We start from the raw sequence: 57,671 nt of genomic DNA, 5'->3' as shown, positions 1-57,671 counted from the left end.
GTGATCTGATTACTGTCGAGGTGAAGCTCTGTCAGGTTTGATAGTTGCCCGATCGTTTCAGGTATAGAGGTAATGCGATTTCCTCTGAGGTTGAGTTCTGTCAGGTTTGACAGTTGCCCGACAGCTTCAGGGATGGAGGTAATGCGATTGTAGCTGAGGTCAAGCTTAGTCAGGCTTGACAGTTGCTCTATCTCTCCAGGGATGGAGGTAATGCGATTTGAATAGAAGTTCAGCTCTGTCAGATTTGATAGTTGCCCGATCGCTTCAGGGATGGAGGTAATGCGATTTGAACCGAGGTTAAGTATTTTTAAGTTGGTTAATTCAAGGACAGCATTAGGAAACTCAGTTAACCTATTTCCAACCTGTCTGTCTTCATCTTGGCCCAACAGCAAAGTTTCAAGTTTTATGCACTTGGCAATTTCTGGTGGCAACTTTTTCAACTTCAGCCCCGACAAATCCAGTTTTGTCGAATTCTCCTCAGATGCTTGATCGATTCTCTGCACTGCTTTCTCTCGCGTCATGTTCTTTGCCTCTCAGTGAAATTCATTTTAGTGTGACTATGATTTTAGTCTATCTCTCGTCTATCAAGTTCTTCTTTCCGCAGTAAAACTTAGCTAAAACTGTCCGAAATTTCGGACAGTTTTAGGGTAGTGGTATTTCGTAAAGGACAGAGTAAAATACTCTATTTTGGAAGTCAGACTGGGTAAGACTCCTCGAAAGGTCGATTATTCTTCATCCTTTACGAAAAGACACTACCCGTACTCCTACGCGATATTTGATTTTTTGTAGATGTCTATTGACTACGATCGCAAATCGTCGATCAGTTTTTCTATGGCCATACTTTTTGTGGTTTCATCTGGCAGATAATTAAACACTTTCTGTAAAAGTTCTATAGACGCATTTTCAATAAACCAATCTTCACCCGGATTATCCCCAAGATTTAAAAAATACTTTAAACGTTCCTCTATCGCTTCCTTATCTGCTTTATCCAGTTGTCCAACTCGCTTAAGCCAATCCCCTTCCGAGTCTTTAAAACAATTAGCATCAACAGTACATATCTGATGCACTAGAGCGAAGGAATTCTTATCAAGACCATTTGTGCTTGTAGAATTAATCGGATATACAGTTGGCAAACCTTTATAGGTTTCTTGTGAAGTCAAGGGAATCAGCGTCAAAGTTTGGATGTATTTAGAGTCATCTTGAAATTGGTCACTTGTCCAAACGATATAAGGATGCTCTCCCCGAAAAACCCGACTATAATTAATCACCTGAGTGCAAGAAATTGTCTTGCATCCAATCTCCCCTGGTTGATTTATGTCATAAATATGAGGATGACCGAGTTTGCAACGAAGAGATACTCTATAGGGATTGATAAAATAAATCCAACCTTGACGCGGTTTTTGTCCAGCCACTCGCTCACCCCAATTCACTCATTAACTTTTCTCTTTCTTTGTACAGATTAAGTCTCACCTGTTCCTCTGGTTCGTGGCTATATTTAACCTCAAGCATGGGAGCAGTGCTATAGACATATTCTAGTAACTGATTCAGTTTATCCTCTCCTGCACCGGCCCATTCTCTCCTGATGTTGTCAAGCATTAGCTTTACACCTAAAGGTAACTTTAAATCATCCACATTACCAGCTCCCTCACCAAGTCTGATGAATATACTTTCTTCCTGAGATTCTTGAACAATCTCTTTGCCATTCATTTGATTTAAAGCAGCGTCTATGCCTTCGTTCCAAGGCCCATAGTGATAAAAACGCCAATCTAAATCAGTAAGCTGCTTGTTTGTCCATTTGACCGCATAAAGATCGGCCAAATACAAAAACTTGATTAACTGCGTTTTTGTAATATAGCCTTTTGTTGCGTAGACAAAGTATTTGATCAGATTTTCTAGCATGGGTTTCCTTCTTGGGATTTCAAAAAGCTCCCTAATTAATCTTATAATTTGTTCGCTCAATTTAACTTTATTCTATTATATCATCCAAAGGAAAGCTTGGCTATTAAACCATATAAAAAATAGCTAAGCCTAACAAATAGAGTGTGTGCGTCCAAGAGTGTACTCTTCAAAAGTTGAATTGCTGTCTAATAAATATTTAGAACGATTATCGCTCGCTTTAATATTTGTTGAACAACTCCATAATAGTTAGGATTTTCTAACCCTTCTAATTCATGTTCGATATCTTCCCAATCCCCTAGCTTGCTTTTCCACTTACCATCCTCTTCTTGTCGGGCTGCGTGCTGTGGCTGGCCGTTATAGGTGTATATTGCTATTTTTTGAAACCCCGGTTCAAGGTCACAATTCTCGCAAGGTTCATATCCAATAGTTTGATAAGCTTGGATAAAAGCTTCCAGCGTTAACTCTCTTGAAACACCATCCGGCCAGTACCCATCAGGGTCTACCGGGTCCCATCTGCATTCCTCTTCTCCAGCAGCAAAAGCAAAGCAATTATAATCTACTGTTTCTTCACTTGTTACTTGATATTCAGTAAGCTCTAAGTTAGGAAATCGCAATATTTTTCGGTACTCTAGCTTACCACTCATAACCGTGTTCTTTTCCCCATTGTATCCACGCTAGGGCCATTTGCTTCATGCGGCCGCGCTGTTCGGGTTTTACCGGATTGTCACCAGTAATTGCCCTCAACGCCCAAAACCAATGGTCTGGCTTTTGTTCGAGATCACGCAAAATCAACGGGATAACTGGCTGTCCCATGCCGATTATTCTCTGATAAGCCGGGTGCATTGATTTCTGTGTAACTAATGATAGCATCCCTGTCTCGACACGCCATTCTTCGGCGAACTTCTTAAACTCTGCTTCGAGTTCTACCTGGCTTTCTAAAACATTTTTGGCTTGTGATGGAAATTCTAAAAAATTAGGCATCAACAAATCATTCATTTTTTGGCAAAAACGCTGTTTCTCTTCTTTTGATAAGTTAGAGAGTTCTTCAGATTGGTCAACAGCATTAATCAGCTCATTCGCTAATTCTTCGGGTGTCAATGTCGAACTTTTATTTAAGGCATATATAGGAACAATACTCTCTAGTATCTTGACTAAATCATCATGGTTCATGTTTTTTACCTATAACTCAACGCTGGGCTAGTCAAACCTCTAATAAATATGGCAACTTAATTGCTAATCACTAATCGCCTCACGGCAATTAGCAATTAGCAATCTTACCCAAATCCTCACATTTTGCTGATAATTCTTTGCAGGATTTCCACGCCTGATACCGCTTGCCAGCCAAACAGCCCCAAAAGCACAATATTCAGAAAGATGTGAGTGTTTCTCGCCCAATCACTGCCTTTTTGCATCAAAGGAGTCAGCGAGGCTGCGATCGCAATTATTGCCGTCATTCCCAACCCTGCTAGCAAGTGCGGGCCGACAAATAGCTTGCCGTTGTTGATGTAGGTGACGGCCATCCCGCCCACTGCACCCGTTACCATCAAGGCTAGCAGCAAAGAACCCATCTGGTGATGCTTGATGTTGAATTTGCCCTTAATTAACTCTTTTTTGACTTCGCCTTCGGCGCTTCTGGTACGTCGGATTTGCAGGCCGAGATACAAAGCATAAAATGAGATGGCCAGCAGTACCCACATTAAAACTGGGTGGAAGAATTGGCTCCAAACTTTCACTGACTGAGGAATTTCGAGATTCATAGTGTTCTGAGGATTAGCAAACATACTTCATAAAACTTAGCATACCAGTCAGGCCGTCTCGTGCGACGGTAAAAATATACGGTATGAGAGACTATTATGGCTGCCACTAAACAAGACGCTGTATTGATTCAAGCCGCCAAGACTGGCAACATTATTCACGTCCAAGCTTTACTCGCTAAGAATGTTAACGCTAACGCCAAAGACTCTGAGGGGACGACGGCTTTGATGTTTGCGGCCCAAAAGGGCTATACAGAAATCGTGCGTACTCTACTAAACAATGACGCTAATGTCAACCAAGTGAGCAGGCGTTTTGGGCTAACGGCTTTGATGCTGGCGGCGGCTCACAAACAGCCTGATTCTGCACGGCTGTTGTTGGCTGCTGGTGCTGATGTTAATGCTAAAAATGATGATGGTAGTACGGCTTTGATGGCGGCTTCTCTCAAGGGGGATATCAATGTTGTGCGGCTTTTACTTGATGCTAATGCTGATGTAAATGTCCGAGATAAAGATGGAGATTCGGCTTTGAAAATAGCTGCTTTGTCTGGTCATCAAGCTGTTGTCAAAGCTTTGGCGGATGCGGGTGCTGTCGCTGACAATTCTATGCTGTTTTTGGCGGTTAGTCAAGGTCGCGGTGAAATTGTGCGAATTTTGGTCAATTGTGGGGCAGATGCTAATGTTAAAAATTTAGAGAGCAAAACTGCTTTGATGCAGGCTGCAACGGCGGGAAATTTGGGTGTTGTCCAGGCGCTGTTGGCTGCTGGTGCTGATGTCGAAATTCCCGACAAAAACGGAGAAACTGCTTTAACTTTGGCTGCGGATTTCGGCAATACAGATGTGGTGCAAACTTTGCTTGGTGCAGGTGCGGATCCGAATGTGAAAAATGGAGATGGGGGCACGGCTTTGATGGCGGCGGCGGCTGGGGGAAATTTGCCGATCGCTCGTATCTTACTCGATGCTGGCGCGGATATCAACGCTAAGGATAAAGATGATGAAACTGCTTTAAATTTTGCGGTGGTTGAAGGCTGCGAAGATGTGGTGGAATTGCTGTTAAACCGAGGTGCTAGTGTCGGTTCGAGAAATCGGTTGGGCGATACGCCTTTACTGGTGGCGGCTGTTCACGGCCATAGTGCGATCGTATCGGCTTTGCTGCAAAAAGTAAACTCAAATCCGGCGGAGTTTCTGAATGCTAAAAACTTTGGGGAGACTGCTTTGACGCTGGCTTCGTTTCACGGACATACCGAGACGGTGAAGGCTTTGCTTGACGGCGGTGCAGATCCCAATGTCCCGGCGGATTTGGGGAAAACGGCTTTAATGAAAGCGTGCGATCGAGGTCATATTGCGATCGTCCAATTATTAGTCGAAAAAGGTGCGGATGTCAACTTGCTGGATGATTCGGGCGCAACTGCTTTAATGTGGGCCGCACATCGGGGTTATGCTGAGGCAGTAAAAATTTTAATTGATGCTGGTGCAGAACTAAACCACAAAAATCCGGGAAATTATACAGCTTTAATGCTGGCTGAGTTTAAGGGTTATTCCAGTGTGGTGAAATTGCTCAAAAGTGCTGGAGCACAGGAGTAAAAATTAAATAGTATAGTTTTGAGTAAGGTAATTATGTCATTCTCAGCGCAGGCTTTGCGAAGTGAAAAAGCTCACATATCGAGACTTACCGATTGTAACGGTGTGGCAATAATTTGAGATTATTAGGTTCACTCAGAATGACATAATTAGGTGATTAGTGCGTCCAGAACTATGAATTAACCTCAATTTGCTTTGCGTACCCAGCCGTTAATAGTAAAGCGGCTATCAGCAAAAGCTTTCGAGGGACAGCTAACTCGCAAAACTTCGTGCATATAGCGACTCAGAAAAAATACGATGCTATTATTGCGCGGTTCAACAGTTCTGAATGTCTTGTCTGCCACATAAAAATTGTTCTCAATTTTGCTGTCATAAATCTGCAATTCGCCGCCTGAAAAAGCCTTGGGTTCTCGATAGAAATAGTAAACGTAAGTAAAAAATCGGGTGGCGGTATCTGGCGAGCCGCTATCGTTGTGAAGTTTATAAAAGTTGTTGTCGTTGTGCATGGTTAACTGAGATTCTATTTCACCAAGCGGAAATGAGGGGATATTTAATTTTTTCAGTACGTCCGGGAGAATTGCTTTGATGCGATTAACCATCAGTTCGGAAAATTCTGGGAACGAATGGAGTACCATCGAACGGCGGTAATCTTCGGCATTGGTTGAGGTGCTGGTACTCACAAATTCTGATTCTTTTGCTAAGACATATTTAATGAGTTTGTTTTTTTCAGCCGGTGTCAAAAAGTTGTCTATTTGGGCGTAGCGAGATATTAAGTCGTCATTTACAGGCGGCGCAGGGGCGGGAATTTCTGTGACTGGAATTTCTACGGGAGTTGCAGGCTGCTGCGGTTGCAGTTCCTGCAAGTAAATTGGGGGTTCGGTGACTAATCCGACTAGGTTTTCCCCAGGAAAAGAAAGGGCGGAACGACCTCCGTCTATAGGGATTTGAAATAAGGTGGAAAAACCGGGTGTTTGTTGGGTGCGATCGACTAATGTTTTGATCAGGCTGTGCAATAATGGTGTATCAGATTTGAGGGTGACGGTGCACTGATGTCCGCCGGTGAGGAGGATTTTGACTTTTATGTCTTGGGGTTTAATTTGCGGTTGAATTGTGGTATTCATAGCCGTTAGTTATAGAAGAAGGAAGTTCGGCAACGGATTCTGTAACGGATGTAACGGATGGATTGATGGGAGAAGAAAGAAGGAAGATGGAAGAAGGAAGAACAAAAATTCAATCATTGCTTTAGGGCTGGCTAGAAGCCCATCCCACAATAGAATTGACTCTTTGTGGAACAGGCATCTTGTTTGTTCGTGAAAGATACCTAAGATGTCATTACTACACTACGAACTTGATTAATGCAAGAAGTGGCGGATATCAGTGAAAACCATTGTGATTCCGAGTTGGTTGGCTGCTTCAATGGAATCTCGATCGCGCATACTTCCGCCCGGTTGGACGATCGCAATTATTCCAGCCTCAGCCGCCGTTTTTACGGAATCATCGAAGGGGAAGAAACCGTCGCTGGCCAAAATCGCTCCTTTGCTTTTGTCTCCTGCTTGTTCTAATGCTAGTTTAACTGAGCCGACGCGATTCATTTGTCCTGCGCCGACACCGATTGTAGTGCGATCGCGCGTCACAACGATCGCATTTGATTTGACGTGTTTCGCTACTTTCCAAGCAAACAGCAATTCTTCCAACTCTCCCGCCGTCGGCTGTTTCTCAGTAACAATCCGCCATTTGCTAGTTTCTTCTACTATATTATCTGAGTCTTGCACCAGCAAACAGCCTGCAATTATTTTAACAGTTTGTGGAGGCCCTTGAGTCAAATCTGGCAAAATTAACACTCGAACTTTCGCCTTTTTTTTGATAATTTCTTCTGCTTCTGGTTCGCACCCCGGCGCGACGATACATTCTAAAAATGTTTTAGTTAACGCCGTTGCGGTAGCAGCATCAATCGGGCGATTTAGGGCAACAATTCCGCCGAAAGCTGATACTGAATCGGTGTCGAAGGCTTTTTGATACGCTTCAGAAATAGTTGTTCCCAAGGCTGTGCCGCAAGGATTTGTATGCTTCAGAATAGCGGCGGCGGGCGTGTCGGGGAATTCTACGATCAGCCGCCTTGCTGCCTCTAAATCTACTAAATTGTTATAACTTAATTCTTTGCCTTGCAGGATGGTGCTAGTCGTCCAGCCTGTCGGTGTACTTCCGCTTTGATACCAGGTGGCGGCTTGATGGGGATTTTCGCCGTAGCGGAGAGTTTGCAACTCTTTTCCTGATAAATTAAACTGGTCTGGTAGCGCGGATTCTTCAGCGGATTGGCTGCTGCTGAGATAATTTGCGATCGCGCGATCGTAGTTTGCTGTATGTTTGAAGGTTTCTAGCGCGCATCTTTGCCGAAACTCTAAGGATGCTTCGCCGCCATTTTCCCGCAGTTCTTTTAAATAAGTATTGTACTGTTCTGGGTCGCACAAAACTGTCAAATGAGCGTGGTTTTTGGCGGAAGCTCTCAACATTGCGGGCCCGCCGATATCTATCTGCTCAATTGCGTCTGCTATAGTAACTCCTGGTTTAGAAATTGTCTCTTCAAATGGATACAAATTGACTACAACTAGATCGATCGCCCGAATTTGATTTGCAGTTAAATCTGCCAGGTCTTCCGGTACATCGCGGCGTGCTAAAATGCCACCGTGGATTCGCGGGTGAAGTGTTTTGACTCGCCCTCCCAAAATTTCGGGAGAACCAGTATATTCCGCAACTTTGGTCACTGGGATGCCTGCTTCTTTGAGGGCCGTTGCTGTCCCGCCGCTACTAATTATGTCAAATTCAAATTCTTCTACTAGACTGCGCGCTAAGTCGATTAGTCCGGTTTTATTGGATGTGCTCAGAAGTGCTAGACGTGCCATTGGTTTGAAGTTGCGATCGCAAAAATAGACAGGTTATATTTTATATCAAATTTGGTGACCGGGACATGATTTGGTAATTGGTAACTATGATTATTTTGTCTGACTAAAGATGAGTTTGCTTGCCTGAAAGCGTATTTTTTTTTAAATCCTATAATAATTTATACGGGGCCGTGGCTTCTAAATATTTAGGACTTGCGCGTCGAGGGTGTTATTTTGACCGCTGCGATGGGGATTGAAGCCATCTCCAGCCTTCGCGATTCGTCTCGCTACGTAAATGCGATGTGGTTGAAATTACTTAGTAAAGTGTAATAGATAATTCGATGGCGATCGCTCTTGAATTTTAACGATCTTTTAGGATGAATTATAAAAGTCATGTGCTAACATCGGGTGTAAATTGCTGTCTCCCTAAATTTGCGGAAAATTTGGGCGATCGCAAAATATTAATTTAAAAAATAAATTGGTAAAGTTTAAATATGTTTTTTCAAGAAGCCGATTCAGAGAATAAGCTCAGTAATATTAGCAGGACCCAGAAAAAAATGGCTAAAAACATGACTGATAGAACAAACTATCCAGAGATGCTCGAAAAGTCAACCGAGAACTCGACAGCGGCCAACATTTCAGAAGCTTATAGTCTTAGTTTGTGCGAAATGCAGCAGATGGAGCGAGCAATCGAATTGCTAAAGCAGGATTTGAAAGCTAGCGAATCTCGGTTTCGGAATGCGATAGAAAAAAATGCCGACGGCATCGCAATCGTCAACAAGCGAGGACTTATTTGTTTTGCCAACCCGTCAGCAGAAGCGCTGTTTAACTGCAAAGCAGAGGAACTTTTAGGTCAAGCATTTTTTGGCAATTTGGTAGTAGAAGTTTCAGCTTGCGACATTGAGATGGACATGGATATTATTCCCCAAGTTGGAAAAACAGAAACAGCAGGAACTCGCGTCGTGCAAACAGAAGTTGAAGCTATTCGCAAGCACAAAGCAAATGCTGTAGTAGAAATGCGGGTGGTGGAAACGGAATGGGAGGGAGAAATGGCTTATTTAGCTACCTTGCGGGACGTTACCGATCGCAAGCGCGCAGAAGAAATGCTTTGGTTGTACGATCGAGCTATGGCAGCTACTAGCACCGGAGTTACAATTTCTGACGCCACTCACCCAGAACATCCAATTATTTATTGCAATCCCGCTTTTGAAAAGATGACAGGTTATCGGCGGCAGGAAATTATCGGAAAAAACTGCCAATTTTTGCAGGGAAGCGATACAGAGTCGGCAGCAGTAGAAACAATTCGCCAAGCCTTGCAAACAGAAAGCGAATGCAAGGTAATATTAAAGAATTACCGCAAAGACGGAACCACTTTCTGGAACTGTTTTTCTATATCTCCGGTGCGCGATAGAACGGGCAAATTGACTCATTTTATTGTAGTACAGAGAGACATCACTCATCGCAAACAAGCCGAAGAGACATTGCATGATTCCGAAGCACAAAGCAGAGAACAAGCAGCTCAACTAGCAGCAGCACTTAACAAACTCAAAGCTACTCATTCCCAATTAGTTCAGAGCGAAAAAATGTCTAGTTTGGGATTGCTAATTGCCGGGGTCGCTCACGAAATAAACAACCCCGTCAGCTTCATTTACGGCAATCTCGCTCATCTCACAAATTATACTCAAGACTTGTTTCACCACCTGGAACTTTACCAACAGCACTATCCTAATCCAGTGCCGGAAATTCAACAAGAAAGAAAAGAGAAGGATCTCGATTTTTTAGCTGAAGATTTACCTAAAATACTGTCTTCAATGAGCGTTGGTGTCGATCGCATTTGCCAGATAGTTCAGTCGCTGCGCAACTTTTCGCGATACGACGATTCACAGATGAAACCCGTTAACCTTCACGAAGGCATTGACAGCACGCTGTTAATTCTCAATCACCGTTTGAAAGGAAACGCAGAAAAGCCACCAATTCAAATTGTCAAACAATACGGAAACTTGCCGCCTGTCCAGTGTTTTGCCGGGCCGATCAATCAAGTTTTTATGAATATTCTCAGCAATGCGCTCGATGCTTTAGATGATGCGAACAGTAGGCGAAATTGTCAAGAAATGACAGACAATCCCAGCCAGATTAGGATTTGCACGGAAGTTGTCGGCAATTTTGTAAAAATCCAAATTGCCGACAATGGGCCGGGAATAACTGAGGAAGTCAAGCAGCGCATCTTTGATGCCTTTTTTACTACCAAACCCATTGGCAAAGGCACGGGAATGGGTTTGTCAATTAGCTATCAAATTATTGTAGAAAGACACAAAGGGGAATTATACTGTACTTCGGAATTGGGCAAGGGCACGGAATTTACTATTAGAATGCCAATCGAAAATTAGCGTAGGTACTCTTCTGCGCACCTTACAAATTACTCACTAACTACCGACTAACCTGGGGGTGTTCTTCGGCGCACCTTACCAACTACTGACTAACGTAGGGTGCGCCGAAAAGCACCTTACCCGCATAAATAGCGAATTAAAAAACCTCCGCACCCTCCAACTTCTTAACAGCTTCAACCTTCGCCCTCGCCGCTTCCCCGCAAGTCTTCGGCGTCGGAAACATCTTTCCAGGATTCGCTAAACCTTTCGGATTAAACACCTGACGCACCCACTGCATCGTCTCCAAATCCACCTCCGAAAACATATCCGGCATAAAACACTTCTTATCAGCACCGATGCCGTGTTCCCCCGAAAGACTTCCCCCAACTTTCACGCAAAGTTTGAGAATTTCTCCGCCCAATTCTTCCACCTTTTCCAGCGCACCTTTTACCGAATTATCGTACAGAATTAGTGGGTGCAAATTCCCGTCTCCCGCGTGAAATACATTCGCAATCCGATAACCGTATTTCTCGCTCAAACCCTCAATTTCTTTCAAAACATAAGCCATTTGCGTTCGTGGAATTACCCCGTCTTGCACGTAATAATCCGGGCTGAGATGACCCGCTGCCGCAAAAGCAGCTTTCCGCCCTTTCCAAATTTTTAGGCGCGTTTCCGGGTCGCTTGCCGTCGTGATATTTCGCGCTCCGTTATGCTTGCAAATATCGGCAATCCGCTGTTTGTTTGTGGCAACTTCCACTTCTAAACCGTCGATTTCTATGAGGAGAATTGCCGCCGCATCGCGGGGATAACATCCAGTTGCCACCACATCTTCCACAGCATTAATGCTGATGTTGTCCATAATTTCCATGCCGCCGGGAATAATGCCAGCGCTGATAATATCCGAAACCGATTCGCCCGCTGCTTCTATACTGGCAAAATCTGCTAGGAGAACGCAAATCGATTCCGGCGCTTTGAGAATTCGCAAAGTAACTTCTGTCGCGATGCCTAAAGTGCCTTCGGAACCGACAAATACACCAGTTAAATCGTAACCGGGCATTTCAGAAATTTCGCCACCTACATCGACAATTGAACCGTCGGCTACTACCAATTTTAATCCTAAAACGTGATTCGTCGTAACTCCGTATTTGAGGCAGTGAACGCCCCCAGAATTTTCGGCAACGTTGCCGCCAATTGAACAAACAATTTGACTGGAAGGATCTGGCGCGTAGTAGAAACCTGCGCCGCTAACTGCTTGCGTTACCCAGTTATTAATTACTCCCGGCTGCACCACTACTTGCTGATTTTCTAAGTCTACTTTCAGGATTTTTCGCATCAGGGCAGTGACAATCAGCACGCAGTTTTCTACAGGCAAAGCGCCGCCGGAAAGCCCGGTGCCTGCGCCTCTAGCAACCCAGGGAATTGAGTTGCGATCGCATATTTTGACCACTTGCGCCACTTCCTCCGTAGTTCGAGGCAATACCACCAGGGCGGGGCGCTGGCGGTAGCTGGCAAGTCCGTCGCACTCGTAGACAATCAATTCTTCGCGCCGCTGTACGACGCCATTTTTGCCGACAGCAGCCTCGAATTCTTTAATAACGGGTTTCCAGTTGCGTTCTGTTTCTATGGCTATCATTAGTGACTTTAATTATGGAACTAGCAATAATATTGTTGCAAACTTTACTAAGTTTAGGCAACTAAGTGTTAAAAAAGGCGATTTTGTACAACCATTATTTTAGGACTTATGAAAAGAAACCCGATTTCTACCATAAATCTTCGGTTTGGTAACGAGGTATCGACACAGAAACCGCGTTTTTGGGCCGTAGACGAACAGAAACCGGGTTTCTGGTAATAAATTTTGGGTTTGACAGCCAAGTATCGGCGAAGAAACCAGGTTTCTATGCCCCCTGGGGCAAGTCCTGTATTTTTTGAAGGGTTGCAATATTGACCGAGGGAACGATCGGCAGTCTCTCGACCATCGGGAAATGTTAGAGTCGATAGGGGCATCTCTACCCCTACCTCTCCTTCAGAAGCGGATGTGAGGTTAAACTCAGCGATTCCCTCACGAAAACCGCTCGTTTTCAGAACCAGACGTGATACTTTTGCGTCATCCGGCTCCTCTGTATTTTGACCATTGATGTGGGTAATTCCAACAGGAAATTTGATTGCATTGTTGTTTTTGTGGTGTCCGTACTTACTGTACTAAAATATTAGGTAAGTATCAAATAAGCTAGTTTATTATGAATAGGTTAATGACGAAGTTGATAAATTTGCCGATAGCTTGAGTACAAAATTGTCAACAAACAGAAGATACATTAATTTTACTCGTGAAATGGGATAGATAAAAAAACAGCCCTTTATCTCCGCTGCGGTCAAAAAAGTCATCGTCTTCATCAAAATCAACGGCATTTAGTAAAAGATTTACCCATCGGTAATAGAGAAGTAGTTTTGTCTGTGAATCGAAGCAGATTTAAGTGTAAAAATTGCCTAAAACTTTTTAGTGAAATTTTAGCTCTCGTTCTCGATAATAAAAGTTTTACTCATAGATAAGCTGTTGCGGCATTTAAATTATATGTCAAAAAAAAATCAAAGTCTTGTGGGGTGGGCGTCCCGCCTGCAGAGAATATACAATTTAAATGCGCGACAGCTTATGCACAAGCTATTACCCAAAAAGTTATTTATAGCGAACTGAAAAATATTGATCCTAACAATGGATTAACAACAGATCTCGATCGTTGTCACGTTCGAGCGTATATGACCAAATTACGTGCAGAGACCGAGTTTTTGCGTAAGTCATAAAAGTTCGTAACATGGTCAAGAACCACAATCTAGCCAAATCAATATCTGAGGCTTCATGGTACAGGTTTCGAGAATGGTTAGAGTCTGTTGGCGTTGTTTATGGTGTTCCGATAGTAGCAGTTAACCCCAAGTACACGAGTCCGAATTACTCTATGTGCGGGCAAACAGTCGTTAAAACTCTAAGTACCAGAACTCATAAGTTTCTTCATTGTTGCTATACAGTAGACGGGGACGAAAATGCAGCATTAAATATTTTCAAATTATCCCTAAAAGAATGAGCAAATACGGTTGGGTAGACCGAATTTAAAGTCTTGGGACAGATTCCCCTCTGCTTGAATGTGGAAACAGGTTCAAGTAAGGGAAATCAACGAAATAGAACGTCTAATTAGTGATGGTTAGAATCCCCGTTCCTTCAGACCGGGGATAACGTCAACTACTAATTTATTGTCTACTTGCTAAAAGCACCCTTGATGTTGTCAACTGTGCGTTCGACAGCATTCTTGGTATTATCTACTGCTTTCTGAGTCCGAGCGGAATCTTCCTCTGCTCTTTTCTCAATTCGAGCGGCATCTTTCTTAGCTTTGCGCTCTACGAAACTACCATCATCTGATGCTCGATCGACTTTAGCAGCATTTGTCTTGGCAGTTTCCTTAACTTTCTCTTCTGTATCTCGGATGAAATTCTTGGCTCGTCCAGCATCTTTGCTGGCTTTTTCTTGAACTCCATCGCCCACATCTGCTGCTGCGATCGAGTTTACAATAGGAGAGGCCATTGCTGCGGTGTTCGAGAAAAACGCACCCTGCCAAACGAAGGCCATCGCTGACACGCAAAGCACAGTTGCAGCCATCCAGCGCCCGACCGTCGAAAGCCGTTTCGTAAAATAATTCAGTTTCATACAATACAAAATCAGAGATGACATTCTATTTGTACTCGCTCAGAGCGCTCGGCTGAACCATTCTCTAGGTAGAGGTTATGCAACGATGAGCTGTTAGAAAAATTCCCTCTTTTGATAGATTGAAGCAAGAAACCTCAGTCTATTTTAGATTTTAGATTTTAGATTTTAGATTTTATAATTGACTGCACCGCGCTCTGGGAGGTTTAACTAAGGTCAGTCGATTTTTAGATTTTAGATTTTAGATTGACTCCACAGATGAATTTGGGGACTTTCCCACTATCAGCTTTTTGCGGTAATTTTAAGTAAGGTTCGATCGACTCTTACGCATTTTAACTGTTAACTTTTTACTTTACCGCTCTCCAATTCCCCCACTCTCCCTCTTTCCCGCTCTCCCACAACCAGCAAATTCATACGTGTAGCAGCTTAATTTGTCTTCGCTGAACTCAGCCAATATTAATTTATATAAATAAAACTTGACTTGCCCTCATCAAAATGTTACATAAAGCTTTTTCCTGGAAGACAAATCGATTTTTTTGCTATATTGACCTGCAATAAAGATAATGGTTTTGATTAGATGAGGAGTTGAACGGATGAAAAACTTGAGTTACTGGAACAAACCCGCTGCATTGCTGGGCGCGATCGCGATCGCAGCCGGAAATTTGCAAGCGAACGCGATCGGTGTTGCCGCCCCATCAACACCCACTGTCAGTCAAGATGCTGAAAATATTTCATTTGAAGATAGCGCCACCTTTCAAATAGCCCAGGCTGGCAACCTTTGCCGCAAAGTCACTCCCAAAGAAGGTTTGACCGTTCGCCAGAACCCAGACCCAAAATCCCCTAGAGTTGGCGGGGTAGCACTTAACACTCAGGTCATGCTTTCCCAAGGCGCTACTTCTGTTAAAGCCTCCGACGGCCGCCTCTGGATTCAAATTACCGCTCCCGTCAAAGGGTATGTGGCTAGCGGATATCCCAACGACGAAAGTAATTTAGGTTCGTGCACAATTAGTCAAACTCCTTCCCCAAGTCCCGCGCCAGCACCGGCACCAGCACCAGCACCAGCACCATCACCGGCACCAGCACCAGCACCGGCACCGAGTCCAAGTCCGGCACCGGCACCATCACCAGCACCAGCACCAGCACCAGCACCAGCACCGGCACCAGCGCCAGCGCCAGCACCAGCACCAGCGCCAGCACCAGCACCGGCACCAGCACCAGCACCAGCGCCAGCACCAGCACCGGCACCAGCACCGGCACCAGCGCCAGCGCCAGCACCAGCGCCAGCACCAGCACCAGCGCCAGCACCAGCACCAGCAACGGGCCCGGTAAGTCTGTGCCGCCAAGTAGAACCTCGCGTAGCGCCGAGGGGTCTAGCTATCCGTACGGAGCCTTCAAAGACTGCTGCGGTTAAAGGTGGGGTACCGGCTAACGGTCAAGTAACGCTTGTGCCGAATTTCCAGTTAGTGAAAGATAAGAATGGAGAAAATCGCAATTGGGTTGAGATTTCAGCCCCTGTGCCCGGATTCATCTCGGCTGGAAATTTGATCATGTGCAAGTAAACTTCTGAGTTCGATCGCTCTTTTTAACTAAAATAGGACTTACGCACGATTGTTTAGAAACCGGGTTTTTTTACGAAAAGACGCGTTGTAGACCGCAGATTCAGTAAAAAAACCGGTTTCTGCGCCCCGATGCGTCCAGGACTGTAAAAGAGCGATCGACACCGAAAATAGTTTTAAGATTGTCGCGCAGCCAGGGAATAACGCGGAACCCAGACTGCTTCTTCGACTTACGCATGAATAACTTATTTCTGTCAGGAAGCAGCGGTAGCGAATCTTTCTGTGCCTCTGTTTTTTGTGAGTAGCGTCAAGTCCTAGCTTGGTTCCTCGCAACGCACGCGGGATGAATGAATTTAAGCAAAAAGCCGATCGACCTTTCTACTGACAGCGCCCGCTTGCCCAATCTTGGTGTCCGCGATTTGGTTGACACTTCGATTGTCGCCCAATCCAGACAATTTCCCACTTATTTTGTCTGAGTCTGAGTTCGATGCGGTGCCGCATTGCAGCAACAGAATCGTCAGCTAAACCGACGACGGTTTAGACAATTACGGCTGTTTCTCGCGTGGGATATTCAACCGAAATTTGGTCGCTTTTTCTGCCTTCAGATTCTCGGTCACTGCTAAAGAGTTTTGCTGCGATATCTTTGGGGTTGGAGACGGTAATTTTGCGATCGGCAAGGAACTGTTTAGCGTTAATTGCTTCGTAGTTCGATCGGGCGGCGGCCTGCCCCTTTGCTGCGATGGGAATTTGGATGCAGGCGAAAATAGCTAGGAAAAAGAGCGATCGCTTGAGAGTTGATTTGTTCATTAGGCTGCAGATTGTGCCAGAAATTTTTGTCTTCGAGATGCGTAAGCCGCCAAATCTGCCTCGGTGAATTGAGTTTGCTGCCATGAGGGACGCGACATTAGTCGATCGCACCAAGCTTGAATTTTAGGATAGCTGTCTAGGGACACACCAACCCAAGATAGCAATGGCACGACGGTGCCGGCAACGCACTCGGCAAAGGTAACTGTGTTGCTAGCGAAAAAAGGGCGATCGTCCAACAAGCCTTCAAAGAATGTCAGCACAGTATTGACTTTTTCCTTAGCCTTTTCGATTTCCTGCGGTTGGGGAGTTCCCCGTCCCATTTTTTCACTGCTTAGGGGGTAAATTTGCGGTAGAAGTTCGTTAACCGTGACCAATTCTACCATCCTCACAACTGCCAAATCTTTCGGTTCTTTTGGCAGCATTGCCGGTTCGGGATACTTGGTTTCTAGATAGTCAAGAATTGCTAGAGACTCGACGACAGTGAAGTCATCATCGACCAAAACAGGGATGCGGTGAAAAGGATTGATTGCGACAAACTCAGGTTGCAAGTGATCGCCGTCCAAGTGGATTTCTACTAATTCAAAGTCGAGGTTTTTTTCTAGGAGGGCGATCCACACGCGGCGGGAGTTGGGGGAAATGGGAGTGTGGTAAAGTTTCATAACGGTAAAATCTCCGATGGTGAGTGAACTTAACCCTTGCATTTTGTCTCAGCTAAAGCTCTAGCTTAGAAGCCAACTCTAACACATTTAATTGTTTTCATAAAATTTAATTAATTTTTTGTGGTATTCGATTTGCTCGCCTGCCACAATCAGCGATTGCTGAAACTTGAATTCCCTCAGTAAAATTTCAAACTAGCAGTTCCATTGAAATATTTTTTTCCGTGTATACAATTCCCTTGGGCAGAAGCGTACAAAATCCCTTATCGTAATGTACGAGAGCTTCACTATCTAACTTAGATAGAATGTTTTTCTTAAATAAGGATGGATTTGAATACTTTGTCCATTCTATTAGTTTTGTATCTCTCACCTTTTCAGGATTTTTGTAGTACAAGATAGCCAGCGTTTTGCCTCGATGATCTAAATTCGTATTTTGCACGCGAACAAAACCGTTAATGTCAGCTATGATTGGTAGACGGACTTGATTAATGGTGGCAACAATTTTCGTTGCACTATCCATAGAACAGTTGTAATAAATACGAAGAATTTCCGTCAAAATCCAGTCTGCATTTTGAGATATAAACAAAGAATCAGAGTAATTAGGACTAACATCACCTCCAACATGAGCAACATCCCTACGATTGCGTACATCAAGCATAATTCTTACAAGACGAGGAATAAAAAACCGCATAGAGTCATGCAATGCAGTATTCCGCTCAACACCCCTTATAATATTATCGCTATTTCCTAAAGACGTTCCGAACGGTGTATGGGGTGGATTGTCCAAATGCTGTATAAGGCGCAGCACACACTCAGCAAACCGTCCACCATTAAGTTCACTAGGTCGAAACTTGCGAAGGGCAAAATGCTGCTTAATATCTTGATACTCATCAAGAAGGTGTGTCACAATTTCGTTCGGCAGCGGCGGTGACAACGCTGCAATGACTTGATTTTTAGCTATACTCATCGCTAGTTACCTGTTTCGTCTTCTGTTTCATTGTCCGATTCAAGGGGGTCGCCAGCTATCCAACTTTCAACTGTTTGCTTTCCTTCTGACGTGAGGTAGTATTGATCGCCAGTTGACCTAAAATATTTCGTATTTTTGGAACTTCTCATAGCACGAATGAATGCCTGTGCTGATACTGATATTGTCTCAAATTTTTGTTTGAAGAAGTAGTATGCGTCATTGCACCGTACAGCTTTAGCGTTCCCCAATAGGTCAATAATAATCCACAAAGAAATCATCGCATAGTCGCGTGCCTTCGTAATGTCACATACTTTAAGTTTGCCAATTTCTACATCTTGTAGCACCCATTCGTTCAACTTATCCTTATCCTCATTACTAAATCGTTGTCTTTTCGTACCTGAACTCGGGCTTCGAGTCCAATACTCAAAGCCTGCATCAACGTTCTCATCTTTCATCATGCCGATAATGCGCTTAACCTCTTTGTCTCCATCATGGTTTAGTTTGTAGCCACTTCCTATCTCACTTAAACACTTCCGCGTATGTTCATCTACATACTTGGGGAAGTTGGTGGGGTCAAGAACGCTTGCCTTTTTAGCAGCCGTCTTAAAGTGATCTTTCGACGGAACAGGCTTCCTAAAATAGCGATAGTAAGCATCGGCATAGAGCAGAATAAAATATCTTTGCTGGTCAGCCCGTGTCTTACCTTTGAAGTCTTTTACCGTAGCTATCAGAAACTCGCCATCCACTTCAAAGTAAGGTGATCGCTCGTCATTTCCAGTTTGAGTATCCTCAACCTCATCAGCAGCATTTGCTGGTAGTTGCGGAAGCTCTTGGCTTTCAGTAAAGAGCTCATTAGTAGATACCATTTTTCGTGCAGGAATAGTAGAACTTTTTTGGCTCGGTGCGTCGTACAATTTCTGCAATGGTCGTGGCATCATTTCTGCTCCAATAAATGGAGCGAGTTCACTCACAGCATGATCTGTTACACTCAATTCGATGTGTTCTTCATAGTTTTTACCATTCTGCTTGACATTACGAACATACTTATTGAGTTGGCTGGAAGGCTGATTAGTTGTAACAGCAATAGCCTGACCACAGCCAAAGCATTTTGCTTTACCTGCAATCAACATTTTGTTACAATTAGGGTTAATACACTTTATCTGCAGTTCGCAAGCAGTACAAAAGTTGTATTCTGATGATGTTCCTGCACTACAATAAGGACAAGTAACTGTAAATGACATAAGTTATTTTTTTTAAATCTGTAATACACTGTAACACATATTACTTTTCGATACAATATTAAATATAAATTTAATTGGAAACTTTCAATTTAAGTTTTTTATTAGGTAAATTGACAATAAAAAATTAGGAGCAACTATTGCTCCTGTAGAATTAGGGAATTACCGTTTGAGGGGGCAAGCCCTAAAGCCCGCCCCATCAAACTATCGATTAGTAATCGAAGTCGCCGCCGCCCATGCCGCCGCCAGCGCCAGCAGCAGCAGCGCCATCCTTCGGTTCAGGCTTGTCAACGACGATGCACTCAGTTGTCAGCACCATACCAGCAATAGATGCGGCATTTTGCAGAGCAGAACGAGTCACCTTCGCAGGGTCAACGATACCAGCTTCAAACATATCGACAAACTCATTTGTCGCTGCGTTGAAACCAACGTTGAACGGCTTTTCTTTGACGCGCTCAGCAATCACAGCGCCGTTCAAACCAGCATTTTCAGCAATCCGCTTCAGAGGAGCAGCCAGAGCCCGTGCCACAATCAAAGCACCGGTCAATTCTTCGCCCTTCAGGCTGCTGTTAGCCCACTCTTCCAATTGAGGAGTCAGGTGAGCCAAAGTTGTACCGCCGCCAGGAACAATTCCTTCTTCGACAGCAGCTTTGGTTGCGTTGATCGCATCTTCCAAACGCAGTTTGCGATCCTTCATTTCTGTTTCGGTAGCCGCGCCGACTTTGATCACTGCGACGCCGCCAGCCAATTTGGCCAAACGTTCTTGCAGCTTCTCTTTGTCGTAGGAAGACTCGGTTTCGTCCATTTGACGGCGAATTTGTTCGCAGCGGGACTTAACGGCAGCTTCGTTACCTTCGGCAACAATTGTGGTGCTGTCTTTGGTGATGGTGATGCGGCGAGCTTTGCCGATCATGTCGAGCTTGGTGTTTTCCAGTTTCAAACCGGCATCTTCGGTGATTAGTTGACCGCCGGTCAATACGGCGATATCTTCTAACATGGCTTTGCGCCGATCGCCAAAACCGGGTGCTTTAACAGCAGTCACGTTCAACACACCGCGCAGTTTGTTGACAACGAGGGTAGCTAGAGCTTCTTTCTCAATGTCTTCTGCAATGATCAACAGCGGGCGGCCGGAACGAGCTACTTGTTCGAGCACAGGTACTAAATCTTGTACCAAAGCGATTTTCTTGTCTGTCAGCAAGATGAACGGTTCTTCGAGAATCGCTTCCATCCGTTCGGTGTCGGTGACGAAGTAGGGAGAAATGTAGCCTTTGTCGAAGCGCATCCCTTCGGTGATTTCCAATTCGGTGGTCATAGACTTCCCTTCTTCCAGGGAAATCACGCCTTCTTTGCCCACCTTGTCCATTGCGTTAGCAATCATTTGGCCGACTTCATCGTCGTTACCAGCAGAGATGGAGCCGACTTGAGCGATGGCTTTGGAATCTTCTACTTGTTTGGCGTGTTCGGCAATTTTTTCTACCAAAAACGTGGTTGCTTTGTCAACACCGCGCTTGAGGGCGATCGCATTTGCGCCGGCTGCTACGTTACGCAGACCTTCTTTGACCATTGCGTGAGCCAAAACGGTAGCAGTTGTGGTACCGTCGCCTGCTGCGTCGTTGGTTTTGGAAGCTGCTTGACGGATCAGGGCAACGCCTGTATTTTCTACGTGGTCTTCTAGTTCGATTTCTTTGGCGATGGTAACGCCGTCATTGACGATCTGAGGAGCTCCGAATTTCTTTTCGAGAACCACGTTACGGCCTTTGGGGCCGAGGGTTACGGCCACTGCTTCGGCCAGAATGTCCATACCGCGTTCGAGGGCGCGACGTGCATTTTCGTTGTAGATGATACGCTTAGCCATAGTTTTTGGGGATGAGAGGGTTTGAGATTTTGGATTGGGGATGATGGATTTTAGTCATTTGTCCCGTGTCATTAGTTGTTTGGCGGCGTTCGCTTTAAACTAATGACTGATGACTAAGGACTGATGACTAATGATTAATTAGTTAACGATCGCCAGAATGTCTTTTTCTGCAAGCAAGACGTATTCGTCGGTGCCGAGTTTGATGTCGGTGCCGGCGTACTTCGAGTAGAGAACTTTGTCGCCGACTTTGACTTCCATTTCAGTGCGACTGCCGTCGTCGTTGCGCTTGCCGGGGCCCACGGCCGCGACTTCGCCTACTTGGGGCTTTTCCTTAGCTGTGTCGGGTAAAAGGATGCCGCCGGCGGTTTTTTCTTCGCTAGCGCTTACTTTCACGAACACGCGCTCGCCTAATGGTTTAACGGTAGAAACACTCAGTGATACTGCTGCCATAAATAAATCTCCAGATTACAGATCCTAGTCAGTCAGGGGTCAGGGTCGCTATGAAAGCAACAGCCGACTGCTTACAACTGACATATTAGCACTCTCGACTCCTGAGTGCTAATTTAGCTTTAGTCAGGGGCGATCGCAACTTAGTTGTCAGTACGGGTTCCCGAACCGAGCATGAGTAGGAGGCAAGGAGAGGGGGGAGTGGGGGCTGTGGTGATGACTTTCGATCGCTAACCAATTACTTTTGATTGATGAAGACAATGACAGAAAATAACGAGGAATCTTGTAGCCAAGGCTTGAGCGCTTGCGTCCAAAGCCTGGGAATCGCTCAAATAGAGCGGCATATTTTTATCTGTGCCGACCAAACCGTGCCCAAGTGCTGCGATCGGCAAACCAGTCTGGAGGCGTGGAATTACTTAAAAAAACGCTTGCAAGAATTGGGGTTGGACAAGCCAAGTGCCGATCGACCAACCTGCATTTTTCGCACCAAAGCCAATTGCCTGCGAGTGTGCGCGTCTGGCCCGATTATGGTAGTCTATCCAGACGGAGTGTGGTATCGCGACGTTACTCCCCCTGTCATTGAGAGAATTATTCAGGAACATCTCCTAAACTCAAAGGTCGTTCGAGAATACGCTTTCTTGACTCATCCTTTGCCTGTGCCGACTGAGGCGAAGCCAAACATTTAAGTATAGCGCTGTTTAAGCTACAGGGTTATAGGTAAAGTGTTAAATTTAAGGTTAAGGGTGAGAATTTGAGACAGTTTGGCGTCCGGGCGATCGCACCTGCTAGAGTTCAATAAAACTGTAGTTAGGTTCTTGTCTTCCTGGTGCGGCTTCCCGTGCTCCTTGTGTTTCTCAAAAGGTACAGTAAAAAAAATAGATCGGAGGAACTGTGAAATTTTGTGCAAAAGTTTCTCAGTGGCAGACACTAAGCAGGTTGCCAAACTAAACTAGAAACAGTTAAATACGTAAGTAGGGAGTCTGCTTAAATTTCTCTATATCAGAAGTATCATTTAAAACTGGGGCATCAACCTGCAATTGAAGCGATCGAGATTAAATATTTAACTTGGGCTCTGTTAGGGAGTCTCCAATCAATCAAGGCCGATCTTGACAGGGCGATCGTCCATTACTGGTTTTGGCTGCGTTCCAGGTCGTAAGACACTCACAAACAGCCGTCGATTACAGGTTGGGAAGCGGTAATACCCGCCCCGCTTTCCCTCACCGCCATCCCTTCACACGACCGTCGTCCTCCACTCCCAGCCGGGTGGCGGGGGACTGACGGAAAAAACAGAAGTGAAAACAAGGAAGCGTGCGGGGTACTTTAGCGGGAATAAACATGACAAAGGACAATAATTCAGGAGAGCAAAAACGGCTGATGCTGGTTGACGACGACCCCAACTTGATCTTGCTCGTCAAGGATTACTTGGAGTTTCGGGGTTACAACGTCATTACAGCAGAAAACGGCAGAGACGCTCTGGAAAAACTAGAACAAGAAGTTCCCGACTTGATGATCTGCGATGTGATGATGCCGGAAATGGACGGGTACACTTTAGTCAAACACATCAGAGAAGACCCTCGTACTAGCTGGATTCCGGTTCTTTTCTTGTCTGCTAAAGGTCAAAGTTCAGACCGAGTAAAAGGCTTGAGCACGGGGGCTGACGTTTATATAGTTAAGCCTTTTGAACCCGAAGAACTGGTAGCTCAAGTAGAATCTTCTCTGAAAGCCGCATCCCGCTTGATTCGCCACCGAAATGAAGGTATTGAGAGCGGCCCAAAAATTAAGGCACGCCGCAATGTCGAATTGACTCCAACTGAGTTAAAGGTGGTTCAGTTGTTAGCGCAGGGTATGGCAAACCGCCAGATCGCAGACGTGATGAATGTCAGCCAGCGGACTATAGAAAGCCACGTCAGCAATATGCTGGGCAAAACAGGTTTGCACAACCGGACAGAGTTGGCTCGCTGGGCCCTTGAAAGCAAAAAGGCTTGATCGCGGCGCGGGGGTTCTCTGCTATGAAATCAGGGGAGCAAAAGGTACTGCAATGCGCTTCGGCATACCTGCTTGGCGGTAGGGCGGTAGGGCGGTAGCTTGAAGCCCAATTAACCTTGAAACCTCAGCCGCTATAGAGTTACAGGGCGTCGGGTTCGATCGTAACTGTCGATCGAATGCAAGCAGCGTTAAAAGAGCCCTCTGGCGGTAGAGCCGAAAATATGAAATACTGGGGGGATGGAGTTTTCTGAAGTTTAATCTATTGCCTCAGTTAGCTCCATGTTGCTAAAATGTGATATTTAGATTAACTTCTTTCTACAATTATTAGGTCTAAGTTTCTATGACAAACTTAATGAACCGCCTTTCTATTTTTGTGGACGGGAACAATATGTTCTACGCTCAACAAAAGAACGGTTGGTTTTTTGATCCTCGCAGGGTGCTCGAATATTTCAAAACTTCGCAGCCGAATGTCATCTTGATCAATGCTTTCTGGTATACGGGTCTGAAAGACCCCCAAGATCAAAGGGGATTTCGAGATGCTTTGATAAGTCTGGGTTACACGGTTCGCACTAAAATTCTTAAGGAATATTACGACGATGCTTCGGGCAGATATTCTCAAAAGGCTAATTTAGACATAGAGATTGTGGTTGATATGTTTAATACGGTGGATCAATACGACCAAGTAGTGCTCTTTAGCGGGGATGGGGATTTTGAGCGGGCGATCGAGCTGCTGCGATCGAAAAATACTCATATTACTGTGGTATCAACCGAAGGAATGATTGCTAGAGAGTTACGAAATGCTACTGATAGGTATATAGACCTAAATGAAATTAGGGAACATATCGAGAAGATGGATTATTAGTCAGTAGTTAGTAGTTATTAGTCATTAGTCAGTAGTCAGTAGTTAGTAGTTATTAGTCATTAGTCAGTAGTTATGGGTTATGGGTTATTAATTATTCGTTATTGGCGCGAAACACGGGACTGGTGCCCCCGCCCAAAAACGCATACTTGCTTTCCGAGAGGAGCCGCCAGTAGCCCAAAATTTTAGACTAAGGTTCAAGTTCCCAGATCGATCTGTGGAGTAAATCTCAAATCTAAAATCTCAAATCTCAAATCGACTGACTGGAGGCTAAAAATCCAGAAAAACGGACAAGTAAAAATCAGGAAAACACTTTTTTAGAGCTATGAAAACTCAACCAAGTCAAGACCGGATTATTATTTTCGATACGACTTTGCGCGACGGAGAGCAATCTCCGGGTGCATCTCTGAATGTGGATGAAAAACTGACGATCGCTCGCCAGTTAGCAAGATTGGGCGTAGATGTGATTGAAGCGGGTTTCCCTTTCACCAGCACGGGAGATTTTGAGGCAGTCCAAAAAATAGCCCGATCGGTTGGCACGGAAGATGGCCCGACAATTTGCGGTTTAGCACGGGCGAGAAAGCCAGATATTAAAACAGCAGCAGAGGCTCTGAAACCAGCCGCCAATGCGCGAATTCATACGTTTCTGGCTACATCTGATATTCACTTGGAGTATAAGCTGAAAAAGACGCGGGCTGAGGTTCTGGAAATTGTGCCGGAAATGGTGGCTTACGCTAAGTCTTTTGTGGATGATGTGGAGTTTTCGCCGGAAGATGCTTGTCGATCGGAACCGGAGTTTTTGTATCAGGTTCTAGAACGGGCGATCGCAGCGGGTGCGACTACTGTTAATATTCCCGATACAGTCGGCTACACGACTCCGAGCGAGTTTGGGGCTTTGATTCGGGGAATTAAGGAAAATGTGCCGAATATCGATCGCGCAATTATTTCGGTGCACGGTCACAATGACTTAGGATTGGCTGTTGCTAACTTTTTGGAAGCAGTAAAAAATGGTGCCAGACAGTTAGAATGCACGATTAACGGAATTGGCGAACGGGCGGGAAATGCGGCTCTGGAAGAGTTGGTAATGGCGCTTTACGTGCGGCGTCAATATTATAATCCGTTCTTGGGTCGGCCTGCGGATTCTGAGGAACCGCTGACAAATATTGACTCGCGCCAAATTTACAAAACTTCGCGCTTGGTTTCTAATTTAACGGGGATGTTGGTGCAGCCAAATAAGGCGATTGTGGGAGCAAATGCTTTCGCTCACGAGTCGGGAATTCACCAAGACGGGGTGCTGAAAAATAAGCTGACATACGAGATTATGGACGCTGAGTCGATCGGCTTGACGGAAAATCAAATCGTCTTGGGTAAATTATCCGGCCGCCACGCTTTTCACACTCGCTTGAAAGAGTTGGGTTTTGAAATGGCAGACGATGAGCTAAATAAGGCTTTTGTCAAGTTTAAAGATTTAGCGGACAAGAAAAAAGAGATTACTGATTGGGATTTAGAGGCGATCGCCAATAACGAAGTGCACCAAGCACCGGAACTGTTCCGGTTAGAATTGGTGCAGGTTTCTTGCGGTGACAAATCTCGCCCGACAGCAACTGTCACTGTGCGGAATCCGGCGGGCGAAGAATTGACCGATGCTGCGATCGGCACTGGGCCTGTGGATGCGATTTACAGGGCAATTAACCGCGTGGTAAACGTACCGAACGAGTTGATAGAGTTTTCTGTACAGTCGGTGACAGCGGGCATAGATGCGATCGGCGAAGTAACAATTCGCTTGCGCCACGAAGGCAAAGTATTTTCCGGCCACTCGGCAAATACCGACATTATCGTAGCCTCCGCAGAAGCATACATCAGCGCTTTAAATCGCCTGTATCAGGCATTGCAGTCTAATCCTGAAAAAGCCTCGGAACAGCCAACTCAGATCGGAAATCAAGTTGTTGCCAAAGCACAGCGCTGATAAATTTATTGTCAGCCATTTTTCTTGAAACAAACCGCAGACGAACGCACATAACAGCAGATATATCTAAATAAATCTGCGTTAATCCGCGTTCATCTGCGGTTAAAAATTATTTTTTTTAGCAACAACAAACCCTAAAAAATGCAAGAAGAAACTTTAAAAAAAGAGCGGCAATTCCACGATGCTTGGGCATCCACAATCGATATTGACGGCATTCGAGTCAATGATTACTTTGAAGCTTGTACCGCCCCAGAAAATAGATTTATCGTCGAGCAAATGGGCGATATTACAGGCAAACGCCTGTTAGATTTAGGCTGCGGCGCGGGAGAAAACAGCGTTTATTTTGCGAAAAAAGGTGCGAATTGTGTGGCAGCCGACTATTCTCAGGGCATGGTAGAAGTTGCTCTGAAATTGGCTGAGAAAAACGGCGTCAAAATAGAGGGCTGCACTGTAAATGCAATGGCTATAGATTTCCCGGACAATAGTTTTGATATTGTTTACGCTTCTAATTTGCTGCACCATTTGCCAGAACCGGAAAAGGCAATTCGCGAAATGCACCGCGTGCTGAAGCCTGGAGGTAAAGCTTGCTTTTGGGACCCGATGAAGCACAATCCGGTGATTAATGTTTACCGCAGGATGGCGACTGAGGTGCGGACGGAGGATGAAAGTCCTTTGGATATTAATATTGTAAATTTTGTCAAGTCTTTGTTTTCCGAGACGGCTTATGATACGTTTTGGCTGACATCGCTGTGGATTTTTTTGCGCTTTTATTTAATCGAAAAAGTGCATCCAAATGAGGAGCGTTATTGGAAAAAGATTATCATTGAACAAGAGAGATTGAAACCGGAATACTCTCGATTGGAAGGGTTGGATGGGTTTTTGAAGAAGTTGCCTTTGATGAAGCGCTTGGCTTGGAATTTGGCTGTTGTGGCAACGAAGTAATTAAAAGAAGTACAATAAGTCAAAGCATTTAATTAAGAGGCTAATTATGCCAGAAACTATTACTGCTATCTACGAAAACGGGGTTTTTCGTCCCTTGAGTCCTTTGTCATTGAATGATGGGGAAACTGTGGAAATCACTATTGTAGCGGAAGTTTCGCAGGAAGAACTCAAGGGTGATCGCGAAAAAGCGATTAAGTTGATGGATTTACGGAAATTGATGGGTTTGCCAACAAAACAGTTTAAGCTAGATGCAGCCGCAGAACAAAAGCGGCGCGAACTGTTTGAAAAACTTAAGGGAAGAGTGGGGAAACCTCTTTCTGAAATCGTTATTGAGGATCGGGGCCCGTGGTAAATGCCTATTTCTTAGACACCAGCGCTTTGGTTAAACGGTATGTGCCTGAATTGGGAAGTAATTGGATTCAATCCATTACTGTTCCTGCAGCAGGTAACTTTCTCGCGATTTCTCAGATTACTTGGGTGGAGGTATGCAGCGCTTTTTCACGCCGTCAACGAGAGGGTAGTCTATCTGTCGATGAGGTTGACCAACTTTTGGGAGATTTTCGCACGGATTTTGACAACCAGTATGAAGTTCTTGAAGTCGATCGCACTTTGATAGAAACAGCGGGCGCACTGGTGATGCAAAACCCGCTGCGGGCTTATGATTCGGTGCAATTAGCGTCAGCTTTGCGCGTTCAATCTACTCTCGTTTCCGTGCCAGATACTCAACTGGTTTTTGTTTCGGCGGACAACAGATTGCTGGATATTGCTCAGTCGGCAGGGTTGGCGATCGACAATCCTAATAATTATCCGTAATCAAGCTGTTGGTAGTGAGGAATGCAAGTCTTCATACCAATCAGAGGACTAAAGTCATCACTAGAAACTAATTTTAGTGCGATCGTTATTTAGAGAATTTCTTTCAAAATTTTAAGTAATATTTGATTCTGTTCCTCCGTACCTACACTAATCCGCAATTTGTCTTCTAATCGCGGCTGATTGAAGTATCGAATCAATATTCCCCGTACTTTCAGTGTTTGATAAATTCTTTCTGCATCGCCGTTTGGTGGCCGCACTAACAAAAAGTTGGTTTGCGAGGGCCAAACTTCAAAGCCTAATTCCTGGAAGCTAACGGCTAGTTTTGCTCGCGAAGCCTTAATCTTTTCGGCGTTGGCTGTTTTGTGGTCTCGATCGGCGATCGCAGCCGCCCCCACTGCATAGGCTAAAGCATCCACATTATAGCTGTCTTTGATTTTATTTAATTCTGCCAGCAGCGCCGGATTTGCTATGCCAAAACCCAGCCTCAATCCTGCTAGGGAATAACCTTTTGAAAGCGTCCTCAAAACTATAACATTACTGTAGTTTTTTGTCAAGTTCAAAGCATTGTCATCGGCGAAATCTACATAAGCTTCGTCGATGACAAGAATACCCGATAACTCTTTAGCCAGTTTCTCCAAATCTGCAACAGATATGGCTGTTCCCGATGGACTATTCGGCGAGGCTACAAAGGTCACTGCCCCTCGGGCTGCTATTAGCAAATCGACTGGTAACTTGTAGTCGTCGGGATAAGGAACTTCAACAAATTCTGCATCTTGAATTTGTGCCAAAGTGCGGTACAATACATAGGTTGGCGCGGGACAAACAATCTGTTTCCCAGATTCGCCCACAGCGCGAACTATCAAGTTTAATAAATCGTCGCTGCCGTTACCTACAACAATCCAATCATCAGCCACTCCCAAAACTTGACTAGCAGCAATACGGAAACTTTTGCCAGTAGGATCGGGATAGCGCCGCAGCATTTCTCCGTCTATTTGCTGAAGCACTTTTAAGGCTTTGGGAGAAGGCGGATAGGGATTTTCATTAGAATTTAGTTTAATAATTTTTGTGCCTAGCGGTGGCTGTTCCCCCGGCACATAGCCAGACATTTCGTGGATGCTTTTGCGAAAGTAATTCATCTATATAATTGAGTTTTGTGGAACGGGCATCTTGCCCGTTCTTGATAATGGCGCAAGATATATTGAGTTTTGTGGAACGGGCATCTTGCCCGTTCTTGATAATGGCGCAAGATATCAAGTTAAAAAGATTATATCAAACAATTAGTGACTATCCGCGTTATACCCAAATCCATTAACTTTTGCATCTCTGCTCGATCGTCCACCGTCCAGGCCACAATGTCAACTCCCTGACTCCGGCTTTCTTGAATTAGTGCGGGGTTTTCCAGCAACACGCGATACTGGCTGCTAATCAAATTATCCTGATGCGCCACAGCTTGAGCTAATTGAGTTTTGTACGCTTCTAGATTAGCAACAATGTGTCCGATCGCCAAATCGCCAGATAGCCGTCGCACTTGTTCCAGAAATCCAGCGTTAAAGGAGGTAATAACGCATTTGTGTTGGATTTCTTCGCCCTTCAAAGTATTGACAAAATCCGCGACATCTGCGTCAGACCACTCGCAGTGAGGTTTGACATCAAAGTAAAGAAATTTGTCAACCTTTTTGAGTATGGTTAATGCGGCTTTTAAAGTAGGAATTTTTTCTTGTGAAAATTCATCGCTAAACCATTTTCCCGCATTAAGTGTCTGCAATTCAGACAGAGTGTTTTCCCTAACTTTGCCAGAAACTCCAGTGATTCTATCTAATGTTGCGTCGTGAAAAATCACTGGTACGTTGTCGGCGGATAGCTGGATGTCAAATTCGATCGAATGAGCTCCACGGGCGATCGCCAGTTCAAAAGCTGCTAAAGTATTCTCGGGGGCGATCGCCGAAAATCCCCGATGTGCGATAATTTCTAAATTCACTGTTTTGTACCCTCTAAAAACTCTGCCACAGTTTGATTAAAAGTTTCGGGTTGAGTCAAAAAAGACCAGTGATTCCCCGGTACTTTTGCAACAGTAAGATTTTTCAAGTATCTCTTGTATGGCTGCATTTGCCAAGCCATGCGATTTACGCCTTTTTCCGGCTGTACAAACAAAGTCTGGATATCAATATTTTCAGTTAAACCAGCAACTTTCATCACTTCTGCAAATATCTGATTTCTGGCTGCAATCGTAAATTTACTGCCCCACTTTCCGTCCGATTTTTGTTCGATTTGGTATTGGAATACCATTTGCTGCAAGTCACTCCAATCTGCGTATTCTCCCGATTGTTTTGCTGCTGCTTCTGCTTGGGATAAAGTCGCAAACGGGCCCACACATTTGAGACAGTCTAATTTTCGGTAAACAATTGGCAGAGTGAGTTTCATCGCGGCGGGCATTTTAGTGATGAAGATGGGGTCTACTAAAATCATACTGCAAAAGCGAGCCGGATTTTGCCTCGCCCAAATCGCTGCTAGTTTTCCCGTCCAAGAATGTCCTAAAATGTGGGCGTCAGGCCAGTTGAGATGTGCCATCAAAGCTTCTAAATCTGCGATCGCACTTTCAAAAGTATAGCCTGTTTTCGGTTTGCTACTCTCTCCGTGACCGCGCATATCTGGCGCTACAATATGATAGCGGTTGGAGAAATAATTGCCCAAGCTACTCCAGACACACGCACTATCTGCTAAACCGTGCAGCAGCAGCAAACGCGGAACTTTTTTTTTACCTGTTTCTGGCTTCCATTCTAGGTATGAAAGTTCCATTCCTGGCAGGTGCAAAGTGTTACGCATTGGCATAATAGGGGGGGTTTATAGTTGGAGAAATGTGATTTAAGTTTTTTATGAACAGGCAAGATGCCTGTTCCACAAAGAGTGAATTTTCTTCTACTGTTTTCATAAACAGGCAATATCCCTGTTTCACAAAGAATAAATCTTCTTGTGGGGTGGGCTTCTAGCCCGCCCTTATTTCCTAACCTTTGCCCTTCAAACTCAACAAAATAAACTGAGTTTTCTGCGCTTCATCAAAATTGTCATCGCTGACCAAAACTAGACTCTGGCTGCCATCTGGCAAGCGCGGGCCGAGGGTCATCCCCTCTAAATTGTACAGCGGAATTCCGAGTTGGCTTAAGTCTAGCAGCAACTTTTTCTTAACAGGTTCGACTGCCACTCGCCCTTTAAAACTCTGGATTCTCGAAGTATCTGTAGCCGCCCCAACCGCTACTTGATAAATCCTAGCGCCGTATCCCGACAGCCCAAAAGAACGTTCTAAACTCAGAATCTGACCGCCACCGACAGTTACTAATTCTGTTAAACCGTTCAAAACAGTCATGGGAACTTGGTCTAACTTGTAAAGATTTTCCGATACTAATTGCGGCGTTTTATCGACGATGACATAATGTAAAAGACGGAGTTTATTTTCCTGTTCCGGGTCTAAATCTTGCATTAACGGCGCTTCCGTAGCTGCAAACAAACGAAACGGATCTAGACCGCCCGGACTAAAGGTTTCTGGGTCGATGGTTAAAGATTCAAAACCTAAATTGTCCACCACTCCTTGCTGCTGTTTTTCATCGCTGGCATCGGGAATATAGCGCTTTGGTATCGGCAATTTTCCCCGCATTTGACCTGTTTGGAGGTCAAATTCACCGAGAAAAGGAGGGATGCCAACATGAGTAACGCCTTCGCTGGCGACAAATACTGAATGGCGGGGAGAAAGGGCGATGCCTTCGGGATTGATGGAACCCCAAGAGAAGGTTTCACCGTCTGCTTTTTTGAGGGATGTAACGCCTTCAACGGTAACTTTTTTCAGGCGAATATTTGCTGGATCGCTTGATGTGAGGTCGAGTCGGAGACTGTAAAATCTCGCTTCTCCGTTTTCGCTGGGGTCGTCGGAAAGAGCGTAAAAGCGATAAGCTTTGGAAGTGACTGCGCTAATACCTTTGGGGTCGTAGGTAATTCCTGACAAACCGCCGATTGGTACTCCTTCAAAATTCATTTTTGGCAATAGGTACTCGCCCAAAAATTCTAGGGACATTTCTGGAAAAGAGCGGTCTTTTGCAACTGCGGGAGGGGGGGCGCAAGCTGTGCAAACAGTTAAGAGAATTAGGGCTAGACTGAATAAGCGTAAAATTCGTTGGCGAAGCCCTCGAAGAGGATCGCCCAGCGTCTTTAAATCCCAATAATTGCTCAGTGCGGTGACATTTATTTTATTGCTCTTGTTGAACAGTTTGCTTTTGTGCCATCTTTGTGACATAATTTATACCGTTTTGTAGATATGCAAAACTTGATGTTTCGAGAAGGAATGCCGAATCGCGGCAACCAAATTTTGAGAATGAGAAGTTCTGTACCAATTGGGTGCTTGCTTTTCCTGTGGCTGTGTGCTGGTTCTATTGCTAGCGCCCAAACTAATCCACCAGCCCTCGATCAATTTTCTCCTAATCCTCTAGAAATTACCACACCCGATCCCCTAGCTCCCGCTAACGAATCTTTGAGCAGCACTCAGCGGGACGAACTGACAGCGGCTTTGGAGCAGTTAAACTTAGAAGCAGCGGCTAAACTGGAAGCTGGAGACGGCGCTGGTGCTTTTGAAATTTGGTTCCGAGAATTGCGGCTGCGTAGGTATCTCGGGCCGGCGGCGGAAATTGCTGCTTTGAGTCGGGTGGGAAGTGTTGCTTGGAGTAACGGTAAAAACCTCGAACTACAGCTTATTACTAAACGGTTACAAGCAATTCAAAAAGAAGTCAAATCCCAAGTACCACTTAATACTGAGTTGCTCCCCGTCTTCGCTGCGGCTTTTCAGCAGGTGCGCGCTAAAGGCCCGACTGTAGAAGTTTACCAAGAAATTCTCGAAAATGCGCGCCAAAACCAAGATATATTGGCTGAAGGTCAGATTTTGAAAGCGATCGCGCTAATTCACGTCAATTGGTTGAGTTACGATAAAGCTGCTCCCGTCTATGAGGAATTGGCAACTTTAATTCAGGAAAACCGTGCTTTATTTGCTGCTAATTCTGCTGTGCAAAATTCTGCTGTAGTTGCGGGAAACGGCGCGCCGCCGCAGCCTGTAACTCCTCCAACGGAGGTAGATACCCTGAGACAGTTGGCCTACGTTTACCAGCAGTCGAAACAACCCCTAAAGGCGATCGCAGCCAGGGAAAAACTAGCATCAGTGTATGTCAACCTGCAAAATCCCAGCGCTATACCACCGCTCAAAATTGCGATCGCCAGCGATTACCAAACCATAGGTCAAATCAATTTAGCCGCTCAATACTATCAGGAAGCCTACAATTTAGCCGTCCCCATTCAACAGTATGCCCAAGCTAGCGAAGCTTTGGATAAATTAGCGTTACTTTATCGAGCGCAAAAGCAGTGGGAACAGACTTTGCGGATTTATCAAATGCAGTTGCTGTTAGAAGAGCGGGCTGACAATTTCTACGGATTGATGAACACTTATGACAATATCGGTCAAGTTTATCAAGAGATGAAGGCTTACGATAAAGCTTTGGAATCCTATCAAAAAGGGTTGGACGTGGCTAAAAAATTGGGACACAGACAAGAGTATTTTGCTAAGAAAATTCAAAAAGTTAACAAGCAATTGCAAAGAACTTCGTAGTTGTCAGCAGGCAATAATGACAATTTGCAATGTGAGTAATTTAAATGCAGTAAGGTGTGCATTGCACACCCTACAAAACTACTTTTGATCGAGAATTTATTGATGGTACCCGCCACGTGATTTATCGGTAGAATCAATCCAAAATCGTTCTCCTCTAGCGCTCACGCCGAAGTCTAAAATCTAAAATCCTCAAGCCCCCGAATTTATCCGTGGGGTCAATCCAAAATCCAAAATCTAAAATCTAAAATCGAATGACTCGTAGGTTTCTCGCGAGATAGAGTAATATAGTACATCAGTTTCGTAATAACGAGCATTTTTTTCATATTTCATGCCAACTTTCTGTATCACCCGCTGGGAGGCGATATTTTCGGGTCGGGCGATCGCAACTATTCTCTCTAACTTTAATATTTCAAATCCATAATTTAGACTAGCAAAAGATGCTTCAGTCGCCAATCCTTGATTCCAATAAACTTTGTCGAGGGTATAGCCTAGCTCAACTTCCGGTGTCTTGTCCAGAAAACATAGTCCGCAGCGACCAATCATTTTACGGTCTATTTTATTTACTACCGCCCACATTCCGAAGTTGTTTTCTTCCCAATGTTTGAGCATGGTATGAATGGCGATTTCTGTTGCTTCTCTAGTTCTAACTCCTGCCAGGTATTTCATTATTTCCGGATCGCTGTAGATGCGGTACAGATCGTCTAAGTCGTCTGGCGTAAATTGTCTCAGATACAATCGGGCTGTCTCTATCTCTTGCATAGTCACAAGATCACCTCTAAATCAATGGGTACAAGTAAGTAATGTGCGCAATGCGCACCACGCACAAGTAATTTTTATGGACAGGTTTATCGCGAGATTTAATATCAGCAAGGTGCGCAGTGCGCACCCTACGAAAATATTTTTTACTGGTACATTTATCGCGAGATTGAATAATATACTCGCTCGCGACCGCAATCGTCAAAGTTATGCTGGTATTTCATCCCTACTTTTTCCATTACCCGCCGCGAGGCGATGTTTTCGGTATCTGCAACTGCGACAATTTTTTCTAGTTTCAATACTTCAAATCCGTACTTGAGGCTGGCCGCTGCAACTTCTGTTGCTAAACCTTTCCCCCAATACGCTTTTGCTAACACGTAACCAACTTCTACTTCAGGTGTTTTGCCTAAAAATCGAAGCCCCCCGTCCCCGAGCAATTGGTTATTTTGTTTATTGACAACAGCCCATAAACCGAAACCATGTTGTTCCCAATCTGCGATTATCCCAAATAAATCTGCTGCTGTTTCTTCTCTATTTCTGACGCCTTCGGTCAGATATTTCATCACTTCTGAATCGCTGTAGATGCGGTACAGATCGTCTAAGTCGTCACGGGTAAATTGTCTCAGATACAATTTAGCTGTCTCTATCTTTTGCATGATGACATTATAACCTCTATTTAGCTCCTCCACTTCTTTAAGAAGTCGGGGATCTAAAACTTCGGTTTTTTGAGCTTTGTCTAGTTATTTGTTACAATTATGACTGAGATGTATTCTACCATTTTAGCGCTCGATGACAATTTCCTCACCAGTAGCAGACACCAAAAACAAATCCGGCCAGGAAACAGACTGGCGGTTATTTCTGAGGTTGGCATCTTACGCAACCCGCAGCAAACGCTTGCTCATTATTTCGATCGCACTATTAGTACCGCTAGCAGTCTCAGGAGCAGTTCAACCGATTCTCATCGGACAGGCAATTTCGGTAATTCGCTCGGAACCTACCTACGAATTCTTGCGGGGATTGCCTTTATCTGCTGCATTGAATATTCTGGCAGTTTTGCTCATGCTAACTATAACAGTTAGATTAGCACTGCAATCAGTTCAAGGCTATTTAGTCACCAAAGTAGGGCAAATAATTACTACAGATATTAGAAATGATTTGTTCGCCCACGTCACATCGCTAGCAGTGAGATTTTTCGACCGCACTCCTGTAGGCAGACTGATGACTCGCCTCACCAGCGATGTCGAAGCTTTGGGAGAGGTTTTCTCTTCAGGGGCGATCGGCATTGTCAGCGATTTGTTTTCTATTTTAGTAATTGCCATTTTTATGTTTACCATGCAGTGGCAACTAGCTTTAATGTTGGTGCTGATGATGATACCAATTACCGCAGTCATAATTTATTTCCAGTACCAATATCGCATAGCCAATTACACTACCAGAGAAGAACTTTCAGACCTTAACTCACAACTGCAAGAAAACTTGACTGGTATTGGCGTAGTGCAGCTATTCCGCCGCGAAAGATTCAACTCAGAATTGTTTCGCGTCACCAATAAACAGTACATTAAAGCCGTTGACACAACTATCTTTTACGACTCCGCCGTATCTGCGACTTTAGAATGGATTGCTTTAGTGGCCATCGCAGCCGTTTTGTGGATGGGTGGTCAAAGGGTTTTAGCGGGTAATCTCAACTTCGGTACTCTCTCGGCATTCATTTTATTTGCTCAGCGTCTCTTCGATCCGCTGCGGCAATTTGCTGAGAAATTCACCGCTATTCAAGCAGGATTTACCGCCGTCGAACGGATTAGCGATATTCTCAACGAACCGATCGAAATTAAAGATCCAACTAGCGGGAAGAAGGAAGAAGGAAGAGGGAAGAAGGAAGAAGGAAGAGGGAAGAGGGAAGAAGGAAGAAGGGCAGGTTATTCACCGTTGTTGATAACTGGACATCCAGAGGCAACGGCTTACAACTTGTCTCCGTTCGATCGAGAATTGGCAGATAACCATCAAAATCCAGCAAGTTCAGAATATCGTTTATTGCCTAACAATCCCCAATTACCCCTCAACACCCCCAAGCTTCGGGGGGGAGAAAATGCCAAATCGCAGAATTCTGAATCGGGAGAAATCCAATTTGACAACGTGTGGTTTGCTTACAAAGAAGACGAATATGTCCTGCAAAACCTCAATTTCACCATCAAATCCGGCGAAAAAGTAGCATTAGTTGGCCCCACTGGTGCGGGCAAAAGTTCGATTATCCGTCTCCTGTGCCGCCTTTACGAACCTAGTAAAGGGCGGATTCTGGTTAATCATGTGGATATTCGGGATTTGCCTCAAGCAGAGTTACGCAGGCACATAGGCGTGATTATCCAAGATGGCTTTCTCTTTGCTGGTGACGTGAAGAGCAATATCAGCCTGGGAGAAAGTTACTCGATTGAGGAAATTCAAGCAGCAGCAGAAAAGACAAATGTTGCCCGTTTAATCGAACAGTTGCCTCAAGGTTACGATACGCAATTGCGGGAACGGGGGACGAATCTTTCGGGGGGACAAAAGCAATTATTAGCATTTGCTCGCGCCGCCATTCGCAATCCCAGTATTTTAGTTCTAGACGAGGCAACTGCTAGTTTGGATGTGGGGACAGAAGCTTTAATTCAAGAAGCTCTAGAGCGTTTGATGGCGGACAGAACGGCGATAATTATTGCCCACAGACTCTCGACTATCCGAAATGTCGATCGTATTTTAGTGCTCAAACGCGGGCACTTAGTAGAGTCTGGCAGCCACGAAGAATTGTTGCAGCTAGAAGGTTTGTATGCCAGTTTGTACAAGCTGCAAATGCTGGGAAGTTAATATCTGAAGGAAGAGGGAAGAAGGAAGAGGGAAAATTCTCGGAATACCCAGATACCCGACTTTTTCAAGAAGTCGGGTATCTAAAAGAATCTAAAATCTAAAATCTAAAATCTAAAATCGTATCACTTGCCCGAAATCATTTTCCCCAGGGTTTCCGGCAGGTGAATTATATGTTGGAAAAGCTGGTTTGGCCCGATGCCAAACAATAACTGCATGGCCAGCACAATTGCTGCTAAAGAAATCGCTGTCCCGATGCTGGCTTTCAACACTTTAAAAGCCCAATTAAACACCAGCCAAGACACAAGTAATGAAGCAATTAAGATAATTAATTCTATTGGCATATAACAGTTTTAACTTTAATTCAGGACTGCGGACATGAAACTAGAAACCCCGGTTTCTTCGTATATATCTAATCATCAAACCAAATAGCTTTGTCAGAAACCGGGTTTAAGAGCACAAGTCCTTTGATTGTAAGTTCAAGCAATACTGCCGCGCTTCCGTGTTTCCTTATAAGAAATTCCGACATTTTTTAAGCCGGCTTTAATCATTTGCTGCTCTAACAAAGCGAAAAAGCGACTTCGATCGCCCCCCGTGACTACCGCTTGATTATGAGCTTCTGCTAGCGTCACCGGATAGCCGCCGCCTTTGTGTACTTGAGCCAGCATCATTCCTAATGCTAAATCTAGCTGTGCTGTATCTTGTGCTACCCATTCCGGCACTTCTATTCTAGCAATTTCTGTGCCAACGTGAACGTAACAGAAATAGACGGAATTAAGACCGTACAAATCTAAAATTCGAGCTTGAGATTTCCACAAAGGGCTTCTTTGTCCCGGTGAGAGGATTGTTGCCCACAATATGGCATCTCGCAAAGGTTCAAATTCTTGACAAGGTGCTTTTTCCGCGAAAGAAATTGTGGCGGCAAATCCGACGTTCGGGCAATTTGTCATGCAGTCTGGTACTTCGTGGGTGCAAGCTTCAAACCGCAAAAAAGATAAACTTTCGCTGCTGCGAGAAGCGCTTAAGTATCCTAACAGCGGAATTCCTGCTAAACGCAACTTGTCCCAAGCTTCTAAAATTGGCAGCAAAATTCGATCGCGCGCATCTGTGGGTAACTGTTCCAAAAACCAATAAATCAGGGAACCGTCTACCATAGCTAAAGCTGGTGCGGGCAATTTATTGTCGTTAACTTTTGCCCAATTGCAGCCCATTTCTGCTAAGGCAATTGCTTCGGAAACTGCTCGCCGATATCCCATCCATTCTTCGGTTCTAATTCCCCACTGCCGCGAACCGTACAAATCTTCGGGTTTGTAGAAAACCTCGGGCACGCTGTCTAAAACTGGGTGGCGGCTTTGTCCGTAGTGCAGCATGACTGTGCCGACGTTTAGCAGGTAGCAGTAGGCTATTTCGTGATGGTTGGGGGAAATTTGCGATCCGTCTGTGGCAAAGACTGTGTGAGCGGCGGGGGGTGCAGTGATGTATGTGCGATCGGACAATGGCTCGATCGGCGTGGCAGCATTGAATAAAGTGCGATCGCGCCAATTCTCTTGCAATTCCACCAATTTTTCCTGTTCCCCTGCCGCCTTGACCAGCAAATTCTGAGCCACTTCCAAACGCTGCCGAGCCGCGTGAGCTTCCACATTCAAATGTTGGCTCATTCCCTGCATTGCCTTGGCTGCTTTAGTTAAATCGAGCATGGGTTTTAAGTCTCAATATTAGGAAACTTTCAAGCTGAGAAATTATCAAAACACTTTTCAATTTTTTGGTTCCGAAGCTTGGTTTTTTGTCATACAGGCGGTTTGATCGACTAAAACACTTCGTGCGCGCCCCCATAAATAGTAAAACAACCTGGTTTTTGAGGTCAAGATTACCTGCAATAGTCTATGAAAAAAAACATTTTTTTGGTCGATAGCCTTGCTTTTTTGAGGAGTTTCTGTTATATTTATCTTATAATGGGATGGTGGCAAAAATATTATTTTTGCCACCATCCCATTATATTAAAATACCATGTCTACGCCGCAAAAGTCAACAAAAAAGATGTAAAATTTTGTGATTTTTTTTGACTCTAAAAAGCGAAAAAAAATCCCACCTGTAAACAAATCTAACATCAATAGTCGATCTGCCGCCAATCGGCAAAATCTCCGGCAAACTGCGACAGAGAAAGCAATTGAACTGGTGGATTGTGAGCCACAGATTCCCGTTCTGGCAAAGTATTGTAACCCCAATCAGCCAAAAATAACCTCACCTGAGATAAATCCGGCTGCTGCTTCACCGACAGCAAAGTTTTTAACCGATCTTCGACAAACCAAATAGTCGAGTCTTTCCCAGACGCTGCCAAAAATTCCCGCAAAATTTGGTGTTTCGGCTTGTTGTATTCCTTACCAAAAATCAACTCTGACGGCATTTGTACGCCCGCTAGCTGCAAAAGTTCCCGCACAAAACGACCTTCCTTCGTAGTGACGATCGCCACTTTCACCGAACTCTCCTGCAAGGAGTGCAAGCGATCGGCTACGCCTGGATAAAAGCGGTGCAAAGACAGCCACCCAGCTAAATCCTCAGCAATCCAATTATCGCGCAATCCGTCTAACATAGCGCCGACAGACTGCGCTTTCAAATTATTTTCGGTCAATAAATGCGGTACTATATTCGGCCACTCCAGCAAAATTTGCTCTTCCGTAATACCTGTCAGCAGTGCGCGGATCAGCAGCGGCATTTCCCAACCGGTTTCGATGGCCGGCCGCACTCGGTAAAAACTCAAAGCTAAATCTGCATCTGGCACGGTTTCGACTGGTTTCCAGATTTGACAGTAGGTACGCCAAGCGGTTTGGAAATATTCGATTAGTCCGTCACAAATCACACCGTCAAAATCAAGAGCTAGAATTGTCGGAAATTTATTAGTCATCAGTCAATCGATTTTAGATTTTAGATTGAAGAATTGAAGAATTGAAGAATTGGAGAATTGGAGAATTGAAGAATTGAAGAAAGCTACCTCACGGATTAATCCGGGGAATTGTTATCGGATACTATGTTTGGGTTGTGCGAGGATAAATACTGGGCTTGTACCCTGGCTGCTTTCGGTCACTGCATTGAAGAATTGAAGAATTGAAGAATTGACTGTGCAAACACTCAGCATTGATTGGTCAAGAGTCCTTATTAAAAAGACTGAACTAGGGGTTGAGTAGCAATCGATTCTAGTCCTTGAGACTCCAACAATTTCGTCCACTCTGCCCTCAGCCGCGAATCATCGGGTGCGAGGCTGCGCATTTGGGCAAGAGTAGCAATCGTTTCGTACCAAATCCCATTTTCAGCATAAGCAATCACCTTAGCCATAGGGTCGGGATTTGCCAAATCGCTTTTGAGAGTTGCCTGGGGTTCAATTCGCTGCATCCATCCTTTAACGATATAATCTCCGGAACGCTCTAGAGGATCGCAAGCTAGTGCAAACGACCACACATATCGCTTACCAACCTCAATATTTTTTGTCTTGCCTTTCTCAGAAATGCTAACTCCAACAATTCCGGCTTTGTCATTTTTGATAGTAGTTTCGTAGACTACTTCGGATTCATCTTCGTTTAGCAAAACAAACTCTACTTGAGCCGCCGGTTGAGAAACATATACAAAAAATGTTGGCGACTCTGTTAGCGTTAAACCAATATTGCTTTCAGGTATTAAGGGAGTAATTGATAAACCTTGGCGCAACTGACAGCCTCGATGCGTCCCCCCTTGCCGGTTGTCGGGGGCGGTGACATCTGGGGGTTTGAAATTAACATTCTGACTCAGCAGAATTGGTGCAGGTACAGCCTGCATCGGTGAAAGCAAACTGGGGAGAGTAACGGCGATCGCCAATACAGCCATCGCCAGTGCAGTAAAATGTAGAAAACGTTTCATTTTTTCACCAATTTGTGAGATATTATAGCTCGCATTTCTACTGTTAACCCGGAGTTTAAACCCCGGGGGCGATCTGGTAAATTTGTCAATTTTTACATCGCAATCGGAAGACCGACACAACTTCAAGAAATAGCGAGATTTAAAGAGGGCCAACCAGCGGTTGAGTTGCAACTGATTCCAGTCCTTGGGACTGCAATAATTGCGTCCACTTGGCTGTCAGCATCGCATCCCCCGGTGTCTGGCGTCGCATTTGGGCTAAAGTAGCGAGAGTTTCGTACCAAATCCCATTTTTAGCGTAAACGTTGAGCCTAGTCATCGGGTCGGGATTTGCCAAATCACTCTTGAGAGTTGCCTGCGGTTCAATTCGCTGCACGAACCCTTTAACAACTAAATCTGCCGATCGGTCTTCGGGGTCGCAAACCATCGAAAACGACCACACGTATCGCTTACCAACTTCAAGAGATTTGTTGTTGTCCGTAGCAGGAATGCTAACTCCAACAATCCCGGATTTGTCAAGTTTAAATGTTTTTTCGTAGACCACTTTGTCCTCGTTGTCGTTGAGCAAAGTAAACTCTATTTCTGCTGAAGTTTGAGGAACATAGACAAAAATTGTGGGAGACTCTGTTAGGGTTAAACCGATATTAGTTGGAGGCACTAAAGGAGTAATAGATAAACCCGCCGGACACAGCTTGCTGCCGCGATGTGTCCCTCCTTGTCGGCTGCCGGGGGCTGTTACGTCGGGAGGCTTGAAATTAACATTTTGACTCAGCAGAAGCGCCTGGGATTGTACCCGCATCGGTGCAAGTGAACTGGTGACGGTAGCTGCGATCGCAGATAAGGCGACCGCAAGTTTAGCCCGATGTAAAAAACGTTTCATTTTGTTGTACCTTTCACTATAATATTGCAAACACAGGCATTCGCTGATGGCGACAAATCTTTTTGATCTGCTAGTCGAGGGCGCAGATACACAATTTGAACCTTGACATATCATCAATAACATTAATTAATTCGATCGGCAAGTGGATTCTCCGTCCGCAAAATCGGGCCACCTAGGTCGCGAGTATCATTGCATACAGTTGAGCGCGGCAAACTGTAAAATTTTGTTACAAAGCGGTCGGAATTTCCCGGTGTTCTAAGATGGATGGAGTCTCCGGCAGGCGGCAAAGGCGAAACAACTGCTGTTCCAGAAACAAATCAAACTTTTATGCTGGGATAATGAGTAAAATATCTAACAAAATTCGATCGGCAACGGCTCAATTGAGTCAAATGTATAAACCATCACTAGCATTTGCTAGGTCTGTATTAATTGCCAGCGCGGCAGTAACATTGTCCTTGATGGGGGCCAGACAGCTAGGAATACTCGAACCAGTAGAATTAAGCGCTTACGATCAAATGCTGAGGTGGCGTTCCGACGAAAAGCCAGACTCGCGCTTGCTAGTGGTGGGGATTACTGAAGCAGACATTCAGAAACTGAATCAGTGGCCGATATCCGATCGCAAAATAGCTGAAATCTTACAAAAACTGGAAAAAATGCAGCCAGCAGTCATCGGTTTAGATGTACTGCGAGACGTACCTTTAGGAGACGGCCGCCAGGAATTAACTAAAGTTTTACAAAAAAGCGATCGAATTATTGGAGTATGTTTAGTCACCGACGGAAGCCCGGACAATCCCGGTTCTCCGCCTCCCCCAGGAATGCCAACAAACCGGGTAGGATTTGCTGATTTCGGAGTCGATCCGGGCGGCATACTCCGCAGGGCTTTATTATTTATGAAACCGCCGAGAATTGAAGGCAATTCCTCTGCCCAAAAACATCTTTGCAATGACAGTTCTCAAGTTTTATTTTCATTCAACCTCCAGCTAGCACTCCGCTACCTGCAAGGACAAAAAATATCTCCGAAACTGGCACCCGATCAATCTTTATGGCTGGGAAAAACCCAATTAAAACAACTAGAAAGCAATGACGGAGGATACAGAAATGCCGATGCCAGAGGATATCAAATATTAATTAACTATCGTTCCAGGCGGCAAGTCGCAAACCAAGTCAGAATTACGGATGTTTTAGAAGGGAAAGTTGACCCGAATTTAGTTAAAGATAAAATAGTTCTCATCGGTTATACCACAGAAACCGTTAAAGATTTATTTTATACTCCTTACAGTGGGCGACAGCAAAAAAACCAATTCATGCCGGGGATCGTGGCACACGCACAAGTAGTCAGCCAAATTCTGAGTACCGTTTTAGACAACAGACCGATGTTTTGGTTTTGGCCGGAATGGGCAGAAATCTTGTGGATTTCGGCATGGTCAATTGTGGGAGGAACCTTGGCATCGCGGATGGCTCACCCAGCGCAGTTGGCGGTGACATTTGCAGCAATGTTGTCCGGGTGTTGCGCAATTAGCTTTGGGATTTTTCTGTTGGGAGGGTGGGTGCCTGTGGCGGCCCCAGCCTTAGCGTTAATTGTAACTGGCGGTAGTATTGTATCAGCAGAGAGATTTAATAAATCCGGATACGGGAAAGCAATTAGCGATCGAGTAAAACAAGTCTTTAAAATCGAAATAGACCAAGCCAAAAAAGAACAGCAAGTCGCAGAAATCACAGAATCTGATTTCTTTAAAGAATTGCAGCAAAAGAAAGATAAACTGAGGATTAGCAAACAACAAACCTCTGAAAAAACACCTTCCGAACCCCAAGAAATAATTGCAAGTACCCCAGAGCTTCCCAAGGTCGAAAGTCAAACAGAGGAATACCTAGCTCAGTTGCAGGAAAAAGCCAAACAGCAGAAGCAGCGCCCCGCCGTGACTGAATCGGAAAGCGGCTCTCAAACGGGTGTCCCGAACGGTACTGGTTGTGGTGCTAGTTCAGCCGAAACTAAACCTGATGACGAGTTCAGCGATTTGCAAGCCAAAGCCAAACAGATGCGGCAGCGCAGGGGTGCAGAAAAGATGATAAAAGATGAAAAAATTGATAGTTTAACAGACAAGGAGGATTTGGGGGGCAAGGAACAATGACAGAGAACTCGACTGCATCGAGAATTGCATCATAATGGGTTCTCGCAGTTTCTTACCCTCATACGCAGATCATGTCCAAAATCATCTCTGTCCACTCTTACCGGGGCGGAACTGGCAAATCGAACACGACAGCAAACCTGGCATCTATTATCGCTCGCGGCGGAAATCGGGTCGCCATTGTGGACACAGACATTCAATCGCCCGGGATTCACGTGCTGTTCGGTTTCAGCGAGAGCAACATGGATCGCTGCCTGAACGATTACCTGTGGGGCCGGTGTCCGATCGCGGATACGGCCTACAATGTGAGTTCGCTGCTGCCAAAATTAGCCAGTAACGGCAGCCTCTACCTGATTCCTTCGAGCATTAAAGCAGGGGAGATAGCGCGAGTTTTGCGGGAAGGCTACGACGTGGGACTGCTTACCGACGGCTTTCAAGAACTGATCGAGGTTCTGAACTTAGACTACCTATTTATAGACACGCACCCGGGGCTCAACGAAGAAACCCTCCTCAGCATCACCATTTCCGACATCCTGCTGCTGATTTTGCGTCCGGATCAGCAAGATTTTCAGGGAACGGCTGTCACGGTAGATGTGGCCAGAAAATTAGAAGTTCCCAAGATTTTGATGACGATCAACAAAGCCCCAGAATCCCTGGATTTCGACGATTTGAAGCAGCAGGTAGAGAGTATTTACAACATCCCAGTGGCAGGGGTGCTGCCCCACAGCGACAAGATGATGCTGCTGGCCAGCAAGGGGGTGTTTGCGCTGCACTTCCCTAACGACCCTCTAACTAAGGTTGTGGAAGGGATTGCGAAACAGATTGTGGGATAATTGGTGCAGCGAATGCCGATCGCCCGCTCAGGAGTGAGTTTGGATCTCAATTCCTGCGGAGCGATGTCCTCCTGCGTATCCCGCTGCCGACGGAATAACTTTCAAAGGCGACAATATTTGGTTAAAGAGTCACGAGAATGGCGACAAAATGAGATACAAATAGATTATGAGAATTTGTTAAAAAACTTTAGGAGGAGAACTCATGGATTTTGACTTCCGCATACTAATAGTATTGATGCCCGTATTGTTGGCGGGCGGCTGGGCTGCTTACAACGTCGGCGCTATAGCTCTCAAACAAGTGCAGAAATTGTTGAACAAGCAAGCTTAAACTCAGCCTGTTTTCAGGTAATTCCGCAGCCGACTGTTTTTTGAGATACAAAAACAGCCGGCTGATTTGTGCATTGGCTCTGCTTAAGCGATGGCTGATTTGTGGCGGGCAATTTACTACTGCAGAGAGATAGGGCGAAAGCGAAAAAAACGTTATCTTCAAAACTTAGGCAGAAACCAGGTGCGATCGACCAAAATACTTTGTTGCAGCAGAGGAGCCTGGGTAAAAAAACCTAGTTGCGAAACCGGGGCGATCGCATAACTTCTAATTTTGATGTTTTCCTCTCTACTCACCAGTCGTGAGTAGAGTGCCGTCAAAATATTTAGCAAGCACGTTCCCGCAGAAAATATGAGACAATCACAAAAGTATTTGCCCTGACAATCGCCCTAAAAACTGCGAAGTTTAAGTGATAGGGAATATCGGTCAAATTGTCAATGTTTAAATCCTATATCTTTAGATAGATTATGCTTTTTCCCCGATCGAGCGGCATTCTACTCCACCCCACATCCTTTCCCAGTCGATTTGGCATTGGGGACATGGGAATAGAAGCATATCGCTTTATTGACTTTTTAGTAGAGAGCGACCAGCAATACTGGCAGATACTGCCGCTGGGCCCGACAGGATACGGCAATTCTCCTTATTCGTGCTATTCAGCAATGGCGGGAAATCCGCTGCTGATCAACCCAGAACTGCTGCGGGACGATCAATTGCTCGCAGATGAAGACTTCGCTAATTTACCAGAATTTCCGCTGGATTATGTAGACTTCGAGCGGGCGATCGCCCTGAAAGTGCCTCTGCTCAAAAAAGCTTGCGAAAACTTCCAAGCCAAAGCATCTCCTATCCAGCAAAAAGAATTCTCAGCTTTTTGCGAAAGCAAAGAGAATTGGCTGGAAGATTACGCCTTATTTATGGCACTAAAAGATAACTTTGGCGGTGTTAGCTGGAACAATTGGGAACCAGAAATTGCCCGTCGAAAACCAGAGTCGGTAGAGAAGTGGCGTCAGCAGCTAAATGCTGAGATTTATTACTACAAATACGTTCAGTTTGAGTTTTTTCGCCAGTGGACGGAGTTGAAACGCTATGCTAACCTGCGGGACATTAAAATTATTGGCGACATTCCGATTTATGTAGCTCACGACAGTGCGGATGTGTGGTCTCATCCAGAAACGTTCTGCTTGGATGAAGCCACCGGAGAAGCAGCTTTAATGGCAGGAGTTCCCCCAGATTACTTCAGCAATACAGGTCAATTGTGGGGCAACCCAGTATACAATTGGGAGAAGTTGCAAGCAAATAATTTCGAGTGGTGGGTTGAGCGTTTTGAAGCGATTTTCGCTTATGTAGACGTAACTCGTATCGACCACTTTCGAGGATTTGAGGCTTACTGGGCGGTGAAGCGCGGACAAGAAACTGCGATCGAGGGAGAGTGGATTAAAGCACCGGGAACAGCTTTGTTGGATCTAATTAACGAGAAGTTTGGCGACTTGCCGATTATCGCTGAAGATTTAGGGGTAATAACTCCCGAAGTGGAAGCTTTGCGCGATCGATACGAGTTTCCAGGAATGAAGATTTTGCAGTTTGCTTTCGGCGCAGGCCCTGGCGATCCTTTTTTGCCTTTCAACTACGATCGCAACTGCGTAGTTTACACCGGCACCCACGACAACGACACGACTGTCGGCTGGTTCAATCAACTGCAAAACTACGAAAGAGATGAGGTTTTGCGTTACTTGGGCTGCATCGATCCCCAAGGAATTCACTGGTCTTTAATCCGCATGGGTTGGATTTCTGTTGCTAATATGGCAATTGTGCCGTTTCAAGATTTGTTGGGTTTGGGTACGGACGCGCGGATGAATTTTCCGGGGAAACCAGAGGGAAATTGGGGATGGCGGTATCGGCCCGAAGCTTTGAATTGGGAAGTGGGCGATCGGCTCAAAAGCATGACTTACATCTCCGGCCGCGCTCCCAATAAAAATTGATCGTCGGTAAGGGCTAGTTGGTAGTGGGTAATTGGTAATTGTTAATGGGTAATATCAAATCTGTTAGCATCGGAATTATTCCTATCTCTCTTCTCTTCATTTGCGTGAATCTGCGTCAATCCCTTGTCATCTGCGGCCCGAGAAATTATCTTTTTTTAACCGCAGATCGACACAGATTAACGCAGAGAAGTTATCTGAAATCGGGTTGCACCATCCATCCGTGATAGTTGACTGTTGACTGGATTTGACTATTCCGATGCAACCGGAATTGATCTAATGGGTAATTGGTAATTGGTAATTGGTAATGAGTGAATAAAGACGGACATTCTCATTAAAAGCTGGGGCTGCCAGCCATTACCTATTCGCGATTACCCATTAACAATTACCCATTAACACTTACCCTTCATTTTTGGGTGCTGCTGCAGGCTTGAGTTCGTTTGCTTTAAAAACAACTTCTTTGGCGACTCCAGGATCTCCGAGTTGTTCGGCTTGTCCGTTATTAACAGCAACCATTACCCCGCCGGCGTTACCTGCTACCACTACCAATTGCTTTTGAGCCCCCCAGGTGCGAACAGTCCCTGAAGGCAAAGTTCCCTCAAACTCTGTTTTACCATCGACTTCAATCTGCATCCACGATTCTGCTTTAAAAGTGACGCTAACCATCACTGGTTTATTGCCAGATTTATTTAAACTTTGACCTGTTCTTACTGCTTCGACAGCCTCGTAACTATCCGGTTGCTGATTTTTTAAGGGGTTGGATGCCTCAGCAGCTAAACGAGCTTGTTCTTGTTGCCAAAGTGCGAGTTCTTCGGCTCCCGCACCGTTTTTTGCGGTAACAGAACCGCCCATCAACTGAGATAAGCTATTGACTGAACAGATAATTAGAAATGTGTAAAAGAGGTAGAGGTGCATCGGGCGCAATTGAGGCCCATCTTGCCAGGATAGCTTGGTTCTCGATCGGGGCGGCGGTTCGATCGGGAAAAATTCGGCAAACTGATTTCCGTCCAAACCCATTGCTTCAGCGTAGCGCTTGATCAAACCCTGAGTGTAGACTGGTTCGGGAAGTTGGTCGAGTTGACCGTCCTCGATTGCTTGCAGCAGATTCCGCCGAATCATTGTTACCACGGCTACTTTGTCCAAACAAATCGACTGCTGTTCGCGGTACTGGCGGAGTTGAGCTCCTATTTCCGCTAGCTTCTTCTGAGCTGGTTCTGGCTCTTGGGAGTGCAGTTTCTGCTTAGTTGTTTTGAAGAATAAAAACAATAAATTCTTTGTCATATGCTGTGCTCCGGGGAATTTACTGGCACGCTTATTGATGTTAGGTTGACTAGATTCCATAAATAAATAATTTCCGCATCTTCTAGGGGTCGGCAGCAGCCTGGTGGCAATATTGGCGAACCGGGCCGCTGCAATTGAATCGGGCCGATGGCTGTGCGGTGCAGGCGCACCACGGGATATCCCAACTGTTCGGCAGTTCGCCGAATCTGTCGGTTTCTGCCTTCTGATAGAATGACTTCTAACAGAGTTTGGTCTAGCGCGCGATCGAGAACTTTAACTTTCGCCGGCAAAGTTTTTCTGCCGGACAAGATTATGCCCTGACGCCACGCTTGTAGTATGGGTTCCGGGGGATCGCCGAGCACCCAAACTTGATAAGTTTTCAAGATCGAGTGACGTGGATGAGTCAAAGAAAATGTCAGCTTACCATCATTGGTGAGCAAGAGAGCGCCGGTGGAATCTGCATCTAAGCGTCCTACGGGGTGGATGCCTTGACCAAAGCGCAGTTTGGGCGGCAGCAGGTCGAGAACTTTCGATCTGGCCCTGGGATCGCTGCAAGTAGAAACTACGCCTGCCGGCTTGTTGAGCAACATATAGACCTCTGCCGGTCGATCCGTTGGTTTCAGCGGGACTCCATCGACTTGGATGAGATCGCGATCTGGATTCGCTTTTTGTCCTAAATGAACAATATTGCCATTAACTCGGACTCGTCCAGCTACAATCATCTGTTCTGCAAGACGGCGAGAGGCAATGCCCCACTGGGCGAGGATTTTTTGCAGCCTTTCATCAGACATGACGGGAGTGTGGAAACCCCAACGAGCGAGCGGTGGGGGAGGAAACACGACAGGGTTAATTGCTTAACCTTACTACTAATGCTCAATTCCTGGTGGGGAATAAATTATAATGCTGACCAATCATTACAGCACGCCCGGCTTGATGCAGATTGTCCTGATGGCATGACCCTGAATGTTGTGCAAAAACTACGAGGAAAAGACTCCCGGTAGGCACAGGCTTGCACCGTTGCTGTGCGGCTGGTTTGAGAGGTGTGGGTTTGACCAGACCCTAAACCAACACTACCATAAATCCCGTACTGGTGGTTAAATTTATACGCTCGATCGCGAATTTTTCCTCGGGATCGCACAACTCAGGAACTCAGGAAAGATCCCAAGGGGGGAAAGGGTGAGAATTTTTCTGCTTCTGGCGTTGCTGAGGCGAGATTTCTGCTTGGTTTTGGAGTTAATAGGAATTGCGCTCATCAACCCGGTTTCTTATAAAGATTGCAGGTTTACGGCGATATATCTGTGAATCAAAGGGGTTTTTGAGGCCGGATGCGCAAGTTCTAGTTAAATTTCTGTGCTTGAATATTAAGGTTTATATTCTGAAATTATTTATGACTGTCGATCGAAACTCTCTTCAATTGGACAATAGAGATGGGGCTGGTGGCTCTGGTGGGACTGTTAATCTCGGCGAGGACCCGGGGAGACCTTCGCCGAGTCAAGGCAGCCGAATCGCGAGCGCGGTGCTGTCTCCGGCGGTGCAGTTGTGGCTGCGATCGCAAGTTCAGCAGGTAGACGACTTGAAGGTGAAAATTGAGGGAAGCGATCGACAAATCTTCAGCGGTGCGATCCCCAAAGTCACGGCTGCCGCTCGCGGTGCTGTGTATAAAGGACTACACCTAACAGAAGTTGCCATAGAGGGCTGCGGCATTCGCATCAACCTCGGTCAAGCTCTCAAAGGCCAACCCCTGCGCCTCCTGGAATCCGTTCCCGTGACAGGCGTTTTGAGGCTCAGCCAAACGGATTTGAATGCGTCGCTGAAAGCGCCTTTGCTGGCTGATGCTTTGAGCGAATTCTTGCTGCCAATGCTGCCGCTGACAGACAGGGAACAGTCGCTGAAGTTGCAAAATTCGCAGATTGCTATTGAGGCGGGTTTGTTAACGCTTTCGGCGACAATTTTGCGCGCTGGCGGTAGGCAAATTCCTTTGGTATTGCGGACGGGTTTGCGGATGGCTAGCGGTCGCGAATTGATGTTTGAAGCACCAGAAATCGAAATGGATGGAGAATTAAAGAGCAGTGATTTCAATGGTTTTAAAATTGATTTCGGGCCGGAAGTTGAGATTGAAGAATTGATTTTGAGTCCGGGGGAGATTGTTTGTCGGGGAGGAATTAGAGTTTTGCCTTAGTTAGTTGACTGTTGACTGTTGACTGTTGACTGTTGACTGTTGACTGTTGACTGTTGACTGTTGACTGTTGACTTTAACCTGGTTCTTCGGTAGAGCCTGGGAATACATACCCCATCCCCAATGCCCAATTCCCCATGCCCAATTCCCCATGCCCAATTCCCCATACCCCATGCCCAATTCCCCATGCCCAATTCCCCATGCCCAATTCCCAATTCCCAATTACCAATTCCCAATTACCGATTAATTAAAAAAGAGTCGATCGCGGGCAACAGTAAAGTGACAAAATAGTAGACTAAGGGCGCGGTAAAAACATAACTGTCGGTGCGATCGAGAATGCCGCCGTGACCGGGGATCAACTGTCCCGAATCCTTAACGCCGGCGTCTCGCTTCATCATCGACTCAGTTAAATCTCCCAACAGGCTAGCAACCCCAATCAACAGACCAAAAGCAGCCCCAGTATAGGGCCACCCCGGCCAGTTTAAATACCAAGACCCCGCGACTGCCACGGCGATGCTGCCGCAAACTCCAAATACGGCACCTTCAACGGTCTTTTTGGGGCTGATGTGGGACAGGCTAGTGCGGCCGAAGAATTTGCCGACAAAATAAGCCCCAATGTCAGCGGCCCAGATGCAGAAGAAAGCCAGCAGCAGCGAAGTCAATCCTAAAGATATGTGGCTGGAATTTGTCCAAGACGGCGGCGAGTAAATATTAACGGGCAAATTGCTTGCTACTGCTTGCGAAAGTTGGGTTGTAGCAAGATTGGCTGGGTCGAGGCCGACTCGCAGCCGTACCCAATAGCTGGGCAAATAACCGCCGTAGAACAATCCTAAAACTGAGGAAGCAATATCGGCGATTGTCGATAATTTAGGTTGGAATAACAGGTAGAAACAGATTAAGGTTCCCGCTAAGGGGAACATGGCGTCTACGAGTTGCGGTGCTAGGGCGGCAGTAATTAACAGGCCTTGACTGACGGCTAAGGTAGTTTTGGCAGCGGGTGCAATGCCTTTAGCCCTGGCTAATTGAAAATATTCCAATTGGCCTAGGTAGACGATGACTCCAAAGCCGACGGTGAAGTACCATCCCCCCATAATAATCATTCCCAAAGCAAGGGCGATCGCAACTATTCCACTCAGGATACGAGACCAAGGCATAAATGAATTTCTCTTGCAGACGGCGGGGGGTGATTCGATTTTGGATTTGGGATTTGGGATTTGGGATTTGGGATTTGGGATTTTTCTAGAGCACGAGTTTCTCCCTTGCACAGCTAACCCCCATCCCCGATCGGTCATCCAATATCTCAAGTCAGGCAGTCAATCCAGCTATGGTCGCCCCTATTCTTAAGTATGAAGGTTAAGTGAACTTAAAAAAGATTAAGAATTACATAATTAATTAGTGTATCCGTGTCAAAATTCCTGTCGTGCCTTCTTCTTGCTTCTAATCCAGCTTTTCGCCGCTGAGAATAAATATGGGATTGACGGCGGCAAAGGTTTGACTCAGGCCGCGAGTCTCCAAGCGGTTGACGGCGGACTGGACTACTTCGATGTTGCGGACTTGTAACTCGGCGAACCCTTCGGAAAGGGCGTAAAGATTCTCTAAATTCGAGGCTGTGGCGACAACTCTACCGTGGGGTTGCAAGTACCGCCAGACTTCTTGGAGAATGGCTTTAATGGGGCGACCTCCTTCAATGCAGACTCGGTGGGGGGGTTGGGGCAGGTTTTCCAGGCATTCCGGGGCACTGCCTTCTATGACTTCTACGTTGTCGAGCTCGAATCGATCGCAATTTCTGCGAATCAAGCTTGCTACTTCTTCGTCCCTTTCGACGGCAATAATCCGACCTTTGGGACACAGCAAACCTGTTTCTACGGCGATCGTACCAGTACCTGCACCGATGTCCCACACGACTGAATCTGCTTGCAGCCGCAGGTGGGAGATTAACAGCAGTCGGACTTCTCGCTTACTCATGGGAATTCCCGGTAAACGTTCAAATAAGTCATCCGGGATGCCTGGAGTGACGTAGGGCCAAAGCATAGTTATATTTTTGATTTTTGATTTTTGATTGAAGCAAGACGGCAATTGGAACTCGTGGAAGAATTAGTAGAAATTCTCCCAATTTCCCCCAAGCCTTAATATTTACTGTCGCACAACCTTGAGAGTTTGGAGGCCGGGATCGCTGCAACCTGTGATTTTTCCGCCGGTGGCAAGGATTTGTTGCAGGTAGTCAACGGCTGCTGGGGTAATGATTTCACCGGGCATCAGGACTGGTATTCCTGGGGGATAAGGACAGATGAGTTCGGCGCAGAGGCGATCGACTGCTTTGTCTGCGGGTACTGTTTCCGCTGGGAAAAAGAAGGCCTCGCGAGGGGAGAGGAGAGGGGGAGAGGGGGAGAGTGGGAGAGTGGGAGATTGGGGGAGTGGGGGAGTGGGAGAGTGGAGGAGTGGGGGATGGGAAAAATCTTCCCTTTTTCCTTTTCCTTCTTCCTTCTTCCTTCTATCCTTTACATCCGTTACATCCGTTACAGAATCCGTTGCCGAACTTCCTTCTTCCTTCTTCCTTGCTTCTAAAAGCGTAAAAGCTTTAACTAAATTGTCAATATCTGATTCTGTATTTCCCAGGCTGATAATAAATGTTAAATGTTGCGGCATGGGAAGTTCTGCCGTGACACCGAGTTGAGAGTGCAGAATTTCATCGGCGGCAAATCCTGTGATTCCTAAATCGGATACTTTTACTGTTAGCCTGGTGCGGTCTAATGCTGCAAAACCCGGTGTATTTAACGGTTCTAAAACTGACAAGCCGGGAATTAGACTGATGCGCGATCGCGCTTTTTCTGCTAGCTGTAAAGTTTGCGCCATTAACTCTTTGCCGTGGAGTGCGATTTGTTGGCGGGCTGCGTCTAGGGATGCTAATAGTATATAACTCGGACTGGTAGATTGTACTAACTGCAATGCTCTATTTAATTTTTGGATATCTATGCGATCGCCCTTGACGTGCAGCATCGATGCTTGTGTCATTGCACCGAGGGTTTTGTGGATTGATTGTACTGTTAAATCGGCACCGGCTGATAGTGCTGTTTCTGGCAAGTTTGGATGAAAGTTAAAGTGCGCGCCGTGGGCTTCGTCTACTAATAACGGTATGTTGTATTGATGGGTAATTTGGGCGATCGCCCGCAAATCCCCGCAGACGCCGTGATAGGTTGGGTAAACTATCATTACTGCTTTCGCGTCGGGATGTTGTTCTAATGCGGAGGCTGTGGTTTCTGGGGTGATGCTGTTAGCAATATCCCAATCCGGGTTGTACTCTGGATTGACAAAAATTGGAATTGCACCGGATAAAATTAAACCAGAAATTGCCGAGGAGTGGATATTTCGAGGTAGGATAATTTTATCTCCAGGGCCGCAAGTTGCTAAGATGGCGGCGATAATTCCGCAAGTCGAACCGTTAGCCAAAAACCGAGTTGATTGAGATCCAAATGCTGCGGCGGCTAAGTCTTGAGCTTCGGCAATTGCACCTTCTGGGTTAAAGAGATTATCTAATTCCGGCAATTCCGGCAAATCCGATCGAAATACTGCTGCACCGAATAAGTCAATTAGGGGTTGAGAGATTCCTTGTCCGCGTTTATGTCCAGGGGCATAAAATGGGGCGTGCGGATGATTTGTGCGATCGCGCAAGGCATCTAATAGAGGCGTTTGTTGTTGAGAGTTTGCTGGTGACACGCTTAATCTTGATTTGATTATTTGGAATTATAGCAACCGCCGAGGTTTCACTGGACGTTATTAATTGCTGAAACCGTTGCTGGAAATTCCGCGCTCGCATCAATTGCTTCCTTTTTCCTTGCAATCGCCCACAAGCAACACCGTCTCAAGTTCAAACTTCTCTAAAATGACTAAATATCGACTGCTTAAGTATGAAACCCAAACAGTTGAAAATCCTGGCTACTGCTTTACTTATGGTTTGTCTAGGGGCTGTGGTTTCAGTTAAAGCACAAAATCATACCACAGTCTGCAGCTATTTTTCAGCGAAGACCGGCTTTCGAGTCAATACAACGTGTTCGATAATATCGGCCGCTTTCTTAACTGCGCCCGATCGCGCGATCGCGTCTTGGAGGGCGATCGGCCTTTGTTTGTACGAGTCTTCTGTTGTACCTTGGCGATCGCATTGCATTGGCGTTATTGTTAAACTGATCGGCAAGTAAACTATAAGATGCTAGGACTTACTCACCAAAACGAAGTTTCAAGGGTTTGAGACCTACTCCTGGCCGAGAGAGATGCCTGAAAACCTGATGGTCTCGTTCCTGTTTGGTCTGGGTGCGTAAGTCCTAGATACTGCTCATTAAGTAGCTCTGGCTAGCCAAGTTAATTACACTCTAATTTAAGCGATTGCCTGACCCATGATGAATTTTTTAACTGTCTCTCGTATATAGTCAGGATTCTTTAACTTTTCAAGCTCGATTTTGAAGAAAACTTGTTGAGTCGCCTGTTTTTTGTATGTTCTGAATGCCTCTTGAAGATTCTGCTTTTCTTCAAGTTTAGCTCCTGTTGCCAAGAAATGATTCACAGTAGCTAGCATTGAAACTGTAGTAGTTATAGCAGCAATAGCGGCGGGGATATCGATCACTCCTGTGGGAGGTATGAATGACTGTACGAACAGAAAAACATTAGAATAAATTGTCTCACTTGCAAAAGAAGGTAGCAACGAAATAGCAGCTTTAGGAGCAAGTGCTTTGCCATTGTAAAGATAGTAAAGCGAAGCAATTGCAGAAACCTGAGTTGCTAGAATAAAAGCTGCACTGCCTGGGAGAAAAACTTGACTTGAAACAGCGACTAAGGCACTTGCTATTATCTTGATTGCATAGGATTGCTTCTCAGTCATATGTCGGGCAAGTAAAATATTCTTTCCCTGTCCCTGCAAAAAACTCTCTATGTCTATTCTAAGTTCATCCACACCTCGTACATCTAGTGGCTCATCAGATTTAGTTTCGGGATCGTAACCAAACGCACAGACTGGATAAATTTTGTCAATATGAAGAGCCGTCTTCCATTGCTCTTTGATACCTTCTAAAGTAGAGGGAGTATTCCTATCCCACTGATCGATCTTGTTCAGAACTACAAATATACGACTACAGCTTGCGCGAAGATCGTCAATGTATTTTTTTTGGGTTCCATCTGAAGATCCAGTAACAACTAATACTCCTACATCAATGTTTTCTAGAAATTCTTTTGTAACTTGGCTATTTTCAGAACGAACATCATCAAGACCTGGTGAATCTATAAGTCTGACACGATCGTCCAATTGGAAGATTTTTAGCTGAGTCGTAACTCCTGACTTCGCACCGACTGCTGCGAGAATATCTGCCCGCTCTCTCTTTAAAAAAGCATTAATTAATGAACTTTTACCGGAGCTAACTTTTCCAATAAAAGCCATATTTAATGTTTTAGAAAAATCGGGATATTTTTTTTCAGTCAAGCTTTCTACCTTTTTGAAAAAACTTTCGTCATCCCAAGCAGAATCGTATGCAGTAGATACATCGTTTGCCATACCAACCTCGTTGAATTTGGGTTCTATAAAACTACTGTACGGGGTTCAACCCAAGAAAGGTTCTAACTCATAGTTGAGTTTTCAGCCCATACAAAAGATGTGGCATCAGCTAAACCTAAGTGAGGGAAGCAACCTAAACTTTTGGTTAGGTATCGCCCTAAACTACAGGCAGGCAAAGGCTTGGCTGAAGGAGAGATGAAAGGAATTACCGATCCGTAATTTCAGGAGTTGTTTAAGAGTAAACGGGGGCGATCGCGCCTCTTGGCTACAGCTTACTATTGTGAGGGAGGAAGTTTTGGGGCGATCGCTTGTTGCTAGGAAGAGATCGCTCTTTTTTTATACGACTATTGGGTTAGCCCCAAAGCTATCGCATCTCGCAGTTTAGTCGGTTATTCCTTTTGCTATCTTAAAAGCCGTCTCCGGTGATGTCGTGTTTGATATCCTTTGTGAAGCATGGATATCTGCTGGTTTTTTAGCCGCCTCAATAGCAGCCGCCTTAAAAAGGCTCTTATCTACTTCATTTGTAAGCCATCTTGCACCAGCAACTCCGACAAGAATCGCACCAGCGACTGAGGCAAGACTTAATGGAGCATCCAGAGCAGCAAGTATATTAGCTCCTGCTATTGGACCATATAATCCCCATGAAACAATGCCTGAAACAGCACCAATTAAAATATTACCGATATATCCAGGCTTCACGATTGTGAAATCTTTATCCTCTATTTTTTTTGGTAATATAAATCCATTGTGAGTCAGAATGGCATTTACAGCACCTCCTATTGCTCCTGCTAGAATAATTAAGAAAAAAGCAATTCCAACTTTCATGATTTTCTCCTAAATGGCTTCAACTTAATACTCTGTTCCTATTTCAAAGTAAGTAACAAGCTTGTAGACTATTTCGGCTTGTGGTTCCCCGAGCAAACCACTGTAGGGGGATAAACCAAAGAAAGGATCTAAGCTTAAGGAGGCGATCGCTTTCTATGGGTGCTCAACTAACTGCTTTCAAGGTAAACCTAGTTGATTTCGTAACTCTTGGTCATAGTGGGCTGTTTCCCAGTTTTTAGCAGTTTTGACTTGCTCTGGGGTTAAATTTTGGTAGTAGTGCATAGTAATGGTAAACTTGAGGTCAGAACCTTGAAGAATTTCAGTCAAGTCGATGAATTGTCCTAAG

At 45.2% G+C, this 57,671-nt stretch carries 57 protein-coding genes (1 of these 57 running past the window's edge); 19 read left to right on the top strand and 38 right to left on the bottom strand.

All coding sequences use genetic code 11. The features are described 5' to 3' along the window. The 6 genes from QUB30_RS24405 to QUB30_RS24380 all read right to left on the bottom strand — a co-directional run. Positions 1-521: the 5' portion of a leucine-rich repeat protein gene (locus tag QUB30_RS24405; protein ID WP_190737909.1), read on the bottom strand. Its footprint begins 403 nt before the window's first position; the window shows 521 of its 924 coding nt (coding positions 1-521); it begins with the start codon at positions 519-521; its stop codon lies off the left edge, out of view. 279 nt (positions 522-800) lie between these two features. Beyond that, complete coding sequence (locus QUB30_RS24400; protein ID WP_333338690.1) at positions 801-1,430, bottom strand: type II toxin-antitoxin system PemK/MazF family toxin; 630 nt, start codon at positions 1,428-1,430, stop codon at positions 801-803. Beyond that, on the bottom strand, positions 1,417-1,959 hold the full coding sequence (locus tag QUB30_RS24395; protein WP_333338687.1) for a type II toxin-antitoxin system antitoxin SocA domain-containing protein: 543 nt from the start codon (positions 1,957-1,959) through the stop codon (positions 1,417-1,419). Before QUB30_RS24395 ends, QUB30_RS24400 begins: the two co-directional genes overlap by 14 nt. A 125-nt stretch (positions 1,960-2,084) precedes the next feature. Continuing rightward, complete coding sequence (locus QUB30_RS24390) at positions 2,085-2,543, bottom strand: DUF7689 domain-containing protein (protein WP_333338684.1); 459 nt, start codon at positions 2,541-2,543, stop codon at positions 2,085-2,087. Continuing rightward, positions 2,533-3,069 carry a hypothetical protein gene (locus QUB30_RS24385; RefSeq protein ID WP_333338682.1) on the bottom strand — a complete coding sequence of 179 codons (537 nt, stop codon included), beginning with the start codon at positions 3,067-3,069 and terminating at the stop codon, positions 2,533-2,535. The genes QUB30_RS24390 and QUB30_RS24385 overlap by 11 nt, the downstream gene beginning before the upstream one ends. 116 nt (positions 3,070-3,185) lie before the next feature. Further along, entirely contained in the window at positions 3,186-3,656 is a 471-nt protein-coding gene (locus QUB30_RS24380; protein WP_333041475.1) for a DUF4079 domain-containing protein, read from the bottom strand. Between the two features lie 96 nt (positions 3,657-3,752). On the opposite strand from QUB30_RS24380, the gene QUB30_RS24375 reads away from it, so the two are divergent. After that, on the top strand, positions 3,753-5,234 hold the full coding sequence (locus QUB30_RS24375) for an ankyrin repeat domain-containing protein (protein WP_333338679.1): 1,482 nt from the start codon (positions 3,753-3,755) through the stop codon (positions 5,232-5,234). Positions 5,235-5,416: 182 nt separating this feature from the next. On the opposite strand, the gene QUB30_RS24370 is transcribed toward QUB30_RS24375, so the two are convergent. Further along, positions 5,417-6,352 (bottom strand): 2OG-Fe(II) oxygenase, encoded by a 936-nt coding sequence (locus tag QUB30_RS24370; protein ID WP_333338677.1) that lies wholly within the window; start codon positions 6,350-6,352, stop codon positions 5,417-5,419. A gap of 231 nt (positions 6,353-6,583) precedes the next feature. Further along, positions 6,584-8,131 (bottom strand): bifunctional phosphoribosylaminoimidazolecarboxamide formyltransferase/IMP cyclohydrolase, encoded by a 1,548-nt coding sequence (gene purH, locus QUB30_RS24365; RefSeq protein ID WP_333338675.1) that lies wholly within the window; start codon positions 8,129-8,131, stop codon positions 6,584-6,586. Between the two features lie 548 nt (positions 8,132-8,679). On the opposite strand from purH, the gene QUB30_RS24360 reads away from it, so the two are divergent. Continuing rightward, positions 8,680-10,497 carry a PAS domain S-box protein gene (locus tag QUB30_RS24360; protein WP_333338672.1) on the top strand — a complete coding sequence of 606 codons (1,818 nt, stop codon included), beginning with the start codon at positions 8,680-8,682 and terminating at the stop codon, positions 10,495-10,497. Positions 10,498-10,633: 136 nt separating this feature from the next. On the opposite strand, the gene glcD is transcribed toward QUB30_RS24360, so the two are convergent. Continuing rightward, a complete protein-coding gene (gene glcD / locus QUB30_RS24355) occupies positions 10,634-12,109 on the bottom strand; it encodes a glycolate oxidase subunit GlcD (protein ID WP_333338670.1) in 1,476 nt (491 codons plus the stop codon). 701 nt (positions 12,110-12,810) lie between these two features. Between glcD and QUB30_RS33965 the strand changes: the two genes are divergently transcribed. Next, positions 12,811-13,023, top strand: coding sequence for a transposase family protein (locus QUB30_RS33965; protein WP_445300541.1), 213 nt, complete (start codon positions 12,811-12,813; stop codon positions 13,021-13,023). Between the two features lie 260 nt (positions 13,024-13,283). Continuing rightward, complete coding sequence (locus QUB30_RS24350; RefSeq protein ID WP_333338667.1) at positions 13,284-13,550, top strand: transposase; 267 nt, start codon at positions 13,284-13,286, stop codon at positions 13,548-13,550. Between the two features lie 170 nt (positions 13,551-13,720). Here the strand turns inward: QUB30_RS24350 and QUB30_RS24345 are convergent, their stop codons facing one another. Together QUB30_RS24345 and QUB30_RS24340 are read right to left on the bottom strand one after the other, a co-directional pair. Next, the gene (locus QUB30_RS24345; RefSeq protein ID WP_333338664.1) at positions 13,721-14,167 is read right to left on the bottom strand and encodes a hypothetical protein; all 447 of its coding nucleotides are present in this window, start codon (positions 14,165-14,167) and stop codon (positions 13,721-13,723) included. A gap of 1,002 nt (positions 14,168-15,169) precedes the next feature. Beyond that, positions 15,170-15,481, bottom strand: a complete 312-nt coding sequence (locus QUB30_RS24340) for a hypothetical protein (RefSeq protein ID WP_333338661.1) — start codon at positions 15,479-15,481, stop codon at positions 15,170-15,172. A 586-nt stretch (positions 15,482-16,067) separates the two neighbouring features. Here QUB30_RS24340 and QUB30_RS24335 point away from each other — a divergent pair. Then, positions 16,068-16,196, top strand: a complete 129-nt coding sequence (locus QUB30_RS24335) for a hypothetical protein (protein WP_333338658.1) — start codon at positions 16,068-16,070, stop codon at positions 16,194-16,196. A gap of 61 nt (positions 16,197-16,257) precedes the next feature. Here QUB30_RS24335 and QUB30_RS24330 read toward each other — a convergent pair whose 3' ends face one another. The 6 genes from QUB30_RS24330 to groES all read right to left on the bottom strand — a co-directional run bounded on the left by QUB30_RS24330 (position 16,258) and on the right by groES (position 21,693). Next, positions 16,258-16,527 carry a hypothetical protein gene (locus QUB30_RS24330; protein WP_333338656.1) on the bottom strand — a complete coding sequence of 90 codons (270 nt, stop codon included), beginning with the start codon at positions 16,525-16,527 and terminating at the stop codon, positions 16,258-16,260. Further along, positions 16,527-17,186 carry a glutathione S-transferase family protein gene (locus tag QUB30_RS24325; RefSeq protein WP_333338653.1) on the bottom strand — a complete coding sequence of 220 codons (660 nt, stop codon included), beginning with the start codon at positions 17,184-17,186 and terminating at the stop codon, positions 16,527-16,529. Before QUB30_RS24325 ends, QUB30_RS24330 begins: the two co-directional genes overlap by 1 nt. A 187-nt stretch (positions 17,187-17,373) precedes the next feature. Further along, positions 17,374-18,150: a hypothetical protein gene (locus tag QUB30_RS24320; RefSeq protein WP_333338649.1), complete on the bottom strand. Its 777-nt coding sequence runs from the start codon at positions 18,148-18,150 to the stop codon at positions 17,374-17,376. A 2-nt stretch (positions 18,151-18,152) separates the two neighbouring features. After that, positions 18,153-19,391, bottom strand: a complete 1,239-nt coding sequence (locus QUB30_RS24315) for a zinc ribbon domain-containing protein (RefSeq protein WP_333338646.1) — start codon at positions 19,389-19,391, stop codon at positions 18,153-18,155. A gap of 208 nt (positions 19,392-19,599) precedes the next feature. After that, positions 19,600-21,243, bottom strand: coding sequence for a chaperonin GroEL (groL, locus tag QUB30_RS24310; RefSeq protein WP_015174510.1), 1,644 nt, complete (start codon positions 21,241-21,243; stop codon positions 19,600-19,602). Between the two features lie 138 nt (positions 21,244-21,381). After that, positions 21,382-21,693 (bottom strand): co-chaperone GroES, encoded by a 312-nt coding sequence (groES, locus tag QUB30_RS24305; RefSeq protein ID WP_006633072.1) that lies wholly within the window; start codon positions 21,691-21,693, stop codon positions 21,382-21,384. Between the two features lie 257 nt (positions 21,694-21,950). Here groES and QUB30_RS24300 point away from each other — a divergent pair, with 257 nt between their 5' ends. From QUB30_RS24300 to QUB30_RS24270, 7 genes are all read left to right on the top strand, one after another. Continuing rightward, positions 21,951-22,376 (top strand): ferredoxin, encoded by a 426-nt coding sequence (locus tag QUB30_RS24300; protein WP_333338643.1) that lies wholly within the window; start codon positions 21,951-21,953, stop codon positions 22,374-22,376. A 649-nt stretch (positions 22,377-23,025) separates the two neighbouring features. Continuing rightward, complete coding sequence (locus QUB30_RS24295; RefSeq protein WP_333338640.1) at positions 23,026-23,676, top strand: response regulator transcription factor; 651 nt, start codon at positions 23,026-23,028, stop codon at positions 23,674-23,676. A 340-nt stretch (positions 23,677-24,016) separates the two neighbouring features. Beyond that, positions 24,017-24,538, top strand: coding sequence for a LabA-like NYN domain-containing protein (locus QUB30_RS24290; RefSeq protein ID WP_006633075.1), 522 nt, complete (start codon positions 24,017-24,019; stop codon positions 24,536-24,538). Between the two features lie 322 nt (positions 24,539-24,860). Then, complete coding sequence (locus tag QUB30_RS24285) at positions 24,861-26,501, top strand: 2-isopropylmalate synthase (protein WP_333338637.1); 1,641 nt, start codon at positions 24,861-24,863, stop codon at positions 26,499-26,501. Between the two features lie 141 nt (positions 26,502-26,642). Then, the gene (locus QUB30_RS24280) at positions 26,643-27,443 is read left to right on the top strand and encodes a class I SAM-dependent methyltransferase (protein WP_333338634.1); all 801 of its coding nucleotides are present in this window, start codon (positions 26,643-26,645) and stop codon (positions 27,441-27,443) included. A gap of 46 nt (positions 27,444-27,489) precedes the next feature. After that, positions 27,490-27,795, top strand: coding sequence for an antitoxin family protein (locus tag QUB30_RS24275; protein ID WP_333338631.1), 306 nt, complete (start codon positions 27,490-27,492; stop codon positions 27,793-27,795). Next, positions 27,789-28,256 carry a type II toxin-antitoxin system VapC family toxin gene (locus tag QUB30_RS24270; protein WP_333338628.1) on the top strand — a complete coding sequence of 156 codons (468 nt, stop codon included), beginning with the start codon at positions 27,789-27,791 and terminating at the stop codon, positions 28,254-28,256. Before QUB30_RS24275 ends, QUB30_RS24270 begins: the two co-directional genes overlap by 7 nt. A gap of 89 nt (positions 28,257-28,345) precedes the next feature. On the opposite strand, the gene hisC is transcribed toward QUB30_RS24270, so the two are convergent. The 4 genes from hisC to QUB30_RS24250 all read right to left on the bottom strand — a co-directional run bounded on the left by hisC (position 28,346) and on the right by QUB30_RS24250 (position 32,538). Next, positions 28,346-29,392, bottom strand: coding sequence for a histidinol-phosphate transaminase (gene hisC / locus QUB30_RS24265; RefSeq protein WP_333338626.1), 1,047 nt, complete (start codon positions 29,390-29,392; stop codon positions 28,346-28,348). Positions 29,393-29,520: 128 nt separating this feature from the next. Beyond that, positions 29,521-30,234 carry a glycerophosphodiester phosphodiesterase family protein gene (locus QUB30_RS24260; RefSeq protein WP_333338623.1) on the bottom strand — a complete coding sequence of 238 codons (714 nt, stop codon included), beginning with the start codon at positions 30,232-30,234 and terminating at the stop codon, positions 29,521-29,523. Then, on the bottom strand, positions 30,231-31,085 hold the full coding sequence (locus QUB30_RS24255; protein WP_333338619.1) for an alpha/beta hydrolase: 855 nt from the start codon (positions 31,083-31,085) through the stop codon (positions 30,231-30,233). Before QUB30_RS24255 ends, QUB30_RS24260 begins: the two co-directional genes overlap by 4 nt. A 172-nt stretch (positions 31,086-31,257) precedes the next feature. Then, positions 31,258-32,538 carry an esterase-like activity of phytase family protein gene (locus tag QUB30_RS24250; protein WP_333338616.1) on the bottom strand — a complete coding sequence of 427 codons (1,281 nt, stop codon included), beginning with the start codon at positions 32,536-32,538 and terminating at the stop codon, positions 31,258-31,260. Positions 32,539-32,559: 21 nt separating this feature from the next. On the opposite strand from QUB30_RS24250, the gene QUB30_RS24245 reads away from it, so the two are divergent. Then, positions 32,560-33,894 (top strand): tetratricopeptide repeat protein, encoded by a 1,335-nt coding sequence (locus QUB30_RS24245; RefSeq protein ID WP_333338613.1) that lies wholly within the window; start codon positions 32,560-32,562, stop codon positions 33,892-33,894. A 234-nt stretch (positions 33,895-34,128) separates the two neighbouring features. Here QUB30_RS24245 and QUB30_RS24240 read toward each other — a convergent pair whose 3' ends face one another. Both QUB30_RS24240 and QUB30_RS24235 read right to left on the bottom strand, forming a co-directional pair. After that, a complete protein-coding gene (locus QUB30_RS24240; RefSeq protein WP_333338700.1) occupies positions 34,129-34,653 on the bottom strand; it encodes a GNAT family N-acetyltransferase in 525 nt (174 codons plus the stop codon). Positions 34,654-34,808: 155 nt separating this feature from the next. Then, positions 34,809-35,306, bottom strand: coding sequence for a GNAT family N-acetyltransferase (locus tag QUB30_RS24235; protein WP_333338610.1), 498 nt, complete (start codon positions 35,304-35,306; stop codon positions 34,809-34,811). 133 nt (positions 35,307-35,439) lie between these two features. Between QUB30_RS24235 and QUB30_RS24230 the strand changes: the two genes are divergently transcribed. Continuing rightward, complete coding sequence (locus QUB30_RS24230; RefSeq protein WP_333338607.1) at positions 35,440-37,488, top strand: ABC transporter ATP-binding protein; 2,049 nt, start codon at positions 35,440-35,442, stop codon at positions 37,486-37,488. 122 nt (positions 37,489-37,610) lie between these two features. Here QUB30_RS24230 and QUB30_RS24225 read toward each other — a convergent pair whose 3' ends face one another. The 5 genes from QUB30_RS24225 to QUB30_RS24205 all read right to left on the bottom strand — a co-directional run bounded on the left by QUB30_RS24225 (position 37,611) and on the right by QUB30_RS24205 (position 42,250). Further along, a complete protein-coding gene (locus QUB30_RS24225) occupies positions 37,611-37,829 on the bottom strand; it encodes a hypothetical protein (protein WP_332979465.1) in 219 nt (72 codons plus the stop codon). A 135-nt stretch (positions 37,830-37,964) separates the two neighbouring features. Then, positions 37,965-39,182 (bottom strand): DNA double-strand break repair nuclease NurA, encoded by a 1,218-nt coding sequence (locus QUB30_RS24220; RefSeq protein ID WP_333338603.1) that lies wholly within the window; start codon positions 39,180-39,182, stop codon positions 37,965-37,967. Positions 39,183-39,592: 410 nt separating this feature from the next. Beyond that, entirely contained in the window at positions 39,593-40,387 is a 795-nt protein-coding gene (locus QUB30_RS24215; protein WP_333338599.1) for an HAD family hydrolase, read from the bottom strand. 251 nt (positions 40,388-40,638) lie between these two features. Further along, on the bottom strand, positions 40,639-41,373 hold the full coding sequence (locus tag QUB30_RS24210) for a DUF928 domain-containing protein (RefSeq protein ID WP_333338596.1): 735 nt from the start codon (positions 41,371-41,373) through the stop codon (positions 40,639-40,641). A 139-nt stretch (positions 41,374-41,512) separates the two neighbouring features. Beyond that, positions 41,513-42,250 carry a DUF928 domain-containing protein gene (locus QUB30_RS24205; protein WP_333338595.1) on the bottom strand — a complete coding sequence of 246 codons (738 nt, stop codon included), beginning with the start codon at positions 42,248-42,250 and terminating at the stop codon, positions 41,513-41,515. Between the two features lie 338 nt (positions 42,251-42,588). Between QUB30_RS24205 and QUB30_RS24200 the strand changes: the two genes are divergently transcribed. The 3 genes from QUB30_RS24200 (at position 42,589) to QUB30_RS24190 (ending at position 45,537) form a co-directional block, all read left to right on the top strand. After that, entirely contained in the window at positions 42,589-44,379 is a 1,791-nt protein-coding gene (locus QUB30_RS24200) for a CHASE2 domain-containing protein (RefSeq protein WP_333338593.1), read from the top strand. A gap of 71 nt (positions 44,380-44,450) precedes the next feature. After that, positions 44,451-45,209 carry a MinD/ParA family protein gene (locus QUB30_RS24195; protein WP_333338590.1) on the top strand — a complete coding sequence of 253 codons (759 nt, stop codon included), beginning with the start codon at positions 44,451-44,453 and terminating at the stop codon, positions 45,207-45,209. Positions 45,210-45,411: 202 nt separating this feature from the next. Continuing rightward, entirely contained in the window at positions 45,412-45,537 is a 126-nt protein-coding gene (locus QUB30_RS24190; protein WP_333053037.1) for a photosystem II protein Y, read from the top strand. 158 nt (positions 45,538-45,695) lie between these two features. Here QUB30_RS24190 and QUB30_RS24185 read toward each other — a convergent pair whose 3' ends face one another. Further along, entirely contained in the window at positions 45,696-45,866 is a 171-nt protein-coding gene (locus tag QUB30_RS24185) for a hypothetical protein (protein WP_333338587.1), read from the bottom strand. A gap of 135 nt (positions 45,867-46,001) precedes the next feature. Here QUB30_RS24185 and malQ point away from each other — a divergent pair, with 135 nt between their 5' ends. Further along, positions 46,002-47,510, top strand: a complete 1,509-nt coding sequence (malQ, locus tag QUB30_RS24180) for a 4-alpha-glucanotransferase (protein WP_333338584.1) — start codon at positions 46,002-46,004, stop codon at positions 47,508-47,510. A gap of 396 nt (positions 47,511-47,906) precedes the next feature. On the opposite strand, the gene QUB30_RS24175 is transcribed toward malQ, so the two are convergent. Beyond that, positions 47,907-48,788 (bottom strand): RodZ domain-containing protein, encoded by an 882-nt coding sequence (locus QUB30_RS24175; protein ID WP_333338581.1) that lies wholly within the window; start codon positions 48,786-48,788, stop codon positions 47,907-47,909. Beyond that, entirely contained in the window at positions 48,785-49,579 is a 795-nt protein-coding gene (locus QUB30_RS24170; protein ID WP_333338697.1) for a pseudouridine synthase, read from the bottom strand. The genes QUB30_RS24175 and QUB30_RS24170 overlap by 4 nt, the downstream gene beginning before the upstream one ends. A 596-nt stretch (positions 49,580-50,175) precedes the next feature. Between QUB30_RS24170 and QUB30_RS24165 the strand changes: the two genes are divergently transcribed. Beyond that, positions 50,176-50,967 carry a DUF2993 domain-containing protein gene (locus tag QUB30_RS24165; RefSeq protein WP_333338577.1) on the top strand — a complete coding sequence of 264 codons (792 nt, stop codon included), beginning with the start codon at positions 50,176-50,178 and terminating at the stop codon, positions 50,965-50,967. On the opposite strand, the gene QUB30_RS24160 is transcribed toward QUB30_RS24165, so the two are convergent. The 7 genes from QUB30_RS24160 to QUB30_RS24130 form a co-directional block, all read right to left on the bottom strand. Next, complete coding sequence (locus QUB30_RS24160; protein WP_333338574.1) at positions 50,968-51,186, bottom strand: hypothetical protein; 219 nt, start codon at positions 51,184-51,186, stop codon at positions 50,968-50,970. A gap of 14 nt (positions 51,187-51,200) precedes the next feature. Further along, positions 51,201-52,118, bottom strand: a complete 918-nt coding sequence (locus tag QUB30_RS24155) for a phosphatidate cytidylyltransferase (protein ID WP_333338572.1) — start codon at positions 52,116-52,118, stop codon at positions 51,201-51,203. 283 nt (positions 52,119-52,401) lie between these two features. Then, complete coding sequence (cbiT, locus tag QUB30_RS24150) at positions 52,402-52,995, bottom strand: precorrin-6Y C5,15-methyltransferase subunit CbiT (protein WP_190659397.1); 594 nt, start codon at positions 52,993-52,995, stop codon at positions 52,402-52,404. A gap of 102 nt (positions 52,996-53,097) precedes the next feature. Then, positions 53,098-54,678 (bottom strand): aminotransferase class I/II-fold pyridoxal phosphate-dependent enzyme, encoded by a 1,581-nt coding sequence (locus tag QUB30_RS24145; protein ID WP_333338569.1) that lies wholly within the window; start codon positions 54,676-54,678, stop codon positions 53,098-53,100. A 292-nt stretch (positions 54,679-54,970) separates the two neighbouring features. Beyond that, complete coding sequence (locus QUB30_RS24140; protein WP_333338567.1) at positions 54,971-55,126, bottom strand: hypothetical protein; 156 nt, start codon at positions 55,124-55,126, stop codon at positions 54,971-54,973. A gap of 207 nt (positions 55,127-55,333) precedes the next feature. Further along, positions 55,334-56,500 carry a GTPase gene (locus tag QUB30_RS24135; protein WP_333338564.1) on the bottom strand — a complete coding sequence of 389 codons (1,167 nt, stop codon included), beginning with the start codon at positions 56,498-56,500 and terminating at the stop codon, positions 55,334-55,336. A gap of 381 nt (positions 56,501-56,881) precedes the next feature. Further along, the gene (locus tag QUB30_RS24130; RefSeq protein ID WP_333338562.1) at positions 56,882-57,325 is read right to left on the bottom strand and encodes a hypothetical protein; all 444 of its coding nucleotides are present in this window, start codon (positions 57,323-57,325) and stop codon (positions 56,882-56,884) included. Between the last annotated feature and the right edge of the window lie 346 nt (positions 57,326-57,671).

The sequence above is a fragment of the Microcoleus sp. BROC3 genome, assembly GCF_036702515.1.
In the GTDB taxonomy this organism is placed as follows: Bacteria; Cyanobacteriota; Cyanobacteriia; order Cyanobacteriales; family Microcoleaceae; genus Microcoleus.
The sequence above is the reverse complement of the archived record's forward strand: the minus strand, read 5'-3'. Positions and strand labels throughout refer to the sequence as shown.

Coding starts and splice junctions, on each gene's coding strand:
- QUB30_RS24390 (WP_333338684.1), bottom strand. CDS start 2,543: ATGAGTGGTAAGCTAGAGTACCGAAAAATATTGCGATTTCCTAACTTA.
- QUB30_RS24385 (WP_333338682.1), bottom strand. CDS start 3,069: ATGAACCATGATGATTTAGTCAAGATACTAGAGAGTATTGTTCCTATA.
- QUB30_RS24380 (WP_333041475.1), bottom strand. CDS start 3,656: ATGAATCTCGAAATTCCTCAGTCAGTGAAAGTTTGGAGCCAATTCTTC.
- QUB30_RS24375 (WP_333338679.1), top strand. CDS start 3,753: ATGGCTGCCACTAAACAAGACGCTGTATTGATTCAAGCCGCCAAGACT.
- QUB30_RS24370 (WP_333338677.1), bottom strand. CDS start 6,352: ATGAATACCACAATTCAACCGCAAATTAAACCCCAAGACATAAAAGTC.
- purH (WP_333338675.1), bottom strand. CDS start 8,131: ATGGCACGTCTAGCACTTCTGAGCACATCCAATAAAACCGGACTAATC.
- QUB30_RS24360 (WP_333338672.1), top strand. CDS start 8,680: ATGACTGATAGAACAAACTATCCAGAGATGCTCGAAAAGTCAACCGAG.
- glcD (WP_333338670.1), bottom strand. CDS start 12,109: ATGATAGCCATAGAAACAGAACGCAACTGGAAACCCGTTATTAAAGAA.
- QUB30_RS24350 (WP_333338667.1), top strand. CDS start 13,284: ATGGTCAAGAACCACAATCTAGCCAAATCAATATCTGAGGCTTCATGG.
- QUB30_RS24345 (WP_333338664.1), bottom strand. CDS start 14,167: ATGAAACTGAATTATTTTACGAAACGGCTTTCGACGGTCGGGCGCTGG.
- QUB30_RS24335 (WP_333338658.1), top strand. CDS start 16,068: ATGAATTTAAGCAAAAAGCCGATCGACCTTTCTACTGACAGCGCCCGC.
- QUB30_RS24330 (WP_333338656.1), bottom strand. CDS start 16,527: ATGAACAAATCAACTCTCAAGCGATCGCTCTTTTTCCTAGCTATTTTC.
- QUB30_RS24325 (WP_333338653.1), bottom strand. CDS start 17,186: ATGAAACTTTACCACACTCCCATTTCCCCCAACTCCCGCCGCGTGTGG.
- QUB30_RS24320 (WP_333338649.1), bottom strand. CDS start 18,150: ATGAGTATAGCTAAAAATCAAGTCATTGCAGCGTTGTCACCGCCGCTG.
- QUB30_RS24315 (WP_333338646.1), bottom strand. CDS start 19,391: ATGTCATTTACAGTTACTTGTCCTTATTGTAGTGCAGGAACATCATCA.
- groL (WP_015174510.1), bottom strand. CDS start 21,243: ATGGCTAAGCGTATCATCTACAACGAAAATGCACGTCGCGCCCTCGAA.
- groES (WP_006633072.1), bottom strand. CDS start 21,693: ATGGCAGCAGTATCACTGAGTGTTTCTACCGTTAAACCATTAGGCGAG.
- QUB30_RS24300 (WP_333338643.1), top strand. CDS start 21,951: ATGACAGAAAATAACGAGGAATCTTGTAGCCAAGGCTTGAGCGCTTGC.
- QUB30_RS24295 (WP_333338640.1), top strand. CDS start 23,026: ATGACAAAGGACAATAATTCAGGAGAGCAAAAACGGCTGATGCTGGTT.
- QUB30_RS24290 (WP_006633075.1), top strand. CDS start 24,017: ATGACAAACTTAATGAACCGCCTTTCTATTTTTGTGGACGGGAACAAT.
- QUB30_RS24285 (WP_333338637.1), top strand. CDS start 24,861: ATGAAAACTCAACCAAGTCAAGACCGGATTATTATTTTCGATACGACT.
- QUB30_RS24280 (WP_333338634.1), top strand. CDS start 26,643: ATGCAAGAAGAAACTTTAAAAAAAGAGCGGCAATTCCACGATGCTTGG.
- QUB30_RS24275 (WP_333338631.1), top strand. CDS start 27,490: ATGCCAGAAACTATTACTGCTATCTACGAAAACGGGGTTTTTCGTCCC.
- hisC (WP_333338626.1), bottom strand. CDS start 29,392: ATGAATTACTTTCGCAAAAGCATCCACGAAATGTCTGGCTATGTGCCG.
- QUB30_RS24255 (WP_333338619.1), bottom strand. CDS start 31,085: ATGCCAATGCGTAACACTTTGCACCTGCCAGGAATGGAACTTTCATAC.
- QUB30_RS24250 (WP_333338616.1), bottom strand. CDS start 32,538: ATGTCACAAAGATGGCACAAAAGCAAACTGTTCAACAAGAGCAATAAA.
- QUB30_RS24245 (WP_333338613.1), top strand. CDS start 32,560: ATGCAAAACTTGATGTTTCGAGAAGGAATGCCGAATCGCGGCAACCAA.
- QUB30_RS24240 (WP_333338700.1), bottom strand. CDS start 34,653: ATGCAAGAGATAGAGACAGCCCGATTGTATCTGAGACAATTTACGCCA.
- QUB30_RS24235 (WP_333338610.1), bottom strand. CDS start 35,306: ATGCAAAAGATAGAGACAGCTAAATTGTATCTGAGACAATTTACCCGT.
- QUB30_RS24230 (WP_333338607.1), top strand. CDS start 35,440: ATGACAATTTCCTCACCAGTAGCAGACACCAAAAACAAATCCGGCCAG.
- QUB30_RS24225 (WP_332979465.1), bottom strand. CDS start 37,829: ATGCCAATAGAATTAATTATCTTAATTGCTTCATTACTTGTGTCTTGG.
- QUB30_RS24220 (WP_333338603.1), bottom strand. CDS start 39,182: ATGCTCGATTTAACTAAAGCAGCCAAGGCAATGCAGGGAATGAGCCAA.
- QUB30_RS24215 (WP_333338599.1), bottom strand. CDS start 40,387: ATGACTAATAAATTTCCGACAATTCTAGCTCTTGATTTTGACGGTGTG.
- QUB30_RS24210 (WP_333338596.1), bottom strand. CDS start 41,373: ATGAAACGTTTTCTACATTTTACTGCACTGGCGATGGCTGTATTGGCG.
- QUB30_RS24205 (WP_333338595.1), bottom strand. CDS start 42,250: ATGAAACGTTTTTTACATCGGGCTAAACTTGCGGTCGCCTTATCTGCG.
- QUB30_RS24200 (WP_333338593.1), top strand. CDS start 42,589: ATGAGTAAAATATCTAACAAAATTCGATCGGCAACGGCTCAATTGAGT.
- QUB30_RS24195 (WP_333338590.1), top strand. CDS start 44,451: ATGTCCAAAATCATCTCTGTCCACTCTTACCGGGGCGGAACTGGCAAA.
- QUB30_RS24190 (WP_333053037.1), top strand. CDS start 45,412: ATGGATTTTGACTTCCGCATACTAATAGTATTGATGCCCGTATTGTTG.
- malQ (WP_333338584.1), top strand. CDS start 46,002: ATGCTTTTTCCCCGATCGAGCGGCATTCTACTCCACCCCACATCCTTT.
- QUB30_RS24175 (WP_333338581.1), bottom strand. CDS start 48,788: ATGACAAAGAATTTATTGTTTTTATTCTTCAAAACAACTAAGCAGAAA.
- QUB30_RS24170 (WP_333338697.1), bottom strand. CDS start 49,579: ATGTCTGATGAAAGGCTGCAAAAAATCCTCGCCCAGTGGGGCATTGCC.
- QUB30_RS24165 (WP_333338577.1), top strand. CDS start 50,176: ATGACTGTCGATCGAAACTCTCTTCAATTGGACAATAGAGATGGGGCT.
- QUB30_RS24155 (WP_333338572.1), bottom strand. CDS start 52,118: ATGCCTTGGTCTCGTATCCTGAGTGGAATAGTTGCGATCGCCCTTGCT.
- cbiT (WP_190659397.1), bottom strand. CDS start 52,995: ATGCTTTGGCCCTACGTCACTCCAGGCATCCCGGATGACTTATTTGAA.
- QUB30_RS24140 (WP_333338567.1), bottom strand. CDS start 55,126: ATGCAATGCGATCGCCAAGGTACAACAGAAGACTCGTACAAACAAAGG.
- QUB30_RS24135 (WP_333338564.1), bottom strand. CDS start 56,500: ATGGCAAACGATGTATCTACTGCATACGATTCTGCTTGGGATGACGAA.
- QUB30_RS24130 (WP_333338562.1), bottom strand. CDS start 57,325: ATGAAAGTTGGAATTGCTTTTTTCTTAATTATTCTAGCAGGAGCAATA.